Origin of the sequence: Flavobacterium chungnamense (assembly GCF_039539165.1) — a bacterium.
GTDB classification, from domain to species: Bacteria; Bacteroidota; Bacteroidia; order Flavobacteriales; family Flavobacteriaceae; genus Flavobacterium; species Flavobacterium chungnamense.
Genome location: NZ_BAABCS010000009.1, coordinates 57,672 through 115,342, shown reverse-complemented (window position 1 = coordinate 115,342; position 57,671 = coordinate 57,672). Strand labels below are relative to the sequence as shown.

Genomic DNA, 57,671 nt, shown 5'->3' with positions numbered 1-57,671 from the left:
ATGGTCGTCCTTGAATAATAAATGGCTCTGAATTGATAATAGAATACATGCTCAACTCTGATGTTGGTCTAAAAATACAATCATACAAATGGTCAACATCTAGGGTTGAACTCGTTGAATATCCTAATAATGTTCTGTCCATCTGTCCAGAAGTAGTATTGATAATATCCAACCATATTCTGTGTTTTTCCTCAACAGGTCCGACAGTAGTTGTTGAAACACCTCTAAAGAAATCGGTATTGTCATACTGAACCATTGAAGCATCACTTCTCATATTATTTGTAAAAGTTATGGTGTTTGGAGTTGCAGTTGTATGAAGCATGTTCACCATAAATCCTTGTCCAGAAGCTATTTTTCCTGCAAAAGTATCAGGATCTGTTGAACCTAAACCATTGTATTTTATATAATCTGATGATGAATAATTGTACTGATAATTGCTATAAAACGGACTAACATTTGAAGTTGGATTCAAACCATGTGTCCAAATCCATACAGCACCTTCTATCTTCGTTTGATTTTGAACCAAGAACTCCTCAGCATCTATCGCTGATGGATAAGGATTTCCAACTAAATTCCAATTGTCATCAAATTTTGTTGTCAATACATTATTTGGATTGGTTAAATCAGCATCATAGTCTGCTCCATTATAATTTCCTCTATTTATTGCAAAGTTGAATTGACCATTGTGAGGTTTTCCTGTAAAGATTGTACTTAATCCAACTGGTGTTGCAGAACCATTAGAAGCTCTGGCAATATATCCTTTTCCTTTAGTCATATTTCCAGATGCTGTTGCCCAATTTCCTAATGTTCCATTAGCATTAGCAAATAAAGTATTCCATTCGTAACGATTATTAGTTGGAATGCCAGTAACTGCAAAATTTTCAGTTGGTGAACTCCAATAAACATAATCAAAATTCTTAGCTTGAGCTGTTCTTGTTAGTTGAAATTTTGTTCCAGTATAGACACCCATATTATTGTCTGTTTCGTCAACTTGAATAAATTGTCCATTGTTAGCGATAGACAAATCCCCATTATGATTTAATCTTTTATAAGCATAAACAAATCCATTTGAATCAATATTTAATGTTCTTGTAGCGTTAATAGTTAAATCACCTTGAGCAATTAAATCATTAGAAACAGCTGTGTTAAAGTCGTTATCAAGTACTACATTGTAGAATAATTCTGTTCCTCTTGGAGCAACATTATTTATTACCTGAGCAACACTTCCTTTAAAATGGATGGTGCTTTCGCCTTGATCAAAATTAGTTTCTGTACCATTATTAGTCCAATTTCCAAACAAATAAAGTTGTCCATCTGGAGTTCCATTGGTACTATCATTCATATCTAAAGTTCCTGATGCTGCAATAGAAACATTTCCGTAAACTTCCAATTTATTGTTGGAATTTGCCTGAATTATTATACTTCTTCCGTTGATGGTAAGATTGTTACAAACTGCCAAATCAGCGTAAAAATCTGAATAGGTAGCTGTGTAATCAATTATGGAATTATTAATAGAAGTTACATTATCTATAATTACATCAACAGTTTCATCTGGAACGGTCAATCTACCCCAATTTGAACAATTAAACCAGTTGGTATCAAAATCACCAACCCATTGTCCAGAAGTTTCACTAACTCCAATGATAAAGGTTTTTCCTGCTCTGTTTGTTGCACTACTTGTTGCATCAATAGTATATCTTGTTGTTCCAATAACCCAATTGGTTCCAACATTAGCAATTGCTTTTATTATATTTCTTATAGATGTAGAACCATGCTCAGCACTATTTCTATAATAACCACTAATAGTATTTGCAACTGCACTTTCAACATTAAAACAAGTTAATGCATTTGGCAAGCGAGATTGTCTATTACTTCCTCCACCATTCACACCACTACAAGCAGATGTAAAAGGAACCCATCCTGTTTTAATTGTAAATCCATGAAGTAATGTTCCAGTTAAGATATAATTAGCTTCATTAGCATCTATTAATCCATCCGAAACAAAATTTCCTTGCAATAAATAGATTTGTTCTCCATCTCCATTAGATGTTGTAATATTTGGCGTTGTTCCTAATCCAAAAGGTTGAGTAGTTATAAAATCAGAAGTTCTGTCGGTTAATGTTGTGCCAGTAATAACACCTTCATAACTAAATACATTTGAACTATTTGTATTTAAAACCAAAACAGAACCAGCAGGAATATTTCCTGAGCCATTATATGTAAAATTGGTAACTCCTGGTGTTGCGCTAGGGTCATTTCCTGCTCCACCCCATTTATCAGTTCTAATATTGGCAGCAGCTCCAGCTTCATAACGTGAATTAGCTATTGAAAATGTAGTTCCTGGAATAATATCTACCATTGTTGCAACCATATATTGATCGTCTGGACCACTACCAGCATATTGTCCGTCAAATCCAACAAAAACTAACTCTCCTGGTTTAAAAACTGTTGCTAAATTCGGTGTAAAACTAGTTTCAACTCCAGAACTCCATTCTGAACCTTTTCTAACAAAAATTTCAACATAATAAGTTACACCATTAGTCAATCCGGTAATAGTTACAAAATTTCCTATACTATTAAAAACAACTTGGTTGGGTGCAGCGTAAACCGTATTTGGCACATAAGAACTTCCGTTTCCAGAAGGTGCAAAAGTAATACCCGGTGAAGTAGTAACAACAGCCAGAACTTCATCATAACAAGCTGAATTTGGGTTACTCCAAGTTACAGTTCCTGAAGCATTTGCAGGTGTTGAACCAAAACCTGTTACATTAGGGACAGCAGTTGTTTGAGTAATAGTTGTTGCAGTTGTTGAAAATACTGAGGATGCTCCATTATTTTTGTAGGCATACAAGGCATAAGTATACGCTACACCCGGTGTTAAACCAGTAATCGTTGCTGAAGTTCCTGTTCCTATATACAAAACTCTTGAAGTTGTTGCATTGTAAGTTGGGGCTAAACTATAATTTGAATTAAAAGACTGTGATGATGCTACAATTGTTGTAACCGCATGTGGGGTTGCGCCATCTCTAACTACTAATAAGTATCCATCAAATGTTCCTGTTGCAGGAGCTGCCCAAGTTAAGGATTGAGTTGTATTAGAAGTACATACTCTTGTAAAAGAAGTTGGTACAGCTGGTGCTGATGGTGAAATTGTTTGTGTGCCACCGGCAGTAGTAGTTCCGCCTTTTACACCAGCTGCAAAAGTAACATTTGCGGTTGTTATTACATTTAAAGCAATTGTATTGTTTAAAGTTGCAGACGCTGAAATATCTGCGGTAATAAATATATATCCTATAGTTCCTGCTGTAATAACCTGTGATAAAAAACTTGGAAAAGTTTTTACTCCAGCAATACCAGGCGAATTAAAAGTACTTAAAGTTGCATCTGCAGCATCCAAAACATTGTTAACAGAATAACGAACTTTTAAATTTAAAAGATCGGCAGTTACATATGTTCCATTAGTAGTTGCCGTTATTCCTTGTAAAGTTGCATTTGCAGTAGCTACAGAAAGTTGAAATTTATGTAAAATTAAATCTGTAGTACCTTGTGGCACATTCGCAGCAGTCACCTGAGTACCATTATTTGCAAAAGTTATTAAAGATGTTGCAACGGCTGTAGTACAATTTGTTGTTAAGATTGTTGCTGCTGTTCTATAATTTAATGTTCCTGAAACGCTCAAAAAAGCATTGAATGGTACTATTGAGAAAAAATAATTTGTTCCACTATTTAATCCAGTTGCGGCATAAGTTGTTGTTGTTCCTGTGTTAGCAGTTTGTCCTAAAACAATTGCATCACCAAATACAGTTCCTGGAGCATGAAAAGCACCATCTGTTGGAACTCCTGTTGGAGCCGCTCCAATTCTGTAAAGAATAATGTATCCATCGCCTCCAAGTGTGTTGGCTGCAGGAAAAGTTAAATTAATTACAGAAGTATTGGGTACGCCTACAGCACATGTAAATGTTCCAGCACCGGGTTGAGCCGTTGGTTCAGTTGACAATGTATAGAAATTCACTGAAACCGGCGCAGTAGTATTATAACAATCTAATGCATTGTAGGAATATATTGTAGCCGTATATTGTGTTTCAGGATTTAATCCTGTTACATTTACACTAGTCCCTCCTCCTAAATAAACTACTCTATTATCAACATCTATTTGACCTGCTGTTGCATAATTTGTATTAGGTGTATATGATGTACTTGTTGAAGGATCTAGTAGTAGTGAGGCAGTAGGACGAATAACTACCATTGAACCAGAAGTTGACACACCATTAGTCCATGATATTGTAGCTCCGTTGATTAATGGATTACTAAAAGTAATACCTGATGCTTGGTTTAAAGGAACTGTGCATGGTCCTAAGCCAGTAAAAAGTATATCATCTATTCGAATACCTTGCCTTCCTCCAAGAATTCCTTTGTTAAATCTTAATTTGAATTGAGTCGACGTAGATGGTGGTATGCTAAAAACCCCAGACGCTATCAAAGTAGCCGATGTTGGAGTTGCAGAAGTAAATGTCGTTGTAGACCACGTAAACCCATTATCTTCTGAATACTCAACAAACACAGGTGCATTTGGAGCTCCAGCGCCATAAGTTCCAACTAGAAAACTTAAAGAAAGACCAGAAACATATGAACTAACATCAAATGGCTCCGAAATTATGTTATCCGAATCTTCTAATAACCAATAAGTACCTTGCTGTATTGGCTGCACAGCAGTAGTATTATTATAAGTCCATGCCGGCGAAGCAGCAGAACAAGCAGAACTATAAATAATAGTTTGTCCCCAAGAAAAAACACTGCAAAGTAATGCTAGAAAAGCTATTTTAAATTTCATTTAAAATGAATTATGTTTACTATTAATTTAAAAAGATTTGGGACTACAAAATTACTTCTAATCCGCACAATTTCAATACATTTGCGTTATTAAATTATTAACAAATTTCAATCTTTTTAATCGTTTTGAGCTCAAAATCAACTAGTTCTGTAGAAGATATTGTACAAAAGTTAGAATATTACTGTTCTTATCAAGAACGATGTCATATTGAAGTGTCAGAAAAGTTGCGCTCTTTTGTTTTGAATCAACAAGAAAAAGACAAAATTATTGTACATCTAATAGAACATAATTTCTTGAACGAAGAACGATTTGCATCCGTTTTTTCAATTAGTAAATTTCATCAAAAAAAATGGGGTAAAATTCGAATCAAAAATGAGTTAAAAGCCAGAAAAATCTCTGATTATTTGGTTAACAAAGCACTAAAAGAAATCCCAACCGAGGAATATGAAATGACTTTCGAAACTTTATCCGAAAAACACTGGGAAACTATTACTGAAAAAAACGATTTGAAAAAACGAAAAAAATTCTGTGATTACCTACTTCGTAAAGGTTGGGAAAGCGAGCGCATTTATGAAAAAGTGAAAGAACTTGAAAAATAGTGTTTACTATTAAGTTGCAGTTGTCAAACACTATATTAAATACGTCAAATGCCTAAAATTACCTTTTGAAGTTGGCTTTTGAAATTTAAAACTCTTTTGACAAAAGGATACTTACGGCATTTCCGCCAAAACCTACAGCGTTTATTAATACTTTTTTAATTTTTTTTCTTATGGTTTGCTTTTCAGCAAATGGCACTTCGATGAATTGATTGTGCTGCATCATTAAGATGGCAAGTTCCATATTCAACATTCCTGATGCACCAAAAGTGTGTCCAACCTTCCACTTGTTTGTAGTTAACATTGGATTGTTTTGACCGAAAACTTTTTGAATCGCTTTATATTCTGATGTGTCGCCTTTTAAAGTTCCTGGCATATGCATTACTATGGCGTCAATATCTTCTAGATTAGTATTTTTCAGCGCCATTTTCATTGATTTTTGAAAACAATTAGCTTCGTCTGAAATAGAAATATTGTGTTCGATATCGTCTGTTGCATAACCAATTCCTTCTATGTAAGCTAAAGCGTTTTCTTTTTTGCCAATTTCTAAACAAGCTACTGAAGCGGCTTCACCAAGAACCATAGTGTTTTTGGTCTTTGTAAAATCGAAAGCACGACAAGGATATTTGGATGTTTCTTTAGAATAAATTTTTAAAGCGTGCATTTGTGCGATAGTAAAATCTGTCAAAGGAGCTTCACTTCCACCTACTAAAAACTTAGTTGCCATTCCAGATTGTAACCAAGCTACAGCATTCAAAACGGCATGCAAAGCAGTAGAGCAAGTTATGGAATGGGAAATTTCTGGTCCGTTGTTTTTTAAATCATGCGCTACCCAAGAAGAAATATTTCCAAGAGTTGTGGTTGGCGATGTTAAGGTTGATGTTTTTCCGGTTTCTAGAAATTCTTTGTGGTGTTTTTCAAATAATTGTGTAGCGCCACGAGATGAACCAATGTTGATTCCGAATTCGTCGCCATTATTCCAACCTGCATTTTTTATGGCTTGACGTGAAACTAAAATAGAAAGCAAAACGGTTTCGTCTAAAGCTTTGTACTTAATTTCACTCTTTTTTAATTCTTCTATTTCATTTCTAATTTCTTGAGGAATTGTGGCTACAAATTGTGGCTTTCCGTTAAAGTCTTTAGTTGAAATTAAGGTTTCATTTGAAAGATAATTACGCCAAATAGCCTCAGGATTTTTTCCTAATGGTGAAATGGAGGCTAAGGATGTTATGGCAATTTTTTCTTTCATGTTAAATAACACAGAGATTCACAGAGGAATCACAGAGTTTTAAGTAAAAATAAAGTCTTTGATTTTTGCTTTGAATATTTGTTTAACGAATGCAAATTTAAACTATTTCCAAAGCATTTTCGATGGTTTGATAGACTTTTTGTAATTGATTTTCTGTGATGATGTATGGTGGCAAAATATAAACTATATTTCCAACAGGTCGTAAAATTACTCCGTTTTCGATGAAGAAATTGTAGAGTTTGTTGCGCATCGTTCCGTAGTAACTTTCTTGGGTTTCGGTTTTGATTTCTAGGGCAAAAATTACTCCGAGCACTCGAGTGGTTTTTACTTTTGGATGGTTTTTTATTTTGGATTGAAATGCTAAATGCGATTGATGAACCGTTTGAATATTTTGCTGGATTTCATCAGTTTGTAAAAGTGAAATACTGGCTAAAGCTGCAGCGCAACCTGTCGGATTTGCTGTAAAAGTGTGTCCGTGAAACAAAGCTTTGTCTGTGTCATCATGGTAAAATCCATCGAAGATTTCTTGAGAGAACGTCGTGATTGCCATTGGAATTGTTCCACCTGTTAATGCTTTAGACAAGCACATCATATCAGGTCTGTTTACAAGATAATCACTGGCAAATGTTTTACCTGTTTTGCCAAAACCTGTCATAACTTCGTCAGCAATAGTGAACACGTTATTTTGGTTACAAATGCTAATTAATTTATCTAAAACTTCTGGTGAATACATTACCATTCCTGCAGCTCCAAGCACTAATGGCTCAAAAATAAACGCCGCAAATTCGTTGGTTTTTACAAGATTTTCTAAAGTTTTTATAGTTTGTTCTTCGTTGTCTTGAGTTGGAACCGGAATGCGAACAACTTCTAAAAGAGAACCTTTGAAAGCTTCTGTAAAAAAAGTAATTCCGCTAGCAGCCATGGCTCCGAAAGTATCACCGTGAAAAGCATCTTCAAAAGCGATGACTTTAGTTTTTTTAATTCCTTTATTATAATTGTATTGTAAAGCAACTTTGATAGCAACTTCTACCGCAGTGGAACCATTGTCTGAGTAGAAAATTTTCTGTTGATTGGAAGGCAGAATCTCCATTAGTTTTTCAGATAACTCTACGGCTTTATTATGAGTAAATCCTCCAAATAAAACATGTTCCAAAGTAGTTAATTGCTCATAAATAGCATCCGCCATAACTTTGTTGGAATGTCCGAAAGGATTTACCCACCACGAAGCGATGGCATCGATATACTCTTTACCGTTTTCATCCCACAACAAAGCATCTTTCCCTTTTACAATTGCAGGAAAATCGGCAACTGTTTTGTGTTGTGTATAAGGATGCCAATTGTGTTTTTTGTCTCTTTCAGATAAATTCATAAGATAAAAATATTACACAAAGATACACAGAGAAAAGCACAGAGTTTCAAAAAGACTTTATAAATTTAGAAGGTTTTCACGAAACAAATCAGCATAATATTGGATTACATTTTGATCGAAATACGGTTCGTTGTCAATTCTTCCTATGAATTTGGCTTTAGTTTTGTTAAGAATAATTTCTTCGGTAGCTTTATTTTCATCACCTGAGAAAATGATTCCTGCTACTTTCAAATTTCTGCTTTTTAAAGCTTCAAAAGTTAGTAATGTATGGTTGATACTTCCAAGATAATGGCGTGAAACCAATAGTATTTTGTAATCGGATTGGATTAAATCGATAATGCAGTCGTTGTCGTTTAAAGGAACTAATAATCCACCTGCGCCTTCTATAATAAAATGGTTTTTTGTTTTGGGTTCGACGATTTTTTTCAAATCTATTGTAATTCCGTCAATTGCAGCAGCTAAATGTGGACTTGCTGGTGTATTTAGTTTATAGCTATTTTCGTGAATGATGGTTTTATCATTACAAATATAACGTTGAATTTTATGACTATCAGAATTGTCTAAATCGCCTGCTTGAATAGGTTTCCAATAGTCGGCTTCTAATGCTTGGGTTACAATGGCTGATGTAATGGTTTTACCTACATCGGTACCGATTCCTGTGATGAATAGTTTCATTTAATTAAATTCAAATTTACATGATTGACATTTGTATTTATGCTTAGAATAAAACGGCATATACACAACTAATACTGAAAAAAGAAAAGCTAAAAATGATCTAATATCTTTAATTGAAGTGACCATTTCAACTTGTTCAGCATTGCATTTTGGGCATTTGATAAGTTGATTGTTTTCGTCAAGAGAATATTGACTTACCTCTGAAAGAATAAGTTGAGCTTTTTCTAAATCTTCTTCTTTTACAAAAAGCTTAATTCCGCCAACAGCATTACTATACAAAGGATTTGAATCAACAATATTGTTATCTCTAATAAACACTTCAATTCCTTCAGACTCCAATTTACCCTTATAAATTAAAGCCTCAGAGGAATATTGATAACGACCGACAAGTTGAAATTGTTCTTCCATGTTTTTATCTAAAACACAAAAGTACTCAACAATTGCAATACTTTAGAAATTTCTTTTTCAGAATTGTAGGAATGCAAACAAAAACGAAGTCGTTCTTGACCTTCTGGAACAGTTGGAGAAAGAATGGCTTTTACATCAAATCCATTTTCTTGTAATTGACTTGCTATAGATTTTACCTTTTCGTTTCCAGGAATTATGGCACATTGAATAGCGGATTTACTATAAACAAACATTGGTTTCAATCCCATTTGTAATTTCTCTTGATTTAAAAATTGAATGTTGTTTTTAAGTTTTTGAATAGCTTCTTTTTCAGATTTTAAATACTGATAAGCTATCAAAATTGTGGCTACAGAATGTGGAGAAAGTCCAGTTGTGTAAATAAAACTTCGAGCAAAATTGACTAAATACGATTTCAATTCTTGGCTTCCTAAAATGGCTGCGCCGTGACAACCTAATCCTTTTCCGAAAGTCATGATTCTTGCAAAAACTTTATCTTGCAAGCCTTGATATTGAATTAATCCTTCACCTAAATCTCCGAAAACACCTAATGCATGTGCTTCGTCAATGACCAAATAGCAATTGTATTTTTCGCATAGGTATACTAATTCTTCTAGATTTGGTGAATCACCATCCATGGAAAAAACGGATTCGGTAACAACGTAAAAAGTTTCGGGTATCGGGTTTCGAGTTTCGAGTTGTGAAATTATTACTTTCTCTAAATGATTGAAATCATTGTGCTGAAATTTATACGATTTGGCATTACTCATCTGAATTCCGTCACGAATAGAAGCATGACATAACTCGTCATACAAAATAATATCGTTGCGTTGTGGTACCGAACTAAAAAAACCCAGATTAGCATCATAACCCGAATTGAAAATTAATGCTGTTTCTGATTGATGGAAATTAGCTATAAAATCCTCCGTTTTTTGGTATAAATTGTGGTTTCCTGAAATTAATCGAGAACCTGTGGCACCGTTTATTTTTATGTTGTTTTCTAAAAGATAATCATGTGTTTGATTGAAAATTTCCTCAGAATTAGCAAAACCTAAATAATCATTGGAAGCAAAATCAATTAAATTATTAGAAACTGGCAATTTTCGCAAGGCATTGTTTTGCTCACGTAGTTGCATTTTTTGGGTTAATAATTTTGGGAGTTTTTTCATTTATCAAAAATAAAAAAAGCCAAACAATAATGCTTGGCTTTCATACTTTATTTTGAACTGTCTTAGTCGGCTAAAACAATTACTTTATTATCTTTCATTTCAATAGTTCCTGAAGAAATTTCAAGAGTGTAGTTTTGATCGTTTACTTTTGTAAATTTATCTTCTACTTCTTTTTCGAATTTAAAGCTCGTTGCAGTAACTTTTACTGTTCCTTGTTTTAAAATAGAAACTATTGGAGCGTGATTGTTCAATATTTGAAATGAACCATCTACACCTGGCAAAGAAACCGAAGTAACTTCTCCTTTAAATAATGTAGCTTCCGGTGATACTATTTCTAAAATCATTTTTTTTAGTGATTAGTAATTAGTAATTAGTAATTAGCACTGAATACTGCCAACTGCCAACTGCTAACTGATTATGCTTCTGCTAACATTTTTTGTCCTGCTTCGATAGCGTCTTCAATTGTTCCTTTAAGGTTGAAAGCTGCTTCTGGCAAGTGATCTAATTCACCATCAATAATCATGTTGAATCCTTTGATTGTATCTTTAATATCAACCAAAACTCCAGGAATACCTGTAAATTGTTCCGCTACGTGGAATGGTTGAGATAAGAAACGTTGTACTCTACGTGCTCTAGATACAGATAATTTATCTTCTTCTGACAACTCTTCCATACCAAGGATAGCGATGATATCTTGAAGTTGTTTGTATTTTTGAAGAATTTCTTTTACTCTTTGAGCACAGTTGTAGTGTTCGTCTCCTAAAATAAGTGGTGTTAAGATACGAGATGTTGAATCTAGTGGATCTACCGCAGGATAAATACCTAACTCAGCAATTTTACGAGACAATACAGTAGTTGCATCTAAGTGAGCAAACGTTGTTGCTGGTGCCGGGTCAGTTAAGTCATCCGCAGGAACGTAAACCGCTTGTACCGATGTAATAGATCCTTTTTTAGTAGATGTAATTCTTTCTTGCATCGCACCCATTTCTGTTGCTAATGTTGGTTGGTAACCTACCGCAGATGGCATACGACCTAAAAGAGCCGAAACCTCTGAACCTGCTTGTGTAAAACGGAAGATATTATCAACGAAGAAAAGTACGTCTTTACCTTGGTCTGAACCTGCTCCATCACGGAAATATTCTGCAATAGATAATCCTGATAAAGCAACACGTGCTCTAGCTCCAGGTGGCTCATTCATTTGTCCGAAAACGAAAGTAGCTTTCGATTCTCTCATTCCTGGTTTATCAACTTTAGTTAAATCCCAACCTCCATTTTCCATAGAGTGCATGAATTCTTCACCGTATTTAATAATTCCAGACTCTAACATCTCACGAAGTAAGTCATTTCCTTCACGAGTTCTTTCTCCTACTCCTGCGAATACAGAAAGACCACCGTGACCTTTTGCAATATTGTTAATCAACTCCTGAATCAATACTGTTTTACCAACTCCAGCACCACCGAACAATCCAATTTTACCTCCTTTTGCATAAGGCTCGATAAGATCGATTACTTTGATACCTGTAAATAAAACTTCAGAAGATGTAGATAAATCTTCAAATCTTGGTGCTTGACGGTGAATTGACATTCCGTTTTCACCTGTTTTTGGTAAATTTCCTAAACCATCAATTGCATCACCAATTACGTTAAACAAACGTCCGTAAACATCTGCACCGATTGGCATTTGAATTGGGTTTCCAGTAGAAACTACATCTGTACCTCTACTTAAACCATCTGTAGAATCCATAGAGATAGTACGTACGGTATCTTCTCCGATATGAGATTGTACTTCAAGTACAAGTAAAGTACCATCTTTCTTAGTGATTTCTAATGAATCATAAATTTTTGGTAATTCAGCATCTTTAGTGTTGAATACTACGTCAACTACTGGTCCGATGATTTGAGAAACTTTTCCTATTGCTTTTGACATTGCTTATGTATTTATTTAATAGCGTTTTAGAAATGAAAAAATGATGTCTTTTTTCAGAGTGCAAAGATAATTTTTCTAAATAGAAAATCAATAGCAAAAAGCTATTTTTTTATGCATTTTTTGATTTTTTTTCTATTTCAAGATTAAATCTTAGAGAAATCAATATTCAATAAACAAAAAACCACCAACCGAAGTTGATGGTTTTATATAAATTCAGTCTAAATCTTACAACACAGAAGGGAATAATATTCTGTAATCCCCAAAATCTACATCTTTAAAGTTTGAACCATATTTTAAGTTTATTGCTTGTAAAAATTTATTAGCAATCAAAGCATATCCTCTTGGACTTGGATGAACACCATCTAAAGAGAATCCACCTCCTGTTACAAAAGCAGAAGTTACTGTAAATCCACCATTGCTTATACCCGAACCAGCAACTTGAACTAAAGCAGCATTAGCATCAACAAATGCTAAACCTTTAGAAGTAGCTAGAGCTGCAATTGTTGCGTTATATGCATCTGTTGCAGTTTTTACTTCAGCAGTTTCTGTTGCTGTTAAGATTGCATTATCTTGCATTGGATAAGAAACACCTATTGTATTAAAAGGCGAAGGAGCTCCAGTTTGAGTGGTACCTATTATTCCTCTTGCAGTTAGTAAAACATAGTCTTTAGTAGCTACTGCATTACTAGCATGTCTTGCTTGACCATAAATACTTCCTAAGTAAGCTGCGGTAGTTGGTCCGACAGTAGGAGTAAGTGCTGCCGTTATTTGTGTAGAAATATTTATTAAACTTTCATCTCTAATTAAAAGTGGGTTTGCTTCAACTGTAGCTGCATTACCATCGTCAGCAACAAGTGTTACAAAACGAGTTGGTAAACCTGCACCAGTTAATGCTGAATTTATTCCTCCAAATAAAGCATTTAATTGGCCTGCGCTTGCAGCAGGTAATCCTGGAATTGGATTTGTTGGAACAGTAGTAAAGAATGGTACAGATGTTACATAAGGAATATTTGCAACTACACCTTTTGCTCCATTTGCAGTTAAATTAGTAACTAAAGTATTGTAAACACCCGCGAAAGCTGTTGGATCAGTGATATCATTAGCTCCATAAGCTGCAACATTTGGATTTCCTGTTTGATTTACTCCTGTACCACCTGAAGTTGCATAGCCTAAAACGTCATTATTTCCAATCCATAAAGAAAAGAAAGTAGGGTTTTGAGCTGTGGCATCATCGATTATTTTAGAAGTTGCAGAAGAAGAAAATCTAACATAATATGGATTAGCTTGACCAAGTGGAACTCCTGCTGGGTTTCCATAACCTGCAGCAAGTAAATGATAACTTTTTGCTCCTGGTACACCTAAATTATTAAAAGAGCCTGTCAATTTATTTGTTACCTCCGTTGAAGGTGTTCCTGCAACTGGCACTGGTGCTGCTCCATTGAAATACAACCTTGGCCCTTGAATTTGAGTTCCACCAAAAAGCAATCCACCAATGTTATCATTCATGTAAGGTATTTTAAATTCTCCACCACCTACTTGAGCAAACTGTTGTGCCAAAATGTTAGTATAAGATCCTTTTTGACCTTCAATAAATAAAGCATTATCACTATATCCAGCAGTCAAAGAATTTCCTAAAGAAACAAATTTAGAAAAATTGGCACTACCTGCAGTAAGAGGCAATCCGTCCGATGAATTTGGCACAGCTGTAACTTCATCATCATTATTACAAGCTATAAAGGTTAATGAAACCAAGAATAGCCATTTGAAATTTTTTATCATAATCTTATAGTATTATAAATTTTATTAAAAATAAATTATGGAGTTATTGTCCAAGAAGCAAAATATTGTTGACCTATTAGACCTGCTCCAAGAACTTGTTGGTATTCTTGACCACCAATATTAGCAGCACCAAGTTTAATTATAGACTTTAATTTTGGAATACTATAATTGATTTGTGCATCAATAACTGTTGCAGCATCAATCATTCCGTCAGCAAATGTAGATTCCCATTTGTACTCGTCATTCCATCTTGCGCTTAAATTGAAACCGAAGTTTTTGAATAATTTATCATTACTGATAGAACCTTTAACTCTGTGTTTAGGTGTGTTAAAACCTGCTTCAAAACTTGGGTCTAAAGATTGGTCAAAATCAAATTCAGCATAGTTATAATTTGCGCTGATTTCAAAATTTCTAGGCAATTTGTATGCAAGACCTGCTCCAAAACCTATCGATTTAATCTCGATATTAGTATTTGTATAAAGTTGGAATGCTCTAGTATTACCAGTAGATAATGCATCTACAGATTGAACTCCAGGATTTGTAGGTCCCAATAAAAGATTTGGTGCATCTTGAGCAGTTCCATAAGTTGGTGCAACAACTGTTATATTTCCAATAAAGTCATTGTAGATGTTATAGTAACCATTTAAATCATAAGATAATTTTTGAACTTGCCCTCTGTATCCTAATTCAAATGCTTTAACTGTTTCAGGTTTTACAAGTCCAACATTAGTTTTCTTTAATAAACCTGCAGCAGCAACTGGATTAGTTGGAGCTAAAGCAGCAAATTGCTGAGCTGAAGCAGCTGTATACGAGTTATAATAAGCGTTATTACCATTTATAGTTGTAGTGGTTCCGCCAACAAGAGCTTGACCTAATGGTGACGTAACTGGTAATGTTTCTGAATATCTTATTAAGTTATCAGGTGCAGATCCTAGTAATATTGCACTTCCTACGTTAAATCCGATGTATTGATCTTGAGTAGATGGATTACGGAAACCTGTTTGAAAAGAACCTCTAAAAGTATGTGCTTTTTGTGCACCCGCAGTATAAACTGCTGAAATTCTTGGTGAGAAATTACCATCAAAGTTTTTAGCTTTATCGTAACGAATAGAACCTGTTAATTTCAATCTGTCATCCATTAATTTCTTTTGAATTTGAGTATATGCTCCATATTCATTGTAGTTAATTTGGCTTGTATAATCCGTGTAGATTCTTCCAAAAGAGTTTAATTCATATAATCTGAATGAACCTCCAACTTGAATTTCTGCAAATTTCACTAAATCTTTAAAATTATAGTTTGCATCTGAGTGATACATGTACGAGTTATCAACTAATTTTGAACCTGTTAATACGTTAGGATCAGCAATTACTTTATTAAATGCGTTTTTAAATGCAGTTGTTCCAGGAATTAATCTACCAGTATCAGCAGTAGCTCTTGCAATAGCATGCGCTTGGTCTGGAGTAGCTCCGCCCAACAAAGTTGACGATATGTAAGCTCCAGCATATTGTCCGAACCATACATTATCCGCTTTCCATTGTCTGTTGATATTTAATCCTGTAAACAACATGTCGTAAGAATTTCCACCATCTTCTGTTGTGAAATAACCTCTAACGAAGAAATTTTTACCTTTCACCTCTAACTTGTGTTGTTGCATGAAGAAACCGTTCAAATAATATCTATTGGCACCTTGATAAACTGTATTACCAAAACCAAATTTACTTTGCCAAATAATTTCTGTATTATTTGCCCATGGTTTAAAGTGCAAAGAGAAATCAATCTTAGCATTTTGTACCTTATTATCTGTTAGGTCAACCTCATTATATCCTGTTCTACTTACATTATAATTAGGTAATACTGATGCTTGAGCAGGAGTAATAACTCCTAGTCCTACAAGTGCATTTCCAACACTTTTAATATTTGTAGTAGCCTCATCACCATAAACATTCATACCATTATAGTTATGGTAACTTCTGTCTAAACCGACATTGTTCACCAAATCTTTATCTCTGTAATCTGTAGCAAACCAATCTGTACCATTCATAAAAGTGAAATTGGCTTTTGCAGCAAAATGTTTAGTAAATGCATGAGCAACTCTTACTCCATAATCATAATACAAATTGCTTCCAGCTGCATTTTGATTTGTCATACCATACTTAGCATATGCTGTTACTCCTTGTTTATCAAAAGGACTTTGACTTGTCATAAATAAAATACCATTAAAAGCATTTGCTCCATATAATGCAGAAGATGCTCCAGGAAGTAATTCAACACTTTGAACATCAATTTCAGAAATACCAATAAGGTTTCCTAAAACGAAGTTTAGCAATGGTGATGAGTTATCCATACCATCAACTAATTGCATGAATCTTGTGTTAGCTACAGTAGCAAAACCTCTAGTATTGATAGATTTAAATGACATACTACTTGTATTCATTTGAACCTCTTTTAGATTTTCAAGACCATCATAGAAAGTAGGCGAAGCAGTTTTCTTGATGTCTTTTATTGTCATCCTTTCAATTGTAACTGGAGATTCTTTAATTCTCTCAGGAGCTCTAGAAGCAGCAACTACAATCTCATCCAATTGTGTGTCTTGATTTTCCATTTTAACCTCAACTTTTTGGGATGCTGAAGTAACTTCAATTTTTTGAGTCGCAAATCCGATGCTTGATACCTCAATTGTAAAAGGTAGTTTTTTGGTGACTTTGACAATAAACTTACCGTCTCCATCTGTAACAGTTCCTGATGACTCGCCAACAACTTTAACGTTTGCGCCAGGAATTGGTTCGTTTTTACTGTCTTTTACCGAACCTGAAATTGTGCTTTGAGCAAATGAAATGCTGCAAAAAAACAACGTCAACATAAAATAATAAATCTTCATTAGGTTTGATTTTTGTTGGTTTAAGTAGCCAAAATACAAATAATTTTTATATTATTAAAAAAAGTGAAGATTATTTTAATAATTGTCATTTTTTTTAACTCTTTTCGATTAATCCGCAATCAAAAATCTTTATGTTTTTATTAACTTATTGTGAATATTACCAAAAAAATAGTATGCGCACATAGTAAACAGCCTTCTTTCTTAAATTAATCATAAAAATGTTAAAACAAAAAAGCGAGAAAAATATTTTTCTCGCTTTTTTTATCAAATTCATATATTATTTATTCAACCGTTACCGATTTTGCTAAATTTCTTGGCTGATCAACATTACATCCTCTTAACACAGCAATATGGTACGATAAAAGTTGCAACGGAATTGTAGTTAAAAGTGGTGAAAGCGCATCTGAAGTTTCAGGAATTTCAATCACATGGTCTGCAAGACCTTTTACTTGAACATCACCTTTGGTTACAATGGCAATAATTTTTCCGCTTCTTGATTTGATTTCTTGAATATTACTTACCACTTTGTCGTAATGTCCTTGCTTAGGAGCAATAACAACTACTGGCATTTTTTCGTCAATTAATGCAATCGGTCCGTGTTTCATTTCTGCAGCTGGATAGCCTTCTGCATGAATGTAAGAAATCTCTTTTAACTTTAAAGCTCCTTCTAAAGCAACTGGGAAATTATATCCTCTACCCAAGTATAAACAATTGGGCGCATCTTTATAAATAGTAGCAATTTCTTTAGCAATGTCGTTTGTCGATGACAATGCTTCTGCAACCTTTTCTGGAATTACTTCTAATTCTTGTAAATATCTGTGGAAGTCTGAATTCGACATCGTTCCTTTAGCTTTAGCCAAACGAAGCGCAATCATTGTTAAAACTGTAATTTGAGTAGTAAACGCCTTTGTTGAAGCTACTCCAATTTCTGGTCCGGCATGAGTATAAGCACCGGCATGAGTTTCTCTTGAAATTGAAGAACCCACAACATTACAAACACCAAAAACAAAGGCTCCTTTTTCTTTAGCTAATTTGATTGCTGCTAATGTATCGGCCGTTTCTCCCGATTGAGATATTGCAATCACAACATCTTTATTGGTGATAATTGGGTTTCTGTATCGAAACTCTGAGGCATATTCTACTTCAACAGGAATTCTTGCAAATTCTTCAATAACATATTCGGCAACTAAACCTGCATGCCATGATGTTCCACATGCTATGATTAAAATTCTATCGGCATGAAGAAATTTTTCTAAATTATCTTCAATACCTGCCATTTGAATCAAACCACTATTTGCGTGAAGTCTTCCTCGGTAAGTGTCTTTAATCACATTTGGTTGCTCATAAATTTCTTTAAGCATAAAATGATCGTAACCACCTTTTTCTATCTGCTCTAAATTCATTTGCAATTCTTGAACGTAAGGATCTACCAAAGAATCGTCTTTGATTTTTCTTATTTTTAGTGGTTTGTGCAAACGCACAATAGCCATTTCTTCATCTTCTAAATAGATAGCGTTAGAAGTATATTCAATAAAAGGTGATGCATCAGAAGCTATAAAGAACTCCTCTTCACCAACTCCAATTGCTAATGGACTACCTAAACGAGCCACAACCATTTCATCTGGTTTTTTTTTATCAAAAACACAAATTGCATAAGCTCCAACAACTTGGTTTAAGGCAATTTGAACTGCTTTCCCAAGTTTTAAATTATCTTTTTTCTGAACATCCTCAATCAAATTAACTAAAACCTCAGTATCAGTATCCGATTTGAAAACATAGCCTCTTTTTATTAATTCTTTTTTTAATGGTTCATAGTTTTCTATAATCCCATTGTGAATTATTGCCAAGTCTCCAGAATTTGATAAATGTGGATGTGAATTTACATCATTAGGAACTCCATGTGTAGCCCAACGTGTGTGACCCATACCAATACTTCCGTTGGTTGTTATCTCTTTAGATGATTTTTCTTCTAAATCAGAAACCTTTCCTTTAGTTTTAGAAACTTTTAAATCTGTTCCGTCATAAAGCATAACTCCTGCACTATCATAGCCACGGTATTCTAATCGCTTTAATCCTTTTATAACAATAGGATATGCTTCTCGATATCCAATATAACCTACAATTCCACACATATTATTATAGTTATTTAGTTAGTCAGGTTTGGTATAATAAACTTCTAATTTTAATCTTTGTCCAACAGGAACACTTGGATTAGAACCAAATAAAATAGTGCCTAATGGATTTACAACCGACATTGCTGGTACAAACTTTGTCGTAACACCATCATTTGTAAATGGTGAAAATAAATTAACATTCAACGGATTGGTTATCGCTTCTGTAACCACTAATCCTAATTTTACATTAGTAGAATCTTTCAAAATTAAATTTCTAACATGATTAGTAATTTTAATTTTATAAGTAGTTCCTCTATCGCTTGTGTTTTTTTGAATAATTCCTCCATGAACATATTTGTTGTATTTTGAAGAATTACTTGTAGTTAAATCGGAGTAATAATCAATTAGAGGTCTTTTATTATTCAAATCATAAAGATAAATCCTATTTGGCTCTGGCGCTAAGGTTCCCATAGCAGTATTATCAATAGTAAAGGTTAAATTTGCTTCATTGACTAACCAATTTTTATCTTTTATATCTTGTAATTTTACTGCTCCAGTAGTTCCTGCAAACAAATCAATTACTGCCATAGAACCACCCATCCCATTTAGATATAGCTTATCATCTCCTGTAGTTGTATTAGGAGATGTTACTGGGTTTGACCAATCACTATTAATTAAGTTTACAGTATGTCCACCTAATTTAATTTGTAATGTTCTTCTAACGATTACTGGATCCGTATCCGATGTTTTGTCATGATAGACCATCATAATGTAACCATTTGCGAAATTTAATTTAGCTAATGAACCTTGATTTACTGATGAGGAAGCGTTATCTACTTTAAAATACAAACCTCTAAAATAGTTTTCAAAAATATTATTGTTATACAAAACTCCTGCTGGAGCATTTATAATTTTATTTTTAAAAAAAGCTTTATTCAAATTAAGAAACATTCCAGGAGCAAGACGTTCTTTTACTGTTCCCGAACCCAAAGGCACATTGTTTTTTAGTAATTTAATCTGTTTTTCACTAAACTTAAATTTACTGTTTTGAGAATTGTCAACTATTGTGTTATTGAAAACATTCGTATTATCATCATTTAACAATGCTCCAATATTTGAATCAAAATCACTTTGCTGATTAGAATAATAAATTTGAGGATCTTGAAAACCTGTTGAAGGGTCATTATCTCTCAAATAATAATTTGACTCATATACTTTCAAATCAATTTCACTTGTACCATGAATTGAATCTAACTCATAAGTGCTATCGCCTGTATTAGTATCGGTGCTCAAAAAAGTATTATAATAAGGTACATACAAATAAACTGAATCGACAACTATATTAGCAGGAGTGTCATAAAATTTTGGACTAGAAGTTACTAATTGTAATTGAGTAACAAGACTAGCTTTAGTTTTTCCAAAAACAGGATTATTGTAGTATCCCAAAGAGTTTACAGGCAAATCGCTTGTTCTAAAAACTCCTATATTTTGATTATATGCAACTACATCTATTGCTTCTTTGTTTAAACTGTAGTTGTCATTACCTACAATTTCCGAACCAAGTTCATTAAAATCTTTATCGCAAGACGCGAAAAAAATAATTGATAATCCGATAATAAATGTTTTGAATAAGAAATTAAATTTCATGTTTTGTAAATTATATTATAACATCTTTTTATAAAAAGAAGTGTAAGCTTCAGCAAATCCTTCTTTGGGAGCGAAAGGTAAAAAAGGTTTGCCTGAAGATTCTATAAATTTTGTTAAACTTGGTGAAAGATTTTCAGAGGCAATAATTACTGCGTCTGAGTGAGTTATAGAAGCTTTTATAAGATTTTCATAATTAGGAATTTCTAAATCTGCAATTGCTTCATCTGGAACTCCATCAAATTTAATCTTATTTATCATTTCTACATCTAAATTTCCATCAAATGATTGGCTATAAACTGAACTTACAATTTTGGTTTCAGAAAATAATGCTTCGTCTTTGTAAAAATGTTTCATATAAACAGGAAGCATTGAAGCCATCCAACCATGAACATGAATAATATCAGGAACCCAATTTAATTTCTTAACGGTTTCTACAACGCCTTTTGCAAAGAAAATTGCTCGCTCATCGTTATCTGGATATAGAATTCCATCTTCATCAGAAAAAGTCGCTTTTCTTTTAAAGTATTCGTCATTATCTATAAAATAAACTTGAATTCTTTCTTTAGGTATTGATGCTACTTTGATAATTAAAGGCATATCGACATCATTTACGACTAAATTCATCCCAGAAAGACGAATTACTTCGTGCAATTGGTGTCTTCTTTCATTTATATTTCCATATCTAGGCATGAAAATTCTGATTTGTCCGCCTTGATCATTAATCATTTTTGGCACGTCATACGACATTAGAGAAACTTCATTCTCTGCTAAATAAGGCACCACTTCAGATGATACATATAATATCCTCTTATCTTCCATTATGTTATGTATGTATTTATTGGCAATAAAAAACATGCAAAATTACAAAAATTTATGCAGATAATTACTAAAGTAGTAAGTTTGTACCCTATTTAATAAAAAAACATATGCATATTTTCAGTAAAAAGGTAGATTTAGCCAATCACCTGAAAGAGAATAACCTCGATAAATCAACAGTAGGATTTGTACCAACTATGGGAGCATTACACGCAGGACATCTTTCACTGCTTAAAAAATCTATTGAAAATAATGCCACAACGATAATAAGTATTTTTGTAAATCCAACGCAATTTAACAATCCAGAAGATTTAAAAAAATATCCTAGAACATTAGAAAGTGATGTAGAAAAAATTAAAACAATTTCTGAAAAAATTATCGTTTATGCTCCAACTGTTGAAGATATTTATGAAGGAAATACAAAATCTGAACATTACAATTTTGATGAATTAGAAAATCAAATGGAAGGTAAATTTCGTCCAGGACATTTTGACGGAGTTGGAACGGTTGTAAAAAGATTATTTGAAATTGTAAATCCAACTAACGCTTATTTTGGTGAAAAAGATTTTCAGCAACTACAAATTGTAAAAAAACTAGTTGAAAAAGAAAAACTTTCAGTAACTATAATTGGATGCCCTATTTTTAGAGAGCAAAACGGATTAGCGATGAGTTCTCGAAATGAACGCCTTTCTGAAAACGAGAAAAAGGAAGCTTCAATTATATTTAAAACTTTAAATAAAGCTAAAAATCTTTTTGGCACGAAATCTGCTAAAGAGGTTGCTGAATATGTTATCAAAACTTTTTCAAACCATCCAATATTTGAGTTGGAATATTTTGAAATTGCAGATGAAGCTAGCCTATTAACTTGTAAAAGAAAAAACAAAAAGAAAAAATACAGGGCTTTTATTGCAGTTTTTGTTAACAAAATAAGATTGATAGATACTATTTCACTAAATTAATTTAACTTTGCCCCATGCAAATTCAAGTTGTAAAATCAAAAATTCATCGCGTCAAAGTAACTGGCGCAGATTTAAACTATATCGGTAGCATTACTATCGATGAAGCTTTAATGGATGCCTCAAACTTAATTGAAGGCGAAAAAGTTTCTATTGTTAATATCAATAATGGAGAGCGTTTTGAAACTTACGCTATTAAAGGCGCAAGAAATTCTGGCGAAATCACTTTGAATGGTCCTGCTGCAAGAAAAGTACATGCTGGCGATATTATTATCATTATTTCTTATGCTACTTTAGATTTTGAAGAAGCAAAAACGTTCAAACCATGGCTTGTTTTCCCAAATGAAAACGATAACACTTTGAAATAATCTTTTGAAAAATCAGATAAGTAAATGGTTGTCAATCTTAATCCCTATACTTTTAGGTATAGGAATAATTGTTTATCAATATACAAAATTTACTGATGACCAAATCAATGAAATAGTTGGTTACTTCAAAAATGCAGATTACTTTTATGTGACACTTGCTCTATTTGTTGGCTTCACAGGAAATGCTATAAGGGCTTACAGATGGAAATATATGTTAGATCATTTAGGATATGATTCTTCTTTCCAAAATAATTTCATGGCAGTAAATATTGGTTACTTACTAAACTTGACCGTCCCAAAATCTGGAGAAATTTCAAGAGCTTTAATTGTAAAAAAATACAATAACATCCCTTTCGATAAAGGATTTGGAACCATTGTAGCCGAAAGATTAATCGATATGATTTTTCTATTATTCTTTATGTTACTATCGGTTATTCTGCAGTTTAAAATAGTAAAAGCCTTTATTTTAGATAAAATTCCGTTACAACTAATGACACTTTTAGCCATTTTTGGAATACTATTTTTAATTGTTTTTATTCTTATTTACAGGTACTCAAAATTAAAAATAGTAGCTGTTTTTAAAGAAAAAATTTCAGGATTGAAAGAAGGATTGTTGAGTATTATCCACATGAAAGAAAAATGGAAGTACTTCTTTCAAACAATCTTAATTTGGATATCTTATTTAATCACCTATTATATAGCTACTAAAGTAATTCCTGAAACGTCAACTCTAACATTTGAAGCCATTATAACTTGTTTTGTTGTAGGTAGTATCGCTATCGCGTTTACCAATAGTGGCTTTGGTGCTTATCCGTTTCTAACATCTAAAGTACTCTTGTTTTATGCTATTGCAGAACCAGCAGGAACAGCATTCGGTTGGATTATTTGGACCTCTCAAATGCTATTAGTTTTGCTTTTGGGATTGTTATCATTTTTACTACTACCTATCTTAAATAGAAAATAATTTATTATATTGCTTGTTTTTTAAAACTTTCTTTAAGTCAATCAAAACAACCAAAATATGAAAAAATTTATTTTACTTTTCTTGATGACTCTTAGCTTTAGTAGTTTTGGTCAAAAATTAAAAGATAGCATCCTTTCAAAAAAATTAGATACTTACAGGCATTTAACAATATCGCTTCCTCCTTCATACGATAGAGAGACTAAGAAAGTCTATCCATTACTTTTTTTATTGGATGGTGATTATTTATTTGATCCTTTTCAAGGCGCCTTAAGCTATGGTAATTATTGGGATGATTTGCCTGAGGTAATCATTGTAGGCTTAGCTCAAAATAGAGAAAACGAGCGTGATTCAGATTGTACATTTGACGAAAGCACTGGTTTACCTGAAGGAAAAGGTGAAAGTTTTTTTGAGTTTATTGGTGGTGAACTTATACCATTTCTTCAAAATAAATATAGAATTTCTCCTTTCAAAATAATTGCTGGTCACGATGTAACTGCTGGTTATATGAACTTATTTCTATACAAAGACAATCCTTTATTCAATGCTTACATATCATTAAGTCCAGAACTTGCTACTGAAATGGAGGTAAGAGTTGCCGAAAGATTAGGAACTTTCAAACAAAATATATTCTATTATCAGTCCTCTGCCGATGGAGATATCAAAAAAATGAGAACAAAAATAGCTACTTTAGATGAAAATATTAAAGCTGTTAACAATCCCAATTTAAATTATAAATATGAGGATTTTAAAGGCGCTTCTCATTATTCTTTAGTACTTTACTCAATTCCAAGTGCTCTTTATCAGTTCTTTGCTTCATATCAGCCAATTTCAACTTCTGAATTTCAAGAAAAAATTGTCAAATTAGAATCAGGATATGTTGATTATCTAAAAAGCAAATACGAGGTTTTAGAAAAAGCTTTAGGAATTAAAATGCCAATACGTCTTAATGATTTCAAAGCAATTGAAGCAGCAATTCTTAAAAACAAAGCCTACAATGAATTTGAATTATTAGCACAGCTTTCCAAAAAAATGTATCCAAAATCAATGCTTGGAGATTACCATATGGCTATGTATTATGAAAATACTGGCGATATTAAAAATGCTGTGAGATACTACCAAAATGGTTTTCAAATGCAAGAAATTGGTGATTTAACCAAAGACATGATGCTTGGTAAAGCAGATGAATTAAGAGTTCAAATTAAAAAGAAATAAATCTGAAATGTATTCAGAACAAGCAATACTAATATAAATGGCCAAAATCAAAACTTCTTTTTTCTGTCAAAATTGTGGTTCGCAATATGCTAAATGGCAAGGACAATGTAACGCGTGTAAAGAATGGAATACTATTGTTGAAGAAGTAATTCAAAAAGAAGAGAAATCAAGTTGGAAGCCAACATCTGAAGTTAAAAAAGCTCCAAAACCATTAAAAGTAACCGAAATTGATTCGTCTGAAGAAGTTCGAATGAATACACTTGATGGCGAATTAAATCGAGTTCTTGGTGGTGGAATTGTGCCAGGTTCTTTGATTCTTCTTGGTGGCGAACCTGGAATTGGAAAAAGTACTTTGTTACTTCAAATATCCTTAAAATTACCTTATAAAACCTTGTACGTTTCTGGAGAAGAAAGTCAGAAGCAGATAAAAATGCGTGCCGAAAGAATTACTCCAAATGGAGATAATTGCTATATCTTAACAGAAACTAAAACCCAAAATATCTTTCGTCAAATTCAAGAAATTGAACCCGAAATTGTAATTATAGATTCCATACAAACGCTACATACTGATTATATTGAATCAACCGCAGGAAGCATTTCTCAAGTTAGAGAATGTACTGCCGAACTTATAAAATTTGCAAAAGAAACGAACGTTCCAGTAATTTTAATTGGACATATTACAAAAGATGGAACTATCGCTGGACCAAAGATATTGGAACACATGGTCGATACTGTTTTGCAATTTGAAGGCGACAGAAATCACGTTTACCGAATTTTACGCAGTTTAAAAAATCGATTTGGTTCCACAGCCGAACTCGGAATTTATGAAATGCAAGGTTCCGGATTGAGAGAAGTTTCTAATCCATCAGAAATATTGCTTTCGCATCGTGAAGAAGAACTTTCTGGAACAGCCATTGCCTCAACACTTGAAGGAATGCGGCCGTTGATGATTGAAATTCAAGCACTGGTTTCAACAGCAGTTTATGGAACGCCTCAAAGAAGCACAACTGGTTATAATGCCAAAAGACTAAACATGCTTTTAGCAGTTTTAGAAAAACGCGCCGGTTTCAGACTAGGAACAAAAGATGTTTTTTTGAACGTTACTGGAGGAATATCGGTTGATGATCCAGCAATTGATTTGGCGGTTGTAGCTTCAATACTTTCGTCAAATGAAGATATCGCCGTTGGAAAAGACGTTTGCTTTGCTGGCGAAGTTGGTCTTTCGGGTGAAATTCGTCCTGTAAACAGAGTAGAACAACGCATTCAAGAAGCAGAAAAACTTGGTTTTGCAACTATTTTTGTTTCCAAATACAATAAACTTTCTACAAAATTCCCTGGAATAAAAGTAATTTTAGTATCTAAAATTGAAGAAGTTGTAGAACATTTGTTTGGATAATAATTTGGTTATCAATTACGTTATCTGAAAAACCAAACCATGAAACCAAAATTTATTTTCCCAATCTTAGCTATTTTCTTACTAATTTCTTGTTCAGAAAAAACAGATTATAAAAAATTTATCAAGCTTCCTGAAGACCACAGATGGATAAAATCAGATTCCAAAATTTTTGAATTTACCATTGACGATGATACAAAGTTATATGATGTTACCTTTGAGTTTAGTCATATTTATGATTATCAATTTGCAAGTGTTCCCATAAAAATTGATGTTAAAAATCCATCAGGTGAAGAAGAATTTCACAACATTGATTTCAACATAAAAGACAGTAAAGGCAAACCATTAGCCGATTGTGGTGGCGATATTTGTGATATGTCAATGAATGTTATTGAAAAAACCAAACTCCTAAAAGGAAAATATCAAATAAAAGTAGGTCACGATTTTGATGGACCTTACCTTCCGAATGTTATTGGAGTAGGAATTAAAGTAACACAATCGAAATAATTTGCATTGCTTCCCAACCTTTTCATAAAAGTAGTACTCTTTATATTTATAACTAATTACTAAATTTTATGAAAATGAAATTTTCATTAGAAATAAAAACACCTTGCAGTGAAAACTTCGATAAAATGATTCCAAATTCGAATGGTTCATTTTGTAATTCTTGTGCTAAAAATGTAATCGATTTAAGTACAAAAACCAATTCGGAAGTAGCAAGATTTATAGCTGAAAATAAAAACAAAAGCATTTGTGCCCGATTGAAAAATTCACAACTTGAAGAAGAATTTGAAATAAACGAAATTTCTAAAAGCAATAATTTTAAATATGCTGTTGCAGTTGCTGCATCAGTTTTATTAACTTCTAATGTTATTGGTCAAGAAAAAGAACCTGTGAGAACAGAACTTGGATGTGTAAAATCAAATCCACATGTTGTTGGCAAAATTGCTTATCAAGAAGGCAAATTGGTTTCCTTTATTTTGAGTGGTAAAGTTTTAGAAAAATCAACTAAAAAACCTTTATCAAATAAGAAATATCCTGAGCTTACCATTTTTGTTTCTGGTTCGAATGTTTCTGTTAAAGTAGATCCAAAAACAGGCGCTTATTCTATTCCATTGCTTTTGGATAAAAAGACTTCTGAACTATTTGTTACAATAAACTCAAGTGATTCAAGTTATTCTAAAAGTATGAAAATTGATTTATCAAAAATAAGAAATAATAGTTTAATTTTAAACCTGTCAATTGATTCAGAAACCGAAATGGAGCGTTATCAAATTATGGGCGGTTTGGGCGTGAATTATATTGACAATAAAAAAATGAAAAACTCATAAAATGAAAAAAGCACTGTTACTCACTTTACTAATTTCGGCAATTTCTTTTGCTCAAAAGCCTATTTTTACTTCGGCAAAAGTAAAATCGGCGACCGTTTATTTTAACGCTGCCGAACTGCAACAAACTACAACCGTAAATCTTCCTTTGGGAACAAGCGAAATTGTAATTAAAAATGTAGCCGATTATTTGAATGAAAACACCATTCAAATTGGCGCGCCAAGTTCGGTGACGGTTTTGTCGGTGCAATTCACTCAAAATTATATTTCAGAATATGAAATTGACGAAAGCAATCCTGCGATAAAAAAAGTGCGTGATAGTATTACTTTGGTTCAAAAGGAGATTAAGAAAATTCAAATTGAAACCTATTCACATCAACAAACAATTGGTTTATTAGACAATAATCAAACGGTTGCTGGAGCCAATTCGGGATTAAGTGTAACCGAATTAATAAAATTAGTAGATTATTATAAAGCCAAAAGAACAGAATTAGACAATGCTGTAGTTTCATTGCAAGAAAAAGAAGCAAAGTGGAACTTAAAACTCAAAGCATTAAACGATAAACTCGAAATAAATACTAAAAAAGAAGAAAAATCATCTCAAGGAAAATTGGTACTTCAAGTAATGAACGAAATTGCAGGAAACGTAAATCTTGACATCAACTACATCACCAATTCCGCAACATGGAATCCGTTTTATGATTTACGTGTGGATAATGTAAAAGATCCAATCAACATGATGTATAAAGCACAAGTAACCCAAAATTCTGGTATTGATTGGAAAAAAGTGAAACTAACTTTATCTAGCGGAAATCCAAATCAAAATAATCAAGCTCCGATATTGAGTTCTTGGTTTTTGAGATATGGAAATCCATACGATAAATATATGTATGAAAACAAATATAGTGTGACTAATCAGTTACAAGTAAGAGCAGCTGGTATAAAAGTTGGAGAAGATTTAAGTTTGAAATTTAGGGATACAACAGCAAGCTATGGAATTGACGAATTTAATGACAATTCTATATCAAATTACACTTCCATCAACGAAAACCAACTAATCGTTTCTTTCGATATTGACATTCCTTATGACATTTTATCTAATGGAAAAGCACATTCTGTAGCGTTGAAAGAAATTAAATTACCTGCAACTTACAAATATTATGCTGCACCAAGAGTAGATAAAGAAGCCTTTTTATTGGCAGAAATTAATGATTATTCTAAATACAATTTATTGCCTGGCGAAGCTAATATCATCTTTGAAGGTTTGTATGTGGGCAAAACAACTATCAATCCAAATCAAACGGCCGATACTTTAAATTTAAGTATGGGAAGAGATAAAAAAATCAACATCAAACGCGAAAAAGTAGTTGACAAAAGCGGTACTAAATTTTTATCATCCTACAAAGAGCAAACGTTTACCTATGATTTAACAGTTAGAAACAACAAAAAAGAAGAAATTTTCATGCTGCTGAAAGATCAATATCCGTTGAGTACAGATAAAGAAGTTACAATAGAATTATTGGAAGACGGAAAAGCAAAAGTAAACACCGAAACCGGAATTCTAACATGGGAACTGAAACTCGCACCAAACGAAACCAAGAAAATCAGAATCAGTTATAAAGTGAAATATCCAAAGGATAAAGTAATCGATAATTTATAAGCATAACTAACTCAAGCAGAGGAAAAGCGTAAAGAATTTAAAACTCTTTGCGCTTTTTTGTTTTTGTAAATCACTATGAATGAAATACTTTAGAAAAATTTTATTAAATTTACGATTGCTAAACTAATAATTATGAAAAAGATTTTACTTTTAGGTATTATAGTATTGTCCTTTTTGGGGCATTCACAAACTATTGCGCTACAATCATTTGCAACAGGTTTTAATAGTCTGGTAGAAATTGCAAATGCAGGCGATTCGCGATTATTTGTTGTACAACAAGGAGGATTAATTCGAATTTTAAATTCAAATGGTACTGTAAACGCAACACCTTTTCTAAATCTGTCTACCATTATTAGTTCAGGTGGAGAAAGAGGATTATTAGGTTTAGCATTTCATCCGAACTATACTACAAATGGTTTTTTCTTTGTTAATTACACCAACACCTCAGGAAATACAGTAATTGCAAGATATAGTGTAAGTGCAAATCCAAATATTGCCAATACAACAGGAACTATTTTGATGACAATCACACAACCATTTACGAACCACAATGGCGGAAGCATAAAATTTGGACCAGATGGTTATTTATACATCGGAATGGGTGACGGCGGAAGTGGCGGTGATCCTGGAAATAGAGCTCAAAACATCAATGAAAATTTAGGTAAGATGCTTCGAATTGATGTGAATTCAACCGTTGCTCCTTTTTATACAAGTCCTTCAACAAATCCTTATATTGGTGTTGCTGGAAATGACGAAATTTGGGCTAGAGGATTACGAAATCCATGGAAATTTTCATTCAACAGATTAAATGGCGATTTATGGATTGCAGATGTAGGACAAAATGCTTTTGAAGAACTAAATAAGATAGCAAGTCCGTTACCTAATACTGGGTTGAATTTTGGTTGGAAATGTTATGAAGGAAATGCAACCTACAATACAACTGGATGTAATCCTGCCAATACAATGACATTTCCTTTTTATCAATATCCTTTATACAGCAATGGTACTTGTTCTATAACTGGAGGATATGTTTATACAGGATCAACTTATCCAAACTTACAAAACAAATATGTTTTTAGTGATTATTGTGATAATAGAATTAGAACTATTGACAATAATGGAATTGTATCCACTTCAGTTGTTTTTCCAAATAATGATTTTGTAACTTTTGGTGAAGATTATCTTGGTGAATTATACATCGCTGGAATTTCGTCTGGAACAATTTATAAAATAATTGATACTTCATTAAGCAATTCAGAGTTTGATAAAATGGGATTTTCTTTGTATCCAAATCCGGCAAAAGAATCGTTTACAATTAAAAGTTCTGATGAAAATTTAGCAACAAAAATCGATTTATTTGACCTTACAGGAAAATTACTTTTGACAAAAAAATTAGAAAATAATCCTGAAAATACTATTGCCACAACTTCACTTTCTAAAGGAATGTATTTGGTTACTTTAGAAACTAAAAATGGAACGAGTTATACTACAAAACTGATTATAGAATAATATGCTCAAACCATTTATCGTAACAACAATTACATCAAACGAAAACGGAATTTCTGTTTTTACTGAAACTGATTTTGAAGTGAATCAACGTGGAGGAATGTTCTTAACCGAACAAATTGCTTCCAAGAATTTCAGAATTAGGAAAAGTGATGTGGGTTACGAAACGGATTTTCATTTAAGTGGTGACCCAACTTTAATAATTATGTTAAAAGGTACTTTGAAAATTGAATTGCAAAATGGTGAATTAAAAACATTTTCTGCAGGAAATTCATTCATTGCAAAAGACAATTTACCTGAAAATGTACTTTTCGACAACAAAATTCACGGACACAAAGCAAGTGTAATTGGTAATGAAACGCTAGAAGCAATTCATATTAAGTTGTAATCAAACTGAACACTGAACACTGATCACTGAATACTGAATCAAGGTGCTGGATTAGGATGAATCTCTTGAATTCTTTCAATTTCAGATAAAATTTCTTCAGATAAAACTACTTCGAACGCATCAATGTTTTCCTTTAATTGTTCCAATGATGTTGCTCCGATAATCGTTGACATCACTAAGCGCTGTTGGTTTACAAAAGACAATGCCATTTGAGTAATTGTTAACCCATTTGCTTCTGCTAAATCTTTGTATAATTTTGTTGCTTTAAAGCAATTTTCGTTGTTATATCTAGTAAAATTTGGAAACAATTTCAAACGAGAATTTTCAGGAAAACCATTCAAATATTTACCTGATAAAAATCCGAATGCCAATGGAGAATACGCTAATAATCCAACATTTTCACGCATACAAATTTCAGAAAGTCCAACTTCAAAAAGACGATTCAACAAAGAATACGGATTTTGAATGGTTGCAATTCTTGGTAAATTATGCTTTTCGCTTTCGTTTAAAAACTTCATCACACCATATGGATTTTCGTTAGAAACGCCAATATGTTTTATTTTTCCTTCTTTGATTAATCCATCATAAACCGATAAAACTTCAAAGAAGTTGTCTTGCCATTTGTTATCCAATTCGGTAACACCGCGTTTTCCAAACATATTCATTACTCGTTCTGGCCAATGCATTTGATACAAATCGATGTAATCCGTTTGAAGATTTTTCAAACTCAATTCTACCGCTTCGTGAATGCTTTTTTTAGAAAAATCTAATGGTTGGCGAATGTATTCCATGCCCCGATTTGGTCCTGCAATTTTAGTTGCTACAACCAATTTTTCTCTCTCAGAAGCGCCAATTTTATGCAACCAACTTCCTATATGACGTTCTGTACTTCCAAAGATTTCGGCATTTCCACCAATGGGATACATCTCTGCAGTATCAAGAAAATTTATTCCTCTTTCAATAGCATAATCCAATTGTGAATGTGCTTCGTCTTCAGAATTTTGATTACCAAAAGTCATCGTACCTAAACAGATTTTACTAATTTTTATATCAGAATTTGGAAGTGTAGTATATTTCATGTTGACGGATTGAATTTAGAAATGCAAAAATACATTTTCAAAAATGATTTTGGATACTAACGTTTGTTAAACAATATAAAAAAAGAGCCGATTTAAAATCGACTCTTTCAAAAACAATATTATTTCCATCCACCACCAAGATTTCTATATACTCGAACAGTAGCATTTAGTTGTTCTTTCTTAGTTTCAATCAATTCTAGTTTAGACTCAAGTGCATCGCGTTGTGTCATTAAAACTTCAAAATAGTCAACACGAGCCGATTTAAACAAATCATTAGAAACATCAATTGATTTGTTTAAGGCATCAACTTGTTTTGATTTTAAGTTATAACTATTTTCTAAATTGCTAATTTTTGACAACTGCGTAGCAACTTCCAAATAAGCATTTAAGATTGTTCGCTCATAGTTGTACAACGCTTGAAGCTGACGCGCATTTGCATTTTTATATTCTGCTTTTATGGCGTTTCTATTAATTAAAGGTGCAGCCAAATCTCCTGCTAAAGAATACAATAATGATTCTGGAAGCGTAAATAAATACGATGGTTTAAAAGCCTTCAATCCATAAGATGCTGAAATGTCTAGCGATGGATAAAACTCAGCATGAGCTGATTTTACATCCAACTTAGCTGCTGCAAGTTCTAGTTCTGCTTGTTTAATATCGGGACGGTTTGCCAATAATTGTGATGGAATTCCAAAAGTTACATTGTTAGGCATCAGACTTAAAAAATTGGTTTTATCTCTAGGGATTTCCTGCGGATAACGACCTAATAAAAAGTTGATTGTGTTTTCAGTTTCTTTAATTCTTTGCAAAATTTCAAACTCCATGCTTTTGGACGAATATACTTCAGCTTGAAATTTTTGTACTGCCAATTCAGTTGCTCTAGCGGCTTCTTTTTGAACTTTTACAATTTCTAAAGCATTGGTTTGCAAATTGATATTTTGTCTAACAATTTCCAACTGACTGTCTAGAGAAATTAATTCGTAATACGAATCGGCAACCTCAGCAACAAGATTAGTAATTACAAAGTTTTTGCCCTCAACAGTTGCTAAATATCTACTAACTGCGGCTTTCTTAGAATTGCGTAGTTTTTTCCAAATATCAACTTCCCAATGCGCATAGGCAGCCAAAGTATAATCTTGTAATGGATCTGGAAATTCCTTTCCTGGCATAATTTCGGTAGAAGCATCACCAGCACCTTGACTTGTGTAACGTCCTACTTTTTCTACTCCAGCACCAGCTTTTACTCCAACCATTGGCAATAAAGCGCCTTTTTTTACTCGAATATCATTTCTTGCAATTTCAATTTCTTGCAAAGTAATCAGCAACTCTTGATTATTTTTTAAAGCGACATCTATCAAATCTGAAAGATTTTTATCCTTATAGAAATTTTTCCAAGGCGCACTTGCAATAGTATTGGTGTCCTTGCTGCTTACAAAAGATTCCGGAATTGCCTGACTTGCTTTTATAGGCTCAATTGCTGGTGCCTTGCAGCTTACTACCACCAAAACTAAGCTTAGTAGTAGTATATAATTAAAGTTTTTTAATTTCATTGTGGTCAATTTCTTCTGTTAATGGATTTTCTTCTTCTTTTTTAACCAGTTTGATTCGCTCGGCAATCCTAGCGAATATGTAGTATAATCCAGGAATTAATAGTACTCCGCAAACTGTTCCTATAAGCATTCCTCCTGCTGCTGCAGTACCAATGGTTCGGTTTCCAATTTTTCCAGGACCAGTTGCAAATGCAAGTGGAAGTAATCCAGCTATAAAAGCGAAAGAAGTCATCAAAATTGGACGTAACCTTGCTTTAGATCCTTCCATTGCGGCTTCAATAACCGATTTTCCTGCCGCATGTCGTTGTACAGCAAATTCAACAATAAGAACTGCGTTTTTACCCAGCAAACCAATAAGCATTACCATGGCAACTTGAGCATAAATATTGTTTTCTAATCCTGTAAATTTCAGCAACAAGAACGCTCCAAAAATACCTGCTGGTAAAGAAAGAATCACTGATAATGGTAAAATAAAACTTTCATATTGCGCTGCTAAAACCAAGTATACAAATCCTAAACAAATCAAGAATACCCATATTGCCTGATTTCCTTGCGCTACTTCATCGGCAGAAATACCAGCCCAATCAATATCGTATCCTCTAGGTAATTTTTTGGCAGCGACTTCTTGAATAACTTTAATAGCAGTACCTGAACTATAACCTGCAGCTGCTCCACCAGAAATTTCAGTAGATGTATACATGTTATGTCTAGTTATTTCTGAAAGTCCGTATACTTTTTCTAGTCGCATAAATGCTGAAAAAGGCACCATTTCATCACGATTATTTTTCACATAAAGTTTCAAAATATCATCTGGTTGAGCGCGATATTCTGGAGCTGCTTGAACAATTACTTTGTAATTAATTCCGTATTTAATAAAACTAATTTCGTAATTACTTCCAACAAGAGTTGATAACGTAGTCATTGCATTTTCAATAGAAACTCCTTTTTGCTGTGCAATATCATTATCGACTTTCATCATATATTGCGGAAAACTTGCACTAAAAAAGCTAAAGACATTAGATAATTCAGGACGTTTGCTTAATTCTTCTACAAATTCTTTATTGACGGCTTCTAATTTTTTAAAATCACTTGTTCCTGTTTTATCTAATAAACGAAGTTCAAATCCTCCTGCAGCTCCATAACCTGGCACAGCTGGCGGTTGAAAAAATTCAATATTAGCTCCTGGAATTTCTTTAGATTTTTCTTCTAATTCTTTCATTATTTGTTGAACGGATTCTTTTCTGTCATTCCAATCTTCAAGATTTATTAGACAAGTTCCTGCATTCGCACCAGTACCCTCTGTTAGAATTTCATATCCTGCAAGTGATGATACCGATTTTACACCTTCAATTTTCTCTGCTTCTTGTTGCAATTTCTCAGCAATATTATTTGTTCGTTCTAATGATGATCCTGGCGGAGTTTGAATAATAGCATAAAACATTCCTTGATCTTCATTTGGAATAAATCCAGAAGGAACTGTGCTACTAACTAGCCATGTTCCGGCACAAAATGCTAAAAGTGCAATAACAGTAATTGCTCTTCGGTTTATAATTTTACTTAATACATTTTCATATTTACCTTGTACTAAGTTAAACTTGTTGTTAAAACCATCAATAAATATATTTACTGGTGTTCTCTTTTTGGGTTTGCCATGATTATTTTTCAACATCATAGCACAAAGTGCTGGCGTTAATGTTAAAGCAACCACTCCTGAAAGTATGATTGCTGTTGCCATAGTAATTGAAAATTGTCTGTAAAAAACTCCAACTGGACCAGACATAAACGCAACCGGAATGAATACCGCAGCCATCAAGAATGTAATTGCTATAATCGCTCCTGCAATTTCATGCATAGCTTTTTTAGTAGCTTTCAAAGGTGATAAATGCTCTTCCTCCATCTTAGCGTGGACGGCTTCAATAACTACGATGGCATCATCGACGACGACTCCAATTGCTAAAACTAAAGCGAAAAGTGTAATTAGATTCAATGAAATATCAAAGAACGACATGAAGGCGAACGTCCCAACCAAAGAAACTGGAACTGCAATTGCTGGAATAACCGTTGATCGCCAATCACCAAGAAATAGGAATACTACTAAACCTACCAAAATGAACGCTTCAATTAAAGTATGAATTACTTTTTCGATTGAAGCATCTAAGAATTTTGAAACGTCATACGAGATTTCGTAATCCATTCCTTTTGGGAATTTTTGCTTAATTTTTTCTAGTTTGGCTTTTACATCTTTAATAACCTGATTGGCATTACTACCAAAAGATTGTTTTAACACAATTGCTGCAGATGGTTTGCCATTTAAGTTCGAATAGATATCATACATTGCACTACCAAATTCAATTTTGGCTATATCCTTCAATCGCAAAAGTTCTCCGTTACTATTGGATCGTACTACAATGTTTTCATATTGTTCCTTGGATGTAAAACGTCCAGAATATTTTAATACATATTCAAATGCTTGCGATCTTTTTCCAGAAGCTTCTCCAGTTTTACCAGGCGATGCTTCTAAACTTTGACTTGATAAAGCTTCCATAACTTCTTCTGAAGAAATTTTGTAAGCTAACATTCGATCGGGTTTTAGCCAAATACGCATGGCATATTCACGTGTTCCTAAAATATCTCCAGAACCAACACCATTTACTCTTTTCAATTCTGACAATACATTGATGTCGGCATAATTGTAAAGAAACTTCATGTCGGTATTTTTATCTGTACTAAAAAGATTTACATACATCAACATACTCGGTACTTCACGAGTGATTTTTACACCTTCTCGAACAACCAATGGAGGTAATTTATTGGTAACTGAAGCTACACGATTTTGCACATTAATTGCAGCCTGATTTGGATCGGTGCCTAAATTAAACACAAGTTGAATACTGGCTTCTCCGTCGTTTCCAGCATCAGAGGTCATGTATTTCATTCCGGGAACGCCATTTAAAGCTCTTTCTAACGGAATAATTACAGACTTTATCATTAATTCTCCATTAGATCCAGGGTAATCTACTTTTACATTTACCATTGGTGGAGAAATGGTTGGGAATTGTGTAATTGGTAAATTTAATACCGATAGAACTCCTAAAAAGACAATTATCAATGAAATTACTATTGACAATACTGGTCTTTGTATAAATTTATTAAACATTTATTTATTTATTTTATGATTAAACAACATTTGAATTAGAAATTTACTCTGCTTTTAATCGTAAATTATTGATGACTTCTTTTGGTGAAACATAGTCATACTTAATTTTTTCATCGTCTTTTACTTTCTGAACGCCTTCTAATAGAATTTTATCATTGGCTGTTAGACCACTTGCAATAACATATAAATCGGGTATTTCTCCAGTAACAGTAATTTCTTTTGACTCTAAAACATTGTTTTTATTTACTATGAAAACGTACTTTTTATCTTGAATTTCAAAAGTTGCTTTTTGAGGAATTACGATAGCATTTTTTAAAGGAATAACCATTTGAATTGATCCTGTTTCACCGTGCTTTAATAATTTATTTGGATTTGGGAATCGCGCTCTAAAAGCAATATTTCCGGTTTCACTGTCAAATTCACTTTCTATTACTTCTACATAACCATCAGAACTAAATACTTCGTTGTTGGCAAGGCGCAAATTCACTTTAGTTTTAGAATGGTTTTTATTATGGGTTTGATAATCTAAATATTCTGGTTCGGAAACATTAAAATAGACAAACATCTGGCTGTTGTCTGAAAGACTTGTCAATAATTCTCCTTCTTCTATAAGACTTCCTAATTTTAATGGAATTCTATCAATTGTCCCTGCAAATGGTGCTCTTATTTCGGTAAATGATAAATGAAGTTTTGCTAAAGCAACTTCGGCTCTTGCCTTTTCTAATTTGGCTTGAGCAATGTATTGTTCACTTTTAGAAACCACATTTTTGTCGGCTAATGTTTTAGCATTTTGTAGTTCAATCTCTGCAGACTTGGCTTCGGCTTGAGCTTTTAATAATTCGGCTTCATAAATTTTTGGCATAATTCTAAATAGAAGCTGACCTTCTTTTACAAACTGACCTTCATCTACATATATATTTTGTAAAAATCCTTTTTCTTGTGTTCTAATTTCGATGTTTCTCACAGAGCGTATTTGCGAGACATATTCTTTAACAAATGAAGTGTCAATTTTAACTGGATTAGTAACTGTTAGCTTGCCAACTTCTTCTTTTTCTTCTTTTTTAGTAGTGCAACTAGATAAGCACAACAAGGCAGTTAAGCCCATGAACATAAATTTGTTCTTCATAATAAATGAATTTTAAGCGATTGAATTAAGAGTAAAAGAGACTATTGCTCTGATATTTGAGTTTAATCAGCGCTAAAAAGCATGAAATATAAATTCAATGAAGTAAACGAGATACATTCACAAACAAAACAAACCACACTTAATGGGCTGATGTGAAGTAGAGCATCATATTATTAAAACACTATGAGCAAGATAAATAGGACACGATCCAAAATGAGTTTTGGTAAAAAAATCGTGACCTTTAATGTAGTAGTTTGAAATAGTTACAGGTGGATGTAACGAATATATTGTATTGACCAAAGAATATTTGCCTTTATAGAAGTCCCTTTTATCGACTGCTTTGATACTTTTTTCAGAATGAATTTCTTCTTCAAAATCAACTCCAATATCTTCTATCAATATAAGTATATGCGTATCATCAGCAAGTTTAACCTGATGCTTTTGAGCAAATTGTTCTATTTTGCTACTATTAGTTTCAACCACAGAAGCATTTCCTTTACTGCCTAGTAAAAGAAAACTTAAATATAGTATAAACGAAACTACTTTCATACGGTGCCAAAATTATAAAATTTCCGAAAACAAAAAACATAGCAAAAGTTAAGAAAACTATAAACTGACGAAAACGTTATTATTGTCTGCTTTTGTATCAAACCATTTTTAATAGAAAGTAAAAAGTTCAAAGAAAAACCTTGAACTTTTTACTAGTTTAATTTCAAATTATTATTGTTTCAAATCGCTCAACATATTAAATTCAAATACCTTTTTTTGAAGGTTCTTTACTTATTGCAAAGGTTTTTTATACACAATAAAGAATTTATCAAATACATAAATAGTGCCCAAAAGAAGTAAAACCCATAAATATGAATCTATAGGTAAAGCAGCCACATCATTAGCTGAAGTACCATCTTCCCCATAAGTCATTTCAGGTATAAATGTTGGATAGCTTTCTTCAGCAGTCATATCTATGCTGTTAATATCTTTAGTTTGTGTATAAGAAAATATTGGAAGTAACAGAATAATTACTATTACTAAAAGTATGTTTTTACTCTTTTTCATATTATTTTTAATTTATAACTTTTACTGTTACCGATTGATTATCCTCTGAAATTATTTTTAACAGTACAGCTTGATGGTTCGTTTCTAATCCTTTTAGTATAGCAGTAGTGTTTTTGATATAGTTTAGTTTATAAATAATACGTCCTAAAATATCATATGCTAAAATATCTTTCATCACAATTCCTTTAGTAGAAATATGAAATTCATCTAAGTTTTTATATACAATTATCGAGTTTTGGGTAAATGTATTAGAAGGTAGTCCCAATGATTGGGCATAAACAATTTTAAAACGATTATTAAAAACACCTACATTCGAAGTAAAAGTATACGGTGCTATTTTAATATTGGTGTCGGTTCCTGTTAAGTTATCTCTAATAAATACCTCTTGACTACCTAAAAACAAGCCATCCATGTCGGTTAACTTGATAGAATAAGTTCCTGCGGCAGCGCATATAAAACCCAGAGGAACTTCATCTGTAGTTTCAAATGGTAAAGCTCGTCCTTGAATTACATAACTGTCGCCATCAATCACAGAATAAAGATAACTACCTATATTTCCATATGATAACCCATCAAATTTGGAGTCAACATCTTGTGTGGCTTCTTCAACATAACCTACTAATATCTGATTAATATCATTACCTATATCTGATGTTAAGTTTAACCAAATACGATGTTTTTCTTCTGCAGTTGTTACAGATTTATTAAATTGATTATCTTGATTTGCGACACGCATGGAATTAGTAAAAGTTACATTTCCTGAAGCTATTGCCTTTACAAAAAAACCTTGCCCAACTTGAATAATATTATTAGGGTTTCCTGTATTTAAACCATAGGCAGGATGTCCGATTGGAGAACTAGTTGCAGGTGTACCACCAGTAGCGGTCCAGCTGGCAAAATTGGTTCCAATAGGAAATATACCTGCTGCATTCATTGTAAGTGTATGTTGGTAATAATAGATAACACCTTCAATAGTATTTGCATTTTCTTGTAGAAACATATTAGCATTTAATGCCGAAGGAAATGGATTTCCAACTAAATTATAATTACTTCCATTCATAACATAAGATGCTAATGGAAAAGAAATTGTTCCATTGTTAGGAACACCCATAAAAGTACCTGTCCATTCAGTGGGAATTGTAGACGATTGGTTATTTGGTGCACGAATAGCAAACCCATTTGCAGGAGTAAATTCTGACGAACTATTAATCGAAGCATTACTATAGGCATTCGCGGCTGTATCGTAAGTATAAAATCTATACGTTAAGGTTTCGGGTGAAAAGTTAAATAAATTTTGACCAATTACTGGAGAAGACCACAAAGTGTGATCTAATCGAATAATAGGAGAAGTATTTCGTTTCACTGTTATGTTTCCACTATTAACTGCGGTTTGGTCGGTTTGTATTAAATTAGTATTGTTATTAAAAAGTACTGTTGCTGTTGGAGCCACGCTTAGAACTCCATTAATGAAGAAATTAGTTCCAGAAGGAACGTTTACTACTGCATCATTTATTACCTCTAAAGAACATGAAAACAAATCACTGCTTTGGGAGTAATTTCCTGCAATAACTACACGTTGATTAGCTACCGGAAGAAATGGCGACCATGAAGTGCCGTTCCAAGTAGTGGTAAAAGAACAACTCACGGCATCAGTATCAGCTATTCCATTACAATCATCATCTATTTCGTTACCATAAATTTCTAGCGCATTCGGATGAATTGCAGCATCGGTATCATTACAATCAGTATTATTTAATACATATCCTGCTAATACATAGCATGAGAAAATATTTGGATTTCCATATCCATCTATATCAGCATCGGCATAATACACATTAGAACTATTGTCAATACCTACATTAGTTAGAAGTGTACCATAAGTAGATATTGCACCACTAATTGATAATAATTTACTATTTAATTGACATCCTACTGCAACAGAAATTGCACCATCTGAAATAACTGTTCCTGTAAAATTAGTTTGTGCAGCCAATGAAAAAGCACCACCAACTATCCAATAAACATTATTTGGTAATGCACCGTTGACTAATACAACCGAAGCACCAGCAGCAGCAGTAAGTGCTCCATCGAACTTTAAAATAAATTTGGCATTTGGATTGTTTTGGGCATCTAGAGTTAGTGCGCCAGCAATAGAACCTGCAGCGCCAATATAATAAACACCTGAAGTAAGCGTTTCTCCGCTTCCATAAGCTGGCGTGTGCGCTGTAAAGTTTGGCGTTAAATTCTGGTAGACATTATAAGCAGCCGCCAAATCAATAGAGGCATTTTGAGTAACCGCATTGGCATTATAAAATTGCCCATTAATGCTAGAGGTTTCAAAACCAGAAATAATTCCAGCGTTTGTACCTATATTACCTGTAATGGTAGAAGAGGTTACATTGGTAACGGCTCCAGCATTAGTAAAAATTGAAAATCCTGAGGCAGCTCCTAAGCTTGGTAAACATTGTGCAGAAGAGGAAGTTAGAATACCAAAAAAAAGAGACATAAAAAAGCCAGAAAACAAGTACAAATTTGTTTTTTCCATAATAAATTATTGTTAATTAATATAATTGACAAGCTTAATTTGTACCTAGGAAATAATTTGTCTTGTTTAATATAGTGTTAAGATAGTGGTAAATTGTTGTTATAAAATTTAATTAGCTGCGTTTAATCTAAAGTATTAACGCTTATTTTGAATGTTAAAGTATGAATTATAGTGATAATAATTGTTTAACATGAGTAAATTATTATTTTAAGCAGTAAACAACTACAAATTCGCTTATTAATTACCTAATTGGCTCGATATCAATAAAAGAACAAATAAAAAAACTTTAACACAATTAAGTCCTTAACAAAGTCAAAAAAAATAAAAAAGACTGTCAAAATATGTTGATTTACTACTACTAAAAAAAGACACCGATTTTTTGTAATTAACCAGTTTAGTATAATCTATAACTACCTAATACTATTATAAAAAAAAGACCCTAAGAAATATCCTAGAGTCTTTGTAGATTTAAAAAATAATCGATTACAAATCATTCAACATTTTTGAAATTTCGTCTAATTTTGGAGTCAAAATAATTTCGATTCTTCTGTTTTTTGCTTTTCCTTCTGGTGTGTCGTTGCTCATTAATGGTGCAAATTCTCCTCTTCCGGCAGCAGTTAAATTATCTTTTTTAACACCTTTATTTTCTGAAAGAATATTTACAATTGCTGTAGCTCTTTTGGTAGATAAATCCCAATTGTTTTCAATTCCGCCACCAATATTTCCAAGGATCTTGTCGTCGTCGGTGTGACCTTCAATCAATACAGAAATATCTGGATTATCTGCAAGCACTTTTCCTACAGCAACAACTGCGGTTTTTCCTTCAGCACCAACTGCCCAACTGCCTGTTCCAAAAAGTAATTTATTTTCCATAGAAACATATACTTTTCCGTTGCGTTGCTCAACAGTTAATCCTTTTCCTTCGAAAGCTTTCAATGATTTAGAAAGTGTTTCTTTCAATTTTTTCATGCTTGCATCTTTAGCCGCAATGTAGGCTTCTAATTCGCTCAAGCGTTTTGAACTTGCATCTAATTCGGCTTTCAATTTGTTCAAACGTTCTTGCTCAGCAGCCATCGATTTCTCTTTAGCTTCCAATTTTGCAAGTAATTCTCTGTTTTTATTGATGTTAGCCGTCAATGCTTCGTTACTGTCTTTCTCTAAAGCATTGTAGGAAGCTTGAAGTGTTTTCAAATTTTTATCGGAAGCTGTAAAATCGGCTAGAAGTTTATCGCGTTCAGCTTTCAATTTATCATATTCCGATTGCAATTTAGATTTATCGGTTTCCAATTGGTTTTTGGATTTGGTTAAATCTTCGTTACTGTCAGCTAAAGTTCTGTTTTCTTTTTTCAATTCGGCAAACTTGTTTTCCAAATCGTTGTAAATCTTTTTAGAAACACACGATGTTGAAAGTGCCACAATCAATAATCCTAAGGAAATTCTTTTAATCATTTTAAATTTATTTTTTTGAATCGAATCAAAATTAAAGCATCAAATTGGTTTTTAGTCTATTGATTTTTTTTTGTTATTGACATTGTTATTGACAATTTTTAATCAATCTCAACCACAATGGGACAATGGTCAGAATGTTTGGCTTCAGGTAAAATTACAGCTCTTGTCATTCTGTCTTTTAAAGTTTCGGAAACTAAATTATAATCGATTCTCCAGCCTTTATTATTTCCTCTTGCTCCGGCCCGATAACTCCACCACGAGTAATTGTGTGGTTCTTTATTGAAATGACGAAAACTATCTACAAATCCTGATTTCATAAAACCATCCAACCATTTTCTTTCTGATGGCAAAAATCCTGAAACCGTTGCATTTCTTATTGGATCATGAATATCAATAGCTTCGTGACAAATGTTGTAATCGCCACAAATAATCAAATTTGGAACTTCCTTTTTCAAATGATTGATGTAATTTTGAAATTCATCCATATATTGAAATTTGAAATCCAATCTATCGATATTGGTTCCTGATGGCAAGTACAAACTCATGATGGAAACTTCGTCAAAATCGACTCTTAAATTTCTTCCTTCAAAATCCATGTGTTGAATTCCGGTTCCGTAAACTATATTTTTAGGTTCTGTTTTACACAAAATGGCAACACCAGAATATCCTTTTTTCTCAGCTGGAAAATAATATTGGAAAGGATAACCTGCTTCTGCAATTTGAAGAATAGGAATTTGATCTTCTTGAGCTTTAATCTCTTGCAAACAAATTACATCGGGATTTGCTTGTTGCAACCAATCTAAAAAACCTTTTGTTATTGCAGCTCGAATGCCATTTACATTATAGGATATGATTCTCATATTTGAATTTTATAGTTTTTCAAAAATAACCAAAAACCTGAAATCTATCTATAGATAAATCTAAATTATAAGTTTTGTTTAACCTTTTTTTGATTTCTGCATTTTTTCAAAAATCCATTCAAATAGAATTACTATCTTTGTTTCTTGCTCAATAAACAAATAACTGAATGGGTTTAGTCACTGCTAAAGAAGTTGCAAAAGCAATAAACGCTGAAAAGTACGGAGTTTTCGGTACTTTTTCGGGTTGGTTGCTGATGAAAATTTTAAAAATTTCTACCTTAAATAAAATTTATGATAGAAATAAGCACATAAAAGACGTTGAGTTTTTGAATGCAATTCTAAACGATTTAGAAATTAAATTTGAAATCCCTGAAGAAGATTTTAAACGTCTTCCAAAAGATGGTGCCTATATTACTATTTCCAATCATCCTCTTGGCGGAATTGATGGTATTTTGCTATTGAAATTGATGTTAGAAAAAGAACCTAATTTCAAAATTATTGCCAATTTTTTATTGCACAGAATTGAGCCAATGAAGCAATACATCATGCCGGTAAATCCGTTTGAAAATCATAAAGATGCCAAATCAAGCGTTATCGGAATTAAAGAAACCTTGCGTCATTTAAGCGATGGAAAACCTTTGGGGATGTTTCCAGCTGGTGAAGTTTCTACATACAAAGATGGCAAATTAGTAGTTGATAAAGCATGGGAAGAAGGTGCTATCAAAGTAATTAGAAAAGCGCAAGTTCCTGTTGTTCCAATATATTTTCATGCGAAGAATAGTAGATTATTTTATTTTTTATCCAAAATTGGCGGCACACTTAGAACTGCAAAATTACCTTCAGAATTATTTTCTCAAAAAGATAGAATTATTAAAGTTCGAATTGGAAAACCTATTTCTGTTGCCGAACAAAACGAATACCAATCAATTGATGAATATTCTGAATTCTTGAGAAAGAAAACCTATATGTTGGCAAATTCTTTCAACGAAGAAAGTAAATTGTTGACAGTTCCAAATTTAAAAACACCAAAAAGTCCAAAGAAAATTGTTACACCTGCAAGTCAGGAAAAAATGATTGCTGAAGTGGAAGAATTGCGTAAAACCGATTCTAGATTTTTTCAAAGTAAAAACTATGAAGTGTTTTTTACAGAAGCGAATAAAATTCCAAACATTCTTCATGAAATTGGACGTTTAAGAGAAATCACCTTCCGTGAAGTTGGCGAAGGAACGAACGAGTCTATCGATTTAGATAAGTATGACAAGTATTATCATCACATGTTTTTGTGGGACGAAGATGCAAAAAAAGTTGCTGGTGCTTATCGAATGGGATTAGGTTCAGAGATTTTTCCTAAATATGGAATGGATGGTTTTTATTTAAATGATTTGTTCCGATTTGAAACTGAATTACACGATATGATGAAGAGTTCTATCGAAATGGGACGTGCTTTTATCGTAAAAGAATACCAACAAAAACCAATGCCTTTGTTCTTACTTTGGCGCGGAATTATTCATACAACCTTACGTTATCCTGAACATAAGTTTTTACTTGGTGGCGTGAGCATCAGTAATCAATTTACCGATTTTTCTAAATCGTTGATGATTGAGTTTATGAAATCCAATTACTACGATCCTTACATTGCACAATATGTACATCCTAAAAAAGAATTTAAAGTAAAATTAAAAGATGCCGATAAAGATTTTATCTTTGATGAAGCGGAAGCCGATTTGAATAAATTTGATAAAATCATTGACGAATTAGAACCTGGGAATTTGAGATTACCAGTTTTAATCAAAAAATACATCAAGCAAAATGCACGTTTAGTTGCCTTCAATGTTGATCCTCTATTCAACAATGCCATCGATGGTTTAATGTATATTCGAATTGCTGATATCCCAGAAAGCACTATGAAACCTGTAATGGAAGAATTTCAGGCAGAATTAGAGAGAAAATTAAGCGAGAAACAGGAGTAGTATTCAGTGTTCAAAATTATAAAAAAAGCTAAACTTTTCAGTTTAGCTTTTTTATTTATTCTTTATTATTTCTAATCAAAACCTTATAATCTTCCCATTCTTTTTGGGTTAAGGTTTGTGTTTTTTTGTATTTCTTCCCTTTTAGATAATCTAAAATATATTTTGCTCTAGCTTCTGAATCGGGATGCGTTGAAATCCATTCTAATGAATTTGGCATATCGTGAGCTTGTGCCAATTCATACATAAAATCTGCCATAGGCTCTGGATTGATGTCGGCTTCCAATAAGTATTTTACGCTTTCCATATCCGCTTCTTTTTCTAATGTTCTATCATAGGCTGTAGAAGACAAAGTATTTAAAATTTCTTTTAGAATTTCACCTCCTTTTCCACCTGTAGCAGCAGAGAGTATGACAGATAAACCTATTTCTTTAGAAAGTTTTTTCATCACATGATTGTTTTGAATATGTGCAATCTCATGACCTAAAACACCTTGCAATGCTTCTTGCTTTTTGCAATCTTCAATCAATCCTGTGTAAACTACCAAGTGATTATTAGGTAAAGCAAATGCGTTTACTTCGTCTTTATCAATAATGTGAACTTTCAATGAATCACGTTCAATATTGTTGGCTTTACAAATTGGCAATATCAATTCATCTAATGTTTTTACAATAGAATCATTAAGAATTATGTCTTCAGTATCTTGAATTTGATCCCAAATTAAATCGCCAATATTGCTCTCGGCAGAAGCGGTTCTTTCTTCAATTTCGAATAAGGAAACAAAGTCAATTCTTGATAATCCGAAGAACATTCCGAAGAATAAAACTAGAATTACTATTCCTTGAAATAATGTTTTATTTATCATTTGGCTTACAAATTAAATTAGTTAAACTTCCAAAAAACCATTGTTGCACGTGAATTCCTTTTCGTGTTTGAACGGCACTGTAAATGGTAGAAACAAACTCTAATAGGTTGAAAAAAATTACTGTAAACAAGTAGGCAAAATAATAATTAGTAGGTTTTTTTCCATCAAAAATTATAGAAACTGTCCACCAAAATCCAAAACTATTCATGCATAAGAGCGCCATTTGTGAAAACAAGGCTTGCAGACAATGCCAGCGTACAAAGTAAGTTCCTTTTCTATTGGCTAAATAGAAGAAAAAAGTGGCAAACAAATTAATTATTGGCAACGGTAAACCGGCAACTAATGCCACCAAAGACATCAAATAACTATTGGATGCTTTTTCAGATTCATGTTCTGAAGGTTTGTAGGGAAAAGTAGTATTTTGTATCATAATCCTTTATATATATTCCAAATCCAATTGAATAGTACTAAAATAATTAAAGTAATTGCTATCCATTTTGTTCGGATGATTTCTTCCGTTTTTTTATACCAAAAATAAAAGGTTTCTTTTTTAGTAATTACATCAAATAAAATCCAAACTGGCGAAATTACCATAAGTATAGCAACAATTATTCCGAAAGGATTCATTTGAAGTGAAGCGCCAAAATTTCCTTGAAGAAAAAGCTGAACCGCACGAGTTGTACCACAAGAAGGACAAGCATAACCTGTCACATTTTTGATAATACAAACAGTTAAATGAGAACTTTCGGAATAATTTATTTTATAAAAAAGATAGGCTAAGCCAAAAAAACAAGCTATAAAAACAATAGCATATAACTTGTTTTTAGTCATAGTCTAGTATAACGAATTTTGGAATATTTCCATGTTTTTCTCACGAGTTGCACCCATGATTAAAAACCAATCGATAATTGCCCAGATTCCTAATCCACCACAAGTTAATAATTTTCCAATACCCATTCCTGTATCACCAATCATGAATCTATCAATTCCTAATTGACCTCCAAGTAATGAAACAATGATACTTGTTGTTGGATCTTTAAATTGTAGGGTTTGAACCATTCCCCATTTTGAATCATCAAGAGTTAATAATTTTTCTCTTACTGCCATTAAATGATGCGCTTCAAAAAATTTTGAATTACTCATCATAAACATATCTACTTTACTTGATTCCATAATTTTTGTTTTGTTGGTTAGTGTTATTGATTTTTAATTTTAATTTTACTAAAATATAAAATTTTAATAATTAAGACGAACAATTATTACAAAAGTTACTAAAAAAGTTATCCTTTGTAATAATTAATGATTTTATCAACGATAGTTTGTGCTAATTTTTCATGACTTTCAAAGGTCCAACCTGCTATGTGTGGCGTAAGAAGAACTTTTTCTGAATCTAATAAATACTGGAAGGCTGTTGGTTTTTCAGTGTCAATAAATAAGTTTTCAAACGAAAGTTTTTCATATTCTAAAACGTCTAAACCTGTACCGAGAACTTTTCCTGATGCTAAAGCTTCTACTAAATCGGCTGTGACAACATTTTTACCTCTTGAGGTATTGATAAACCAAAATGGTTTTGCAAATGAATTAATAAATTCAGTATTTACCATTTTATCGGTTTCTGGTGTCCATGGAAGGTGCAAACTCAAAACATCAGCTTGCTTTTGAAGTTCTTGCAGCGAAACTTGCGTAGCATTTTCATCGGAAACATGTTCTAAAATATCGTGACAAAGTACTTTTACGTCAAATCCGCGAAGTTTTTTAGCAAATGATTTTCCCATATTTCCGTAGCCGATTATTCCAACCGTTTTACCTTCTAGTTCGTAACCACGATTGCCTTCGCGAATCCATTTTCCTTCACGAACTAACTTGTCGGCACGATTTAATTTATTCATTAATGACAATAACATTCCAAGTGCGTGTTCGCCAACTGCATTGCTATTGCCCTCTGGAGCTGCAATTAAGTGAACTCCTTTTTCAATAGCATAATCACAATCGATGCTTTCTAAACCTGCACCAACTCGTGCAATAAATTGTAAATTGGTTGCTTTGTCAAGAAACGTTTTATCGATTTTGAAGCGAGAACGAATTACAATTCCGTTATAGTTCTGGATTTTAGCTTCGACTTCTTCTTTGGTTGATGCGAAATCTTCTTCATTAGTGAAACCTGCTTCTTGAAGTTGATTCCATAATAAAGGATGATTGCTATCGATGTGGAGGATTTTTATATTTTTCATTTTACCGCAAAGGCACGAAGCTTTTCGCAAAGTTCGCAAAGTTATTTTTGTTGGTTAAAGATAAACATTTTTTGAAAATAGAAACAAAAGGAAAAGACAAAAACTAACTAGCCCTGATGCAAGGGAATCTCGTCTTTTGGGACGAGATGGAAAGGTAGCAGGAAAATGGTTTATAAATAATGACCAAGCCATTCGCTCTAAAACCCTAAAATCAATTTAGCAATCGAAAAGTAAATTAAGATTCCACAAATATCGTTACTTGTAGTGATAAATGGACCTGTGGCAAGTGCTGGATCGATGCCAAATTTATCTAGGATAAGCGGAATAGAAGTTCCTATTAAGGATGCAATGATGATTACGGAAACTAAAGCGATGGTTACGATAAATCCAATTTTGGTTTCTACACCAAGAAGAAAGTGACTTCCTACAAACAATAAGGCTGCAAGAATCAATCCGTTGAATAAACTCAAGGAGATTTCTTTTAACAATCGATTAAATATGGTTCCGCTAATGGTGTGATTGGCCAAACCTTGTACAATAATCGCTGAAGATTGAACACCAACATTTCCTGCCATTGCGGCAATTAGTGGTGTGAAAAAGAATAATTCTTTGTGAAATTGCATCGCTCCTTGAAAACTTTCAAGCAATGTAACACTTATAAATCCGCCAAAAAGGGCTAAAACTAACCAAGGCAAACGCGCTTTGGTCAATTCGAGAATGCTATCGTCAGCTTCTACGTCTTGCGAGATACCTGCTGCTAATTGGTAATCTTTGTCAGCCTCTTCCTTGATTACGTCAACGATATCATCGATGGTAATTCGACCAACTAATCGTCCCATTTCATCAACCACTGGAATGGCTTCCAAATCGTATTTCTGCATGATTCGTGCTACCTCAACATTGGAAGCATTGACACGAACAGAATCTACTTTCTTAATGTAAACATCGCTAATTGGTGTTTTAGTGGAAGTGGTCAATAAATCTTTTAAAGACAATCTTCCCTTAAGACGATTTTCATCATCAACGACGTATATAGAATGAACACGAGTTACGTTTTCGGCTTGAATTCGCATTTCTTTTACACAAGTTAGTACGTTCCAATTTTCGTTGACTTTTACCAACTCTTTTCCCATCAAACCTCCAGCTGTATCTTCGTCGTAGCGTAATAAATCGACAATATCTTTGGCGTGTTCAACGTCTTCAAGCTCAGAAATTACTTCTTCTTTTTTACTTTGCGATAGTTCGGCGATAATGTCGGCAGCGTCATCGGTGTCAAGCTCATCAAGCTCTTCGGCAATTTCTTTAGCAGAAAGTCCGCGAAGGATTTTTTCACGAACGTCGTCTTCCAATTCGGTTAGAATTTCAGCAGTAATTTCGCTATCTAATATTTTGAAAATATAGATGGCTTTATCGGTTTCTAACTCATCGAAAATTTCGGCAATATCAGCATGGTGCAAGTCGTTCAACAAAATTTCCAACTCATGGTCGTTCTTTTGATGAATTAATTGCTCTATTTGAACTAAAAGTTCTTTGCTGATTTTAAACTGCATTGGCCTCTATTTTTTGTGTAAGTTCAATAAATTGTTCTACCGATAATTGCTCTGGTCGGAGGTCAAAGATAGTATCTTCTCTTAAATTATCGGACAAATTTAATGATTTTAAGCTATTGCGCATGGTTTTTCTTCGCTGTTGAAATGCCGTTTTTACAACAGTAAACAACAACTTTTCACTACAAGGCAAGGAATAATTTTCTTTTCTACGCATACGCATCACGCCCGATTTTACTTTTGGTGGCGGATCAAAAACAGTTTCATCAACGGTAAAAAGATATTCTACATCATAAAATGCTTGGGCTAAAACCGATAGAATTCCATAGACTTTACTTCCTTTTTTAGAGCAAATTCGTTCGGCAACTTCTTTTTGAAACATTCCCGAAAACTCTGGAATTTGATTGCGATATTCTAAAGTTCGAAAAACTATTTGTGTAGAAATATTGTAAGGAAAATTTCCGATGATTGCGAATTGCTTTCCGTCAAAAACTTCGTTGATATTGTATTTCAAGAAATCTTTAGAAATGATTTTATCTTTAAGTTTTGGATAATTGGCATCCAAGTACGCTACCGATTCCGTATCGATTTCAATAACGTAGGTTGTAATTGGTTTTTCCAATAAATATTTGGTCAAAACACCCATTCCTGGTCCAATTTCTAAAACGTCTTCATAACCTTCAAGATTTAAAGTATCGGCAATGGCTTTAGCGATAGATTCGTCTTTTAAGAAATGTTGTCCGAGGTGTTTTTTTGCTTTTACTTTTTCCATGTTGTTTGCCACGAAGGCGCTAAGTCGCTAAGTTTTTTTTTCTCGCAAAGGCACAAAGGCGCAAAGCAAATTATTTGTTTTTTATTTCTCTGAGTTGCTGAATGTCTAATAAATCTTTAGGCCTGTTGGCTTTTATTTTACTAGTTATTAAATCTTCAAAAGACAACACATTCCATCTTAGAAACGTTTTTTCATTGATAGTTACTTGTTCACTATCATTAAAGGCTTCTTCAAAAGATTTATTTACAGAAAAATTTGTGATTAATTCTAAATTCAAATCTAATGGCGAGAATTTTATGGATATATTTTGTTCTCTATTTTTTACTTTTTCTGGAAAATCATTAATTTCATAACCTATTTCATTGAAAGTTGCCACAAGATTTTTAAAATTTGCCTCTGTAGTATCAATCCAAAAATCTACATCTGAAGAATGTCTTTGATATCCGTGAAAGTTAACTGCACCGCCACCAACCATCAACATCCTTACATTGTGCTTGTTAGCGATTGAAATAAATTCATCAATATTCTTTTCCCAAAGTTTCATAATCTCATTTTGCTTTAAGTTCAATAATAAAATTATCCTTATTAGATTCTATTTTATTCTTCACTGGAAATTGACTCATTCGCTCCATCAAATTCAAAAAAGCATAAATCCGTTCCGATTTTGATAATTTTAGAAAATTATCTTGCTGTTGTTTATTACTTTCTTCTTTGGTTTGAAATTTAATTTCCATCTTAAAAAAATATTAATTCGTCTGAAAAAATTCCGAAATCATTTCCAACTCCGTTCTGAAAGCCAACATTTTGTCTCCAAAAAGTCTTGCTCCTTCTTCTCTTAATCTTGGCGCATCTTCATCGTAATAGCGTTGCAAAGTTTCCTTACTATCAGTTGTGTATTGAATGGCATAGGTTGTTCCTCCCATTTCTTCTTCAACTAAAACTTTTACTAATCTTGCAGAGGAAAATTTTCCTGTGGCTAAAACGTCGTTAATATGTTTGGTTTGCATCCAATTCATCCACTGATTGTGGACACTTTCATGGATGTTTACTGTTACGTTGTATAATATCATATGATAATAAATTGCTATTTTTAATTAATGCTATCTAAATACTAAATTGAATCGCCTCGAAGTTTCCTGTATTTTTTCTGCGAAGTTACATAGTGAATACTGTCTTCATGTTTAGTGATAACTTCTTCATAAAGTGGTTTTGCTTTTTCAACATCATTCAACTGATTGTAAATTTCGGCAGAATAAAATAAGGCTTCATCTATATAAATACATTCTTTAAAATTATCTAAAATCAAATTATAATTTGCCAAAGCTGCATTAGTATCACCTAATTCTTCATAGATTTTTCCAATTCTTAATAAGGTAACTGGTTCAATAGCATCTCCTTTATTTTCTTTTAATATAGCTTGGAAAGCGGTTAAGGCATCTTGCTTTTTTTCTTGATATAATAAAAAATCGGCGCGCGCAAATTTCTTCAAAGCAACTTGTGTCGAATCTTCTACAGTGTTATCCGAAATTAAAAGGAATAAATCTAAAGCGTCATTAGCAATCAATTGTGTTGATGCCGATTTTAAAACTTTCAATTGGTGTTCTGCCCATTTAAAATCCGCTTTATAATAACTAGTTTTGGCTGTTTTTAGGCTTGCTTCTTGACCGATAGGACTATTATTAGCATCATTTTCAATTTGAGAATAATAAATTAAGGCTTGATTGAATTTTTCTTCAAATAATAAAATATCTGCCAATTCCATTTTAACTTCTGCCGCTTGATCTCTATTCAATGGCATTTCTAAAACGTTCTTCAAAATGATTTTTCCGGTTTCTGCATCTTTCATATTAAATGTCACAAAATGTGCTTTAATTTTTAAAAGAGATAATGAAAAAGGACTAACGCCAAACTCCTTTATCAAATTATCCAATTCAATATTTATAGCAGGATAATCTTTAGGAAGTGCTTTGGCAATTTTCATATCCATTAAATAGGAATGTGATTGAACTTGCAAATCCAAATCTTTAGTGTTTTCTAATACAAAACCTAATATTTCTTTTGCCGCTTCTTGATCATTTTCTTCAATAGCCAATTGACCTAAATTTACAATGTTTGAAAAAGATTCTGGATTTCTTTTGTAAATCGCTTTTTCTTGAATAAAAGCTTTCCCATACTCCTTTTGTTGAACGTAAAACCAACTCAAAAATTCATTCCAAAAAATATCTTGATTTTTTTGAATTCTAACTAGTAAAGCTTTCTTTAAAGCATCGTTAAAACTTTCATCTGTTTCCTCTGTTGTAAAACGGGATAACTGATTTTGAATCATAATCAAATTTTGAGGATTGGCATACGATTCTGTCAAGAACATATCAATCATTTTATCTGTTTCGCCTTTCTGACCATAAAGCAAAGCCATTTGGAAATTAAAATTGAACTTTGGCTCCAACGAAACTGCTGTTTGATAAGCCAATAAAGCATAATCTACCAAAGCTTTTCTATCAAAAACATAGGCTATTTGATACACCTCACTAGGATTCTTCTTAATTTTATCAATAGCTTGATCATAATACTTGTTGGCCTTTTCTTGATTTTTTTGGAGCTGATAATTATACCCTAATTCAACTAAGAAATTGCCTTGTTTGTATTTGTCTAATCGTTCTTGAATAGCTTTTTCTGCCTTATCAAATTGCTGTAACTGCTGATAGCATTCTACTGCTTTCTGAAAATAATTGAAATTATTAGGCTGTGCTTTTAACAGTTCTTCATAACTTACTAAAGCCTTTTCAAACTCTCCTCTATCAAAGTAGTTTAGTGCCAATTGTTCGTTTTGAGCATGAACAAATAGTGATAAGAATATAAATAATAAAGCAATGATTTTTTTCATTTAATAATCTATTTCTGAATCGGTAGTTATATCTTCTAATTTTATTAGTTTTTCAATTTTAATGCTTTTCCAAGTTGTTTTTGGATTACTTTCTTCAAATTCGTTCATACCTGTAATTAATTGCTTCTTCTTTGATAGAAAATTAATACTTATAGATTGGCTTTCACCACTTGACCTATGGAAACTTGAAGAATCATAACCTATTAAAACAAAATTATTATCTTTAAATCTAAATTTATAATTTCTATCCGTTACATACCAGCTACCACAACTTAACCAATAATGCAAATCTATATTTAGAACTCCATTTTTAATTTCAATTCCGCCATTTTCCATAAATGGATCATCTAAACATAGACTTACAGAACTATCTTGCGAAGGAATGAATTTTTTATTGATACTTTTTAAAACGTATTTAGAATCTGTTTTAAATAAAACCAACAAAAACCTTGGATTAATATTCAATGTGTCTTTTCCTAAACCTTCGTTTAAAATAATATTTTCTGTTGCGGTGTTTTCAATTACTAAAGCAACATCATTAATTTTATCTTTATTCAAATCGCCTTCTGACTTTGCAATAATTTTCCATGTTCTTGGAACAAAGTCCGCAATTAACTTTGCTTCTTTAGGAATAATTGGCTGGTTATTTTGTGAATTCACAAGGGTAACTGAAGCCAAAAAGAATAAATATAATAATTGTTTCATCAAATACCTTTAAAAAACAATGTACTAAAGTAACACATTTTGTGTCAATTTAGTACATTATTTATATAAGATTAACTTTTAGTTAATAATGTCAAATCCTGTGTATTTACGCAATACTTCTGGAACTACAATTCCTTCAGGTGTTTGGTAATTTTCTAAAATTCCAGCTAGAACTCTTGGTAAAGCTAACGAACTTCCGTTCAAGGTATGAGCCAGTTGGTTTTTTCCATCTTTATCTTTAAATCTTAATTTCAAACGATTCGCTTGAAAAGTTTCAAAATTAGAAACTGATGAAATTTCTAACCATCTATCTTGAGCAGTTGAAAATACTTCAAAATCGTAAGTTAAAGCAGAAGCAAAACTCATATCGCCACCACAAAGACGTAAAACTCTGTATGGTAATTTCAATTCTCGCATGATATCTTTTACATGTTCTACCATTTCATCCAATGCTTCATAAGATTTCTCAGGATGTTCAACACGAACTATTTCAACTTTATCAAATTGATGTAAACGATTCAATCCGCGAACGTGTGCGCCATACGAACCAGCTTCTCTTCGAAAACATGGTGTGTAACCTGTACATTTTACTGGCAATTCGTTTTCAGATAAAATTACATCTCTAAAAATATTAGTTACTGGAACTTCTGCTGTTGGAATTAAATACAAATCATCAGTAGCATCATGATACATCTGACCATCTTTATCAGGCAATTGTCCCGTTCCATAAGCAGATGCTTCGTTTACTAAATGAGGCACTTGATATTCAAGATAACCTGCATCAGTATTTTTATCTAAAAAATAGGTAATTAAAGCACGTTGTAATTTTGCCCCTTTTCCTTTATAAACAGGAAATCCTGCGCCTGTAATTTTATTTCCCAATTCAAAATCGATGATGTCATATTTTTTTACCAATTCCCAATGAGGTAAAGCGCCATCATGCAATTTTGGAACATCACCTTCTTCAAAAACATTTAAGTTTTCTTCTGGAGTTTTTCCTTCAGGAACAATAGCTGCTGGAAGATTAGGTAATAAATATAGTTTCTGAGTGATTTCATTAGCTAAAGCATCCACTTTTTCAGACAACTCTTTTCCAAGCTCTCTCAATTGAACTGTTTTTTGCTTTAAAATTTCAGCTTTCGATTTCTCACCATTCTTCATCATTTCACCAATATCTTTCGATAATTTATTGGATTCTGCAAGAGTGTTTTCTAAGTTGGCTTGAGAGATTCTTCTCAAATCATCAGTTTGAACAATTTCTTCCACTATGGCTTTGGCATCCATGTGTTTTTTGGCTAAAGCTTTAACAACTTTCTCTTGGTTTTCTCTAATAAATGCTATCTGTAACATGACTAAAATTTTATAAGATTGCAAATTTAAGGAATTGATTTCTATTAATAGAATATTACAATGAGTTTCTATTATTGTATGTAAAGTCATCTATTTTAAGAACTTAATTCTTTTTTTAATAAAACTTTACAAATTGTAAAACCAAATAATTACTATATTCGCAAAAAATTGTTAATACAGATGAGAAAAACCTACTTACTTTTAAGCCTTTTTTCAGTTTTCTTTTCTTTCGCCCAAAAAGAACAAGAGGAACTAAATGAAATTGTTAATGCTGAAATGAAATCGGCTTCTAATCTTATGGCAGTTGCCGTAAATCCGAACACTCTTAATTACGATGTAACCTACCATAAATTAGAGTTAACAATAGATCCTGCTGTATATTTTATCTCGGGAAAAGTCACAACAACCTATACGGCTCTTGCCAATATGAATACTGTTACTTTCGATTTAGCAACAGAAATGGTCGTAACTTCTGTGAAAATTGGAACTAACAATTTAACGTTTGTACAAAACGCTTCAGACGAATTAATAATCACTTTGCCAAGCACTCAAACAACAGGAACTCCTGCAACAATTGAAATCATTTATTCTGGTGCTCCTCCAAGTGGTGGATTTGGTTCATTTGCAGCTACAGCGCATAACGGCACTCCTGTCCTTTGGACATTGTCAGAACCTTTTGGCGCTAGAGATTGGTGGCCATGTAAACAAGATTTGAATGACAAAATTAATAGTATCGACGTATTTATAACTGCTCCTTCTCAATATGTAGCTGTTGCTAATGGTTTAGAACAATCTCAAGTTGTAAATGGCACAAATAAAACAACTCATTTTCAGCACAATTACCCAATTCCTGCTTATTTAATATGTATAGCTGCAACCAATTATACCGTTTATACTCAAACTGCAGGAACAGCTCCTAATACTTTTCCTATAGTAAACTACATTTACCCTGAAACCTTTACTCCAACAGTTCAAACACAATTAGATCAAACTCCTCTAATAATGAACTTTTATAATACTACTTTTGAAATCTATCCTTTTCACAACGAAAAATACGGACATGCCCAATTTGGCTGGGGTGGCGGAATGGAACATACAACAGTTTCTTTCATGAACAACTTCAGTAGAGGATTAATTGCTCATGAATTAGCCCATCAATGGTTTGGTGACAAAGTAACCTGCGGAACTTGGAAAGATATTTGGTTGAATGAGGGTTTTGCAACTTATCTAGCTTCCTTAGTAATTGAAAATTTCGATGGAAACGCAGCATTCATTACAGACAAAACAAACATGATTA

At 32.8% G+C, this 57,671-nt stretch carries 48 protein-coding genes (2 of these 48 cut by a window edge); 13 read left to right on the top strand and 35 right to left on the bottom strand.

Features of this window, described 5'->3' with window-relative positions; all coding sequences use genetic code 11:
• A protein-coding gene (locus tag ABD771_RS05240; protein WP_345091638.1) for a fibronectin type III domain-containing protein crosses the window boundary here: on the bottom strand, window positions 1-4,831 show its 5' portion. It extends 488 nt beyond the left edge of the window; the window shows 4,831 of its 5,319 coding nt (coding positions 1-4,831); its start codon is at window positions 4,829-4,831; the stop codon falls past the left edge of the window.
• A 125-nt stretch (window positions 4,832-4,956) separates the two neighbouring features.
• On the opposite strand from ABD771_RS05240, the gene ABD771_RS05235 reads away from it, so the two are divergent.
• Window positions 4,957-5,430, top strand: a complete 474-nt coding sequence (locus ABD771_RS05235; protein ID WP_345091634.1) for a regulatory protein RecX — start codon at window positions 4,957-4,959, stop codon at window positions 5,428-5,430.
• 85 nt (window positions 5,431-5,515) lie between these two features.
• Here the strand turns inward: ABD771_RS05235 and ABD771_RS05230 are convergent, their stop codons facing one another.
• The 12 genes from ABD771_RS05230 to ABD771_RS05175 form a co-directional block, all read right to left on the bottom strand.
• Entirely contained in the window at window positions 5,516-6,676 is a 1,161-nt protein-coding gene (locus ABD771_RS05230; protein WP_345091631.1) for a beta-ketoacyl synthase N-terminal-like domain-containing protein, read from the bottom strand.
• 97 nt (window positions 6,677-6,773) lie between these two features.
• On the bottom strand, window positions 6,774-8,045 hold the full coding sequence (gene bioA / locus ABD771_RS05225) for an adenosylmethionine--8-amino-7-oxononanoate transaminase (protein ID WP_345091628.1): 1,272 nt from the start codon (window positions 8,043-8,045) through the stop codon (window positions 6,774-6,776).
• Window positions 8,046-8,102: 57 nt separating this feature from the next.
• A complete protein-coding gene (gene bioD / locus ABD771_RS05220; protein WP_345091625.1) occupies window positions 8,103-8,720 on the bottom strand; it encodes a dethiobiotin synthase in 618 nt (205 codons plus the stop codon).
• Complete coding sequence (locus tag ABD771_RS05215) at window positions 8,721-9,128, bottom strand: putative signal transducing protein (RefSeq protein WP_345091622.1); 408 nt, start codon at window positions 9,126-9,128, stop codon at window positions 8,721-8,723. It abuts the gene before it with no gap.
• A gap of 8 nt (window positions 9,129-9,136) precedes the next feature.
• A complete protein-coding gene (locus tag ABD771_RS05210) occupies window positions 9,137-10,294 on the bottom strand; it encodes an aminotransferase class I/II-fold pyridoxal phosphate-dependent enzyme (protein WP_345091620.1) in 1,158 nt (385 codons plus the stop codon).
• A 62-nt stretch (window positions 10,295-10,356) separates the two neighbouring features.
• On the bottom strand, window positions 10,357-10,638 hold the full coding sequence (locus ABD771_RS05205; protein ID WP_298307422.1) for a F0F1 ATP synthase subunit delta/epsilon: 282 nt from the start codon (window positions 10,636-10,638) through the stop codon (window positions 10,357-10,359).
• A 71-nt stretch (window positions 10,639-10,709) separates the two neighbouring features.
• Entirely contained in the window at window positions 10,710-12,221 is a 1,512-nt protein-coding gene (gene atpD / locus ABD771_RS05200) for a F0F1 ATP synthase subunit beta (RefSeq protein WP_345091617.1), read from the bottom strand.
• A 225-nt stretch (window positions 12,222-12,446) separates the two neighbouring features.
• A complete protein-coding gene (locus ABD771_RS05195) occupies window positions 12,447-14,000 on the bottom strand; it encodes an SGNH/GDSL hydrolase family protein (protein WP_345091612.1) in 1,554 nt (517 codons plus the stop codon).
• A gap of 35 nt (window positions 14,001-14,035) precedes the next feature.
• A complete protein-coding gene (locus tag ABD771_RS05190) occupies window positions 14,036-16,879 on the bottom strand; it encodes a TonB-dependent receptor (RefSeq protein WP_345091609.1) in 2,844 nt (947 codons plus the stop codon).
• Window positions 16,880-17,160: 281 nt separating this feature from the next.
• The gene (gene glmS / locus ABD771_RS05185; protein ID WP_345091606.1) at window positions 17,161-19,011 is read right to left on the bottom strand and encodes a glutamine--fructose-6-phosphate transaminase (isomerizing); all 1,851 of its coding nucleotides are present in this window, start codon (window positions 19,009-19,011) and stop codon (window positions 17,161-17,163) included.
• A gap of 18 nt (window positions 19,012-19,029) precedes the next feature.
• A complete protein-coding gene (bamH, locus tag ABD771_RS05180; protein WP_345091603.1) occupies window positions 19,030-20,640 on the bottom strand; it encodes a BamH family beta-barrel-assembly machinery protein in 1,611 nt (536 codons plus the stop codon).
• A gap of 15 nt (window positions 20,641-20,655) precedes the next feature.
• Window positions 20,656-21,459: a glycogen/starch synthase gene (locus ABD771_RS05175; protein ID WP_345091600.1), complete on the bottom strand. Its 804-nt coding sequence runs from the start codon at window positions 21,457-21,459 to the stop codon at window positions 20,656-20,658.
• A 107-nt stretch (window positions 21,460-21,566) separates the two neighbouring features.
• Between ABD771_RS05175 and panC the strand changes: the two genes are divergently transcribed.
• The 10 genes from panC (at window position 21,567) to ABD771_RS05125 (ending at window position 31,231) form a co-directional block, all read left to right on the top strand.
• The gene (panC, locus tag ABD771_RS05170; protein WP_345091597.1) at window positions 21,567-22,415 is read left to right on the top strand and encodes a pantoate--beta-alanine ligase; all 849 of its coding nucleotides are present in this window, start codon (window positions 21,567-21,569) and stop codon (window positions 22,413-22,415) included.
• A gap of 14 nt (window positions 22,416-22,429) precedes the next feature.
• Entirely contained in the window at window positions 22,430-22,780 is a 351-nt protein-coding gene (gene panD / locus ABD771_RS05165; RefSeq protein WP_344815969.1) for an aspartate 1-decarboxylase, read from the top strand.
• A 28-nt stretch (window positions 22,781-22,808) separates the two neighbouring features.
• The gene (locus ABD771_RS05160; RefSeq protein ID WP_345091593.1) at window positions 22,809-23,744 is read left to right on the top strand and encodes a lysylphosphatidylglycerol synthase transmembrane domain-containing protein; all 936 of its coding nucleotides are present in this window, start codon (window positions 22,809-22,811) and stop codon (window positions 23,742-23,744) included.
• A gap of 57 nt (window positions 23,745-23,801) precedes the next feature.
• On the top strand, window positions 23,802-24,956 hold the full coding sequence (locus ABD771_RS05155; protein WP_345091589.1) for an alpha/beta hydrolase: 1,155 nt from the start codon (window positions 23,802-23,804) through the stop codon (window positions 24,954-24,956).
• A 37-nt stretch (window positions 24,957-24,993) separates the two neighbouring features.
• On the top strand, window positions 24,994-26,352 hold the full coding sequence (gene radA, locus ABD771_RS05150) for a DNA repair protein RadA (RefSeq protein WP_345091586.1): 1,359 nt from the start codon (window positions 24,994-24,996) through the stop codon (window positions 26,350-26,352).
• Between the two features lie 39 nt (window positions 26,353-26,391).
• The gene (locus ABD771_RS05145; protein WP_345091583.1) at window positions 26,392-26,856 is read left to right on the top strand and encodes a gliding motility lipoprotein GldH family protein; all 465 of its coding nucleotides are present in this window, start codon (window positions 26,392-26,394) and stop codon (window positions 26,854-26,856) included.
• Window positions 26,857-26,930: 74 nt separating this feature from the next.
• Complete coding sequence (locus ABD771_RS05140) at window positions 26,931-27,680, top strand: hypothetical protein (RefSeq protein ID WP_345091580.1); 750 nt, start codon at window positions 26,931-26,933, stop codon at window positions 27,678-27,680.
• 1 nt (window position 27,681) lies between these two features.
• Window positions 27,682-29,337 (top strand): DUF4139 domain-containing protein, encoded by a 1,656-nt coding sequence (locus tag ABD771_RS05135; protein WP_345091577.1) that lies wholly within the window; start codon window positions 27,682-27,684, stop codon window positions 29,335-29,337.
• Window positions 29,338-29,469: 132 nt separating this feature from the next.
• Window positions 29,470-30,846 carry a PQQ-dependent sugar dehydrogenase gene (locus ABD771_RS05130; RefSeq protein ID WP_345091574.1) on the top strand — a complete coding sequence of 459 codons (1,377 nt, stop codon included), beginning with the start codon at window positions 29,470-29,472 and terminating at the stop codon, window positions 30,844-30,846.
• Window position 30,847: 1 nt separating this feature from the next.
• The gene (locus tag ABD771_RS05125) at window positions 30,848-31,231 is read left to right on the top strand and encodes a cupin domain-containing protein (RefSeq protein WP_345091571.1); all 384 of its coding nucleotides are present in this window, start codon (window positions 30,848-30,850) and stop codon (window positions 31,229-31,231) included.
• Window positions 31,232-31,269: 38 nt separating this feature from the next.
• On the opposite strand, the gene ABD771_RS05120 is transcribed toward ABD771_RS05125, so the two are convergent.
• The 9 genes from ABD771_RS05120 to ABD771_RS05080 form a co-directional block, all read right to left on the bottom strand.
• The gene (locus ABD771_RS05120; RefSeq protein ID WP_345091568.1) at window positions 31,270-32,310 is read right to left on the bottom strand and encodes an aldo/keto reductase; all 1,041 of its coding nucleotides are present in this window, start codon (window positions 32,308-32,310) and stop codon (window positions 31,270-31,272) included.
• A 119-nt stretch (window positions 32,311-32,429) separates the two neighbouring features.
• Window positions 32,430-33,860 carry a TolC family protein gene (locus tag ABD771_RS05115; RefSeq protein ID WP_345091565.1) on the bottom strand — a complete coding sequence of 477 codons (1,431 nt, stop codon included), beginning with the start codon at window positions 33,858-33,860 and terminating at the stop codon, window positions 32,430-32,432.
• Window positions 33,841-37,017, bottom strand: coding sequence for an efflux RND transporter permease subunit (locus tag ABD771_RS05110; protein WP_345091562.1), 3,177 nt, complete (start codon window positions 37,015-37,017; stop codon window positions 33,841-33,843). The genes ABD771_RS05115 and ABD771_RS05110 overlap by 20 nt, the downstream gene beginning before the upstream one ends.
• Before the next feature lie 43 nt (window positions 37,018-37,060).
• Window positions 37,061-38,143 (bottom strand): efflux RND transporter periplasmic adaptor subunit, encoded by a 1,083-nt coding sequence (locus tag ABD771_RS05105; protein ID WP_345091559.1) that lies wholly within the window; start codon window positions 38,141-38,143, stop codon window positions 37,061-37,063.
• Window positions 38,144-38,308: 165 nt separating this feature from the next.
• The gene (locus ABD771_RS05100) at window positions 38,309-38,692 is read right to left on the bottom strand and encodes a hypothetical protein (RefSeq protein ID WP_345091556.1); all 384 of its coding nucleotides are present in this window, start codon (window positions 38,690-38,692) and stop codon (window positions 38,309-38,311) included.
• 231 nt (window positions 38,693-38,923) lie between these two features.
• The gene (locus ABD771_RS05095) at window positions 38,924-39,103 is read right to left on the bottom strand and encodes a hypothetical protein (protein ID WP_345091553.1); all 180 of its coding nucleotides are present in this window, start codon (window positions 39,101-39,103) and stop codon (window positions 38,924-38,926) included.
• A gap of 103 nt (window positions 39,104-39,206) precedes the next feature.
• Complete coding sequence (locus tag ABD771_RS05090) at window positions 39,207-41,744, bottom strand: ice-binding family protein (RefSeq protein WP_345091550.1); 2,538 nt, start codon at window positions 41,742-41,744, stop codon at window positions 39,207-39,209.
• Between the two features lie 483 nt (window positions 41,745-42,227).
• The gene (locus tag ABD771_RS05085; protein WP_345091547.1) at window positions 42,228-43,193 is read right to left on the bottom strand and encodes an OmpA family protein; all 966 of its coding nucleotides are present in this window, start codon (window positions 43,191-43,193) and stop codon (window positions 42,228-42,230) included.
• Between the two features lie 98 nt (window positions 43,194-43,291).
• On the bottom strand, window positions 43,292-44,053 hold the full coding sequence (locus tag ABD771_RS05080; protein WP_345091544.1) for an exodeoxyribonuclease III: 762 nt from the start codon (window positions 44,051-44,053) through the stop codon (window positions 43,292-43,294).
• 167 nt (window positions 44,054-44,220) lie between these two features.
• Here ABD771_RS05080 and ABD771_RS05075 point away from each other — a divergent pair, with 167 nt between their 5' ends.
• Window positions 44,221-46,023: a GNAT family N-acyltransferase gene (locus ABD771_RS05075; RefSeq protein WP_345091541.1), complete on the top strand. Its 1,803-nt coding sequence runs from the start codon at window positions 44,221-44,223 to the stop codon at window positions 46,021-46,023.
• A 55-nt stretch (window positions 46,024-46,078) separates the two neighbouring features.
• Here ABD771_RS05075 and ABD771_RS05070 read toward each other — a convergent pair whose 3' ends face one another.
• The 13 genes from ABD771_RS05070 to serS form a co-directional block, all read right to left on the bottom strand.
• Complete coding sequence (locus ABD771_RS05070; protein WP_345091538.1) at window positions 46,079-46,885, bottom strand: M48 family metallopeptidase; 807 nt, start codon at window positions 46,883-46,885, stop codon at window positions 46,079-46,081.
• Entirely contained in the window at window positions 46,875-47,315 is a 441-nt protein-coding gene (locus tag ABD771_RS05065) for a magnetosome magnetite crystal formation protein family (RefSeq protein WP_345091535.1), read from the bottom strand. Before ABD771_RS05065 ends, ABD771_RS05070 begins: the two co-directional genes overlap by 11 nt.
• Complete coding sequence (locus tag ABD771_RS05060; RefSeq protein WP_345091532.1) at window positions 47,312-47,716, bottom strand: DUF2752 domain-containing protein; 405 nt, start codon at window positions 47,714-47,716, stop codon at window positions 47,312-47,314. The genes ABD771_RS05065 and ABD771_RS05060 overlap by 4 nt, the downstream gene beginning before the upstream one ends.
• A gap of 3 nt (window positions 47,717-47,719) precedes the next feature.
• Window positions 47,720-48,058, bottom strand: a complete 339-nt coding sequence (locus tag ABD771_RS05055) for a TM2 domain-containing protein (protein WP_298118169.1) — start codon at window positions 48,056-48,058, stop codon at window positions 47,720-47,722.
• 107 nt (window positions 48,059-48,165) lie between these two features.
• Window positions 48,166-49,116, bottom strand: coding sequence for a 2-hydroxyacid dehydrogenase (locus tag ABD771_RS05050; RefSeq protein WP_345091527.1), 951 nt, complete (start codon window positions 49,114-49,116; stop codon window positions 48,166-48,168).
• Window positions 49,117-49,313: 197 nt separating this feature from the next.
• Entirely contained in the window at window positions 49,314-50,666 is a 1,353-nt protein-coding gene (gene mgtE, locus ABD771_RS05045; protein WP_345091524.1) for a magnesium transporter, read from the bottom strand.
• On the bottom strand, window positions 50,656-51,435 hold the full coding sequence (gene rsmA / locus ABD771_RS05040) for a 16S rRNA (adenine(1518)-N(6)/adenine(1519)-N(6))-dimethyltransferase RsmA (protein ID WP_345091521.1): 780 nt from the start codon (window positions 51,433-51,435) through the stop codon (window positions 50,656-50,658). The genes mgtE and rsmA overlap by 11 nt, the downstream gene beginning before the upstream one ends.
• Before the next feature lie 70 nt (window positions 51,436-51,505).
• Complete coding sequence (locus ABD771_RS05035; protein WP_345091518.1) at window positions 51,506-51,979, bottom strand: nucleotidyl transferase AbiEii/AbiGii toxin family protein; 474 nt, start codon at window positions 51,977-51,979, stop codon at window positions 51,506-51,508.
• 4 nt (window positions 51,980-51,983) lie between these two features.
• Window positions 51,984-52,169, bottom strand: a complete 186-nt coding sequence (locus tag ABD771_RS05030; protein WP_345091515.1) for a hypothetical protein — start codon at window positions 52,167-52,169, stop codon at window positions 51,984-51,986.
• 12 nt (window positions 52,170-52,181) lie between these two features.
• A complete protein-coding gene (locus ABD771_RS05025) occupies window positions 52,182-52,505 on the bottom strand; it encodes a DUF4286 family protein (RefSeq protein WP_345091512.1) in 324 nt (107 codons plus the stop codon).
• A 41-nt stretch (window positions 52,506-52,546) separates the two neighbouring features.
• Window positions 52,547-54,319, bottom strand: coding sequence for a tetratricopeptide repeat protein (locus ABD771_RS05020; RefSeq protein WP_345091510.1), 1,773 nt, complete (start codon window positions 54,317-54,319; stop codon window positions 52,547-52,549).
• Complete coding sequence (locus tag ABD771_RS05015) at window positions 54,320-55,024, bottom strand: hypothetical protein (protein ID WP_345091507.1); 705 nt, start codon at window positions 55,022-55,024, stop codon at window positions 54,320-54,322.
• Between the two features lie 78 nt (window positions 55,025-55,102).
• Complete coding sequence (serS, locus tag ABD771_RS05010) at window positions 55,103-56,374, bottom strand: serine--tRNA ligase (protein ID WP_345091504.1); 1,272 nt, start codon at window positions 56,372-56,374, stop codon at window positions 55,103-55,105.
• Window positions 56,375-56,554: 180 nt separating this feature from the next.
• On the opposite strand from serS, the gene ABD771_RS05005 reads away from it, so the two are divergent.
• Window positions 56,555-57,671, top strand: the 5' portion of a protein-coding gene (locus ABD771_RS05005; RefSeq protein WP_345091502.1) for a M1 family metallopeptidase. Its footprint extends 803 nt past the window's final position; only the first 1,117 of its 1,920 coding nucleotides appear in the window; it begins with the start codon at window positions 56,555-56,557; its stop codon lies beyond the right edge, outside the window.

Coding starts and splice junctions, on each gene's coding strand:
- ABD771_RS05230 (WP_345091631.1), bottom strand. CDS start 6,676: ATGAAAGAAAAAATTGCCATAACATCCTTAGCCTCCATTTCACCATTA.
- bioA (WP_345091628.1), bottom strand. CDS start 8,045: ATGAATTTATCTGAAAGAGACAAAAAACACAATTGGCATCCTTATACA.
- bioD (WP_345091625.1), bottom strand. CDS start 8,720: ATGAAACTATTCATCACAGGAATCGGTACCGATGTAGGTAAAACCATT.
- ABD771_RS05215 (WP_345091622.1), bottom strand. CDS start 9,128: ATGGAAGAACAATTTCAACTTGTCGGTCGTTATCAATATTCCTCTGAG.
- ABD771_RS05210 (WP_345091620.1), bottom strand. CDS start 10,294: ATGAAAAAACTCCCAAAATTATTAACCCAAAAAATGCAACTACGTGAG.
- ABD771_RS05205 (WP_298307422.1), bottom strand. CDS start 10,638: ATGATTTTAGAAATAGTATCACCGGAAGCTACATTATTTAAAGGAGAA.
- atpD (WP_345091617.1), bottom strand. CDS start 12,221: ATGTCAAAAGCAATAGGAAAAGTTTCTCAAATCATCGGACCAGTAGTT.
- ABD771_RS05195 (WP_345091612.1), bottom strand. CDS start 14,000: ATGATAAAAAATTTCAAATGGCTATTCTTGGTTTCATTAACCTTTATA.
- ABD771_RS05190 (WP_345091609.1), bottom strand. CDS start 16,879: ATGAAGATTTATTATTTTATGTTGACGTTGTTTTTTTGCAGCATTTCA.
- glmS (WP_345091606.1), bottom strand. CDS start 19,011: ATGTGTGGAATTGTAGGTTATATTGGATATCGAGAAGCATATCCTATT.
- bamH (WP_345091603.1), bottom strand. CDS start 20,640: ATGAAATTTAATTTCTTATTCAAAACATTTATTATCGGATTATCAATT.
- ABD771_RS05175 (WP_345091600.1), bottom strand. CDS start 21,459: ATGGAAGATAAGAGGATATTATATGTATCATCTGAAGTGGTGCCTTAT.
- panC (WP_345091597.1), top strand. CDS start 21,567: ATGCATATTTTCAGTAAAAAGGTAGATTTAGCCAATCACCTGAAAGAG.
- panD (WP_344815969.1), top strand. CDS start 22,430: ATGCAAATTCAAGTTGTAAAATCAAAAATTCATCGCGTCAAAGTAACT.
- ABD771_RS05155 (WP_345091589.1), top strand. CDS start 23,802: ATGAAAAAATTTATTTTACTTTTCTTGATGACTCTTAGCTTTAGTAGT.
- radA (WP_345091586.1), top strand. CDS start 24,994: ATGGCCAAAATCAAAACTTCTTTTTTCTGTCAAAATTGTGGTTCGCAA.
- ABD771_RS05145 (WP_345091583.1), top strand. CDS start 26,392: ATGAAACCAAAATTTATTTTCCCAATCTTAGCTATTTTCTTACTAATT.
- ABD771_RS05140 (WP_345091580.1), top strand. CDS start 26,931: ATGAAATTTTCATTAGAAATAAAAACACCTTGCAGTGAAAACTTCGAT.
- ABD771_RS05135 (WP_345091577.1), top strand. CDS start 27,682: ATGAAAAAAGCACTGTTACTCACTTTACTAATTTCGGCAATTTCTTTT.
- ABD771_RS05130 (WP_345091574.1), top strand. CDS start 29,470: ATGAAAAAGATTTTACTTTTAGGTATTATAGTATTGTCCTTTTTGGGG.
- ABD771_RS05125 (WP_345091571.1), top strand. CDS start 30,848: ATGCTCAAACCATTTATCGTAACAACAATTACATCAAACGAAAACGGA.
- ABD771_RS05120 (WP_345091568.1), bottom strand. CDS start 32,310: ATGAAATATACTACACTTCCAAATTCTGATATAAAAATTAGTAAAATC.
- ABD771_RS05115 (WP_345091565.1), bottom strand. CDS start 33,860: ATGAAATTAAAAAACTTTAATTATATACTACTACTAAGCTTAGTTTTG.
- ABD771_RS05110 (WP_345091562.1), bottom strand. CDS start 37,017: ATGTTTAATAAATTTATACAAAGACCAGTATTGTCAATAGTAATTTCA.
- ABD771_RS05105 (WP_345091559.1), bottom strand. CDS start 38,143: ATGAAGAACAAATTTATGTTCATGGGCTTAACTGCCTTGTTGTGCTTA.
- ABD771_RS05100 (WP_345091556.1), bottom strand. CDS start 38,692: ATGAAAGTAGTTTCGTTTATACTATATTTAAGTTTTCTTTTACTAGGC.
- ABD771_RS05095 (WP_345091553.1), bottom strand. CDS start 39,103: ATGACTGCTGAAGAAAGCTATCCAACATTTATACCTGAAATGACTTAT.
- ABD771_RS05090 (WP_345091550.1), bottom strand. CDS start 41,744: ATGGAAAAAACAAATTTGTACTTGTTTTCTGGCTTTTTTATGTCTCTT.
- ABD771_RS05085 (WP_345091547.1), bottom strand. CDS start 43,193: ATGATTAAAAGAATTTCCTTAGGATTATTGATTGTGGCACTTTCAACA.
- ABD771_RS05080 (WP_345091544.1), bottom strand. CDS start 44,053: ATGAGAATCATATCCTATAATGTAAATGGCATTCGAGCTGCAATAACA.
- ABD771_RS05075 (WP_345091541.1), top strand. CDS start 44,221: ATGGGTTTAGTCACTGCTAAAGAAGTTGCAAAAGCAATAAACGCTGAA.
- ABD771_RS05070 (WP_345091538.1), bottom strand. CDS start 46,885: ATGATAAATAAAACATTATTTCAAGGAATAGTAATTCTAGTTTTATTC.
- ABD771_RS05065 (WP_345091535.1), bottom strand. CDS start 47,315: ATGATACAAAATACTACTTTTCCCTACAAACCTTCAGAACATGAATCT.
- ABD771_RS05060 (WP_345091532.1), bottom strand. CDS start 47,716: ATGACTAAAAACAAGTTATATGCTATTGTTTTTATAGCTTGTTTTTTT.
- ABD771_RS05055 (WP_298118169.1), bottom strand. CDS start 48,058: ATGGAATCAAGTAAAGTAGATATGTTTATGATGAGTAATTCAAAATTT.
- ABD771_RS05050 (WP_345091527.1), bottom strand. CDS start 49,116: ATGAAAAATATAAAAATCCTCCACATCGATAGCAATCATCCTTTATTA.
- mgtE (WP_345091524.1), bottom strand. CDS start 50,666: ATGCAGTTTAAAATCAGCAAAGAACTTTTAGTTCAAATAGAGCAATTA.
- rsmA (WP_345091521.1), bottom strand. CDS start 51,435: ATGGAAAAAGTAAAAGCAAAAAAACACCTCGGACAACATTTCTTAAAA.
- ABD771_RS05035 (WP_345091518.1), bottom strand. CDS start 51,979: ATGAAACTTTGGGAAAAGAATATTGATGAATTTATTTCAATCGCTAAC.
- ABD771_RS05030 (WP_345091515.1), bottom strand. CDS start 52,169: ATGGAAATTAAATTTCAAACCAAAGAAGAAAGTAATAAACAACAGCAA.
- ABD771_RS05025 (WP_345091512.1), bottom strand. CDS start 52,505: ATGATATTATACAACGTAACAGTAAACATCCATGAAAGTGTCCACAAT.
- ABD771_RS05020 (WP_345091510.1), bottom strand. CDS start 54,319: ATGAAAAAAATCATTGCTTTATTATTTATATTCTTATCACTATTTGTT.
- ABD771_RS05015 (WP_345091507.1), bottom strand. CDS start 55,024: ATGAAACAATTATTATATTTATTCTTTTTGGCTTCAGTTACCCTTGTG.
- serS (WP_345091504.1), bottom strand. CDS start 56,374: ATGTTACAGATAGCATTTATTAGAGAAAACCAAGAGAAAGTTGTTAAA.